The sequence below is a fragment of the Mesorhizobium sp. M0152 genome (assembly GCF_040322415.1).
Taxonomy (GTDB): domain Bacteria; phylum Pseudomonadota; class Alphaproteobacteria; order Rhizobiales; family Rhizobiaceae; genus Mesorhizobium.
Map to the genome: position 1 here is coordinate 111,522 of NZ_JAMYTH010000004.1, position 54,049 is coordinate 165,570.

Genomic DNA, 54,049 nt, shown 5'->3' on the forward strand with positions numbered 1-54,049 from the left:
TATTTGAAAAGAAATGGAGCTGGCTCATACGGGACTAAGCTCTTGTCCAAAAACCCAAACAGACTATTAGCTTCTTGATCATGCCACTTACGAAATCGCGCTTTCTCCTCCTCAAACGTAGCGCGGTCCTTTCTTTCAACCACAAATTCAGCGTTCTGGGGTCGAATGAGTGCCAAGCTTCGACCCTGTTCCAGTTCGCTATTGAGACTGGAAACAACATGCCGGGCTAAGAATTGAGCTCGTGATTTTTCAGACAAACTGCCTGTTATTACGAGAGACCTATGCTCCAGCCTTCGACTCTCGCTTCTGTGGTCGCCTTTAGGAAGGCTCCAGCCATACTCTATGGTGTCCCATCTACCAAACTTCTGGGCATCTTCTAGGGTCCGAAAAGCTACTGGGTATAGCCGAATCCAGTTACCGTTGAAATCTAATCCTGCACAGCAGACCAGCTCCCCGTGAGTTTCTCCAACGCGCGGCGCGGCCTTTACCAAAATCACCGCTGAGTCACGCTGAGATAGAGATGCCAATCACGCAGCCTTTAGACAAAAGCCTTTCGGTACACCAAGATTTTTAATCGAACTCTTCCTGATTTTCAATATCTCTTCACAAATGATGGAGCGATGGCAGTCTTTGTGGTCCCTTTCAAAACACATCAGGCAGATGTTTTTTGTTTCTGCCTGCAATCCCAACTCACGGATTATTTTTCCGGCTGCCTCGTTCGCAATATGGTTTCTGAAAATTCGCTCGAACCGCTGACGGTCGCCGCTTCGGGCAGCCAGCCGACCCTCTCTGGGATCACCAAGAATTTTTGTGTGCCGGTAGTCTATCGCAGAATTTTCGAGATGGTTCCTAAGCGAATTTTTGGAGAAACCAGGCTTTCTTGACAGAGGTAAATCTCTCACATCGACAAGCAGTTCCACCTTTGCTGCCTTTAGCACGGATACGAAGTCGCCAATTTCAGAACCTTCGTAGCCAATCGTCAGTAGCGCCATGGGACATCTCATTTCTGTTGCCACGGTCATAGGCAATCAAACTTGTCCGAAGCATGACGCATGATCAATCACTAGATTGCACGCCAGCACGGTCGCGGTTGGCATCGGCCGGTCCCCTACCCCGCCGGCAACACCTGCAGCGTCCGCTCGTCGAACAAGGGCTCGTCCTGTCCCGCCCGGACAAACAGCAGCTTGCGCGCCTCGCCGGCCGGCACCTCGAAATACTGGATGCCGTCAGGCATTTCGCCCCAGTCGCCGCAGGGCGGCTCGGGAATCTCATCGGGGTTGGCAACCGCTTTCAGCTTTTTCGCGTAGGCGGTGTCGGGATTGAATGTGTAACGCTTGACGCCGGCAGGCACGCTGCCTTCCGTGTAAGGCGTCGGCACGCAGCGCGCGCTGACGGCCTTGTCTGTCTTTTCGAGGAACAGGCGCAGCAACGCAGCCTCGGCGGTTTCGCCGGATTTTATGTCGAACACCTCGGCAAGAGGATCGGCCGCGCCGCCGTCGCTGTATTTGATGGCAAGCGCATTGCCGGCGAATTCGAAATGGATCTGGCGGAAGCCGAAATCGCAGCGCTGTACCCAGGCGGCAAGTCCGACATTCTTGTCCGTCAGCATCTCCCAGACACATTTGTCGATCGGCGAGCGCGATGGCGCCGGCTCATCCGCACGCGCTACGACGGATATCGTCACGGACGCCAACAGGGCGCCGGTCCAGATGATCGATCTCATGGCGCTATTCATCGCTGCATCCTGTCAAAGTGAAGGCATCCCATGCCGAGCCATCTGGATTGGCATTGGCGAAATCGGCCCATTCGGCAAGGGCCGTGCCGAAATCAGGCAGCAACAGGCCTTCCGGCGCCGGAGCCGCTTCGCGCGAATTCAATTGCTCGGCGCCGCCGCCGGTCAAGGCATAGACCTGCCCATCCAAATCCTGCACAGCCCGCTGCCATCCTCCAGGCCCGCTTCGCGGTCGTCGTCAGTCCAAGTGTGGCGGATGGTGCCGAGCGGAAACGAATTCCTGCCATTGGTCCAGGTGATGTCGGCCGGCAAGCTTGTCTCCATGGTGCGGAACGGCACCTGCGAGAAGTGCGACACGTGCGGCTCGACGAGCGGGTGCAGCTGAGGGCCGATGCCGCCTGGTGCCACCACACCCAAAGTTGGGTACCTGAAAGCCAATGTTGTGTGCTTGGAGCGGCCAAAGGGCCGCTCCTGAGAAAACCGAGAGGCGCGAAGCAACGGATCGCCTGACAAATGCGCCATCTCAGTTGCAACGAACGCCAAGCCCACTTTAAAAAGGCCCTGCCGTCGCGAGACGAATCCGCTAGCAGGAGTCCCCTACGCGTCCATTCCGGCGAGAAGCTCCTCGCCGAGTGTTTACCTCGACGAGATCGAGGTCTTGCTGGGCGCTGAAACCTCTCGGCTCAATTCCGGCCACTGCCAGCCATGCTGGCCATCAGGAAAAACGAGCTGAGGGCGGGAAAACTCTTCCCAACAAAAATCACGCGAGCGCACAAAAGGTAGCTGCAACACGCCAGTCCTAAGCGCGCCTCTTTCGAATCGCGTCATAAGTCACGCAAACAGCGCCGTACGCTGATTAAAACGAATTCGAGAAACCTCGCCAGAATTCAATCAAGCCGAAAGCCTGAAGCGCCAAACATGAGATGGCGACCTGTTATCAGGGGAACCTTGAGGATAGGTCCTTGCTCATCCCAGTCCTGCACCGGCGGCCCAGCAACGTACGGATGCATCTTCAGCGTGGTCTGCCAGATGGTGGGAAAGTCCGCACCTTTGCTGCGCGTAGAGTTGCACTCCCTGACAAGCTTTGAAACGACATCGGCCATTGGGTGGCGACCTCTCGATAAACTGCTGAATCTTCGAAGACACTTTGATCTCGGCCATCCGCATTGATCTCGATCAAATGGGCCGACTTTCTCGCCCGAGCGGCCTAACTTCACTGGCGTCTTTGATGCGCATCAAGGACGCGACTGCCATCGGCTGCCATTGTGTCGGCGATGAAGCGGAGCTCCATCCTATCGAAAACTCGAGATTGCAGGCGATACATGACCCCCGACAGCAACGGCACTCTTTCCACACGCACTGGATTTCGCTTCGAGATGCGCCGCGCGCGGCCCGAAGACGAGCCTACTTTGGCAGAGTTCTTTACCCATGTGACGCCGGATGATTTGCGGTTTCGCTTTCTCGGCGGGTTGAAGGTGGTCTCGCATGAGCGGCTCGTCGCGATGACGCGTTCGGACGATGCAGCTATACACAACTTCCTTGCCTTTTCGACGAACGGGTTGCTGATCGCCGTTGCGATGTTGGCATGCGATCAGCCTCGTCGGCATGGAGAAGTCGCGATCTGCACTCGCGAAGATCACAAGCACCTGGGCGTCAGCTGGGAGTTGCTCTCATACATCGCGAAATATGCTGAGGGGCTAGGCCTCGACACCATCGAGTCGATCGAGAGCCGCGAAAACCGCGCCGCGATCGAACTCGAGCGCGATATGGGCTTCACTGTGACGGCATATCCCGATGATCCGGCGCTTGTTCTGGTTCGGCGACAGCTGGGTTGCGCAGCACCTTCTTAAGCAGCGGTCAGCGGGATACCAATCGAGTTGTGGATGAACATGCGACCACTCCGCAACCGGCGATCCGCGGACATCAGACGCGGCCCCTAGTTTCTACAAACGTCGTGTTCTTTGCGCTGGCGCAAAGAAGCGGCTGATCTCCTAGATAAGTAGACAATCGTGATCATGTTTGTTGGCTCGCCTGACTGGGTTCCGGGATATGTCGGAACCCGTTTCGTTGCCGATGCGGAAAATATCACCCGAAGGCAAAGAGCGTCGCCGTCGGTAGCAAGGAACAGCCAATGTCTCGCCAGTTGATCCTATTTTCATCCATCGCAGCTCTGCTGGTCGCCGCTTCAAGAGCATGCGCGCTGGAATATCCCATTGGCGAACCCAAACTGATGAGCGGCATGGAGGTTGCCGCCGTCTATCTGCAGCCGATCGAGATGGAGCCAGCTCACATCATGAGACCCGCGGCCGATTCCGATATGCATCTGGAGGCCGATATCCATGCCACGCGTGACAATGCCAATGGCTTTGCCGAGGGCGATTGGATCCCCAACCTTAGAATCGAATATGTGCTGATCAAGCTCGACGGCAATCAGAAGGTGGGCGGCGTTTTCATGCCCATGGTGGCCAGCGACGGTCCGCACTATGGCGACAACGTGAAGCTGATGGGGCCAGGCAAATACAGCCTTCAGCTTAGCGTTACCTCTGAAGGGTCCGACGCGTCCTCGCATTTCGGAAGACATGTAGACAAGGAAACGGGTGTCGGAGTGTGGCCCGAGACCTTTCACGTCGAATACGAGTTCACCTACGCCGGCGTCGGCAAGAAGGGCGGGTACTAGACCTGGGTCAGCTGCCCGCTTCGAATTTGTAGCTCATTCTGCATTGCCACCTTTCCGGCTCCTTGAGCGCAACGCAGAGCGACAAAACAGGACAGACGCCCGAAAATGACCGCCTTGCTCCATTCGACGCTGGTCGCCATTGCCATCTGCCTTCTGGCAACCGCGCAGCCTGCAGCCGCCGACGAATATCCGAGCTTCGTCGTCGAACTCAGCGATGGCGCGATCACGCCGCGATCAATCGAGGTGCCGGCCAACGCGCGCTTCAAACTGGAGCTTCGCAATACCGGCTCCAGTCCCGTCGAGTTCGAAAGCGTTGAGTTGCGCAAGGAGAAGGTGCTTGGACCCGGCGTGACATCCTTCGTCGTCATCCGGCGTCTCAGTCCCGGCGAGTATCAATTCTTCGACGATTTTCATCCCGGCATGCCGCCCGCCATGCTCATCGCCAAGGAGCCCGCGATCCAATGACCGCTCTCTTCGGACAGGTTGCCTTCGTGGTTTGGCGCGAGAGCATGGAGGCACTTCTGGTCGTCGGCATCCTGCAGGGATGGCTGACGCATCACGCCGGCGCGAGAGCCACAACCGGACGATATTTCCTTTGGGCCGGCGTCGCCGCAGGTATCGCCGGGGCCGCACTCCTGGCTTTGGTCATCCTATCCTTGGCGAGCCTGCTCGATGGAGACCGAGAAGATTATTTTCAGATCGCCATGGCCGGACTGGCCGCCTTGCTCATTTTGCAGATGGTCGTCTGGATGCACAGGCAAGGCAGGGGGTTGAAGCAGGACCTTGAACGCAACGCAGAGCGCGCGCTGACCGGCCGCAACTGGTTGGGCCTTTTCTTCCTGGCTGCTATCGCCGTGATGCGGGAAGGCAGTGAAACGGTTGTTTTCCTCTACGGCCTTTTGGCATCGGCGAGCGAAACGACACTGCCCGGAACACTCGCGGCCGTCATGACGGGGTTTGCTTTTGCTGCCGCGTTCTATTGGCTGATTCAAGTGGCCGCCAGGCGCTTCCCCTGGTCTATATTCTTCCGCGCCACGGAAATCCTTCTGTTGGCGCTGGCCGCATCATTGTTGATGGCTGCTCTTGACCGCGCCATGGGGCTGGAACTCATCCCGCCGCTATCCGGATCTCTGTGGGATACGTCCTGGCTTCTGGACGAGTCGGGCGAGCTTGGCGGCATTGTCGCCACCATGACAGGCTATCGCGCCCGGCCCGAACTGATGACGGTCCTGGTTTACGCGCTTTACTGGATCGCCACCGTCGCACTGCTGCGATCAGCGCGGCCGCATCCCGCAAAACGCGCGCCATGACGATACGGGTCGCACCGCAACGACAAGTTCAGCCCGTCCCGCCGAGCGACGTCTGGCAGAGGCTCGGGGATTATCTGCAGCGCAATCAACGGTCGATCCGGATCGCGCAATGGTCCGTCGTGCTGATCTACGCCATCCTGCTCGTCGTTCCCGTCTTCCTGCCTCTTCCGGACGACATGGCCTATTTATGGAGCAATTTCACCCGCTTTGCGCAGTTTGCCTTCTGGGGTGTCTGGTGGCCGCTCGTGCTCTTGAGCACCGCGCTGGTCGGGCGGATGTGGTGCGGCATTCTCTGTCCGGAAGGAGCGATAACCGAATTCGTCAGCGGACGTGGGCTTGGGAGAGCGATCCCGCGCTGGATGATGTGGCCCGGCTGGCCCACGATCGCCTTCGCCTGCACGACGTTGTACGGCCAGATGACGAGCGTCTACCAGTACCCTGGTCCAGCGCTCCTGATTCTCGGCGGCTCGACGTTGGCGGCCGCCGTGATCGGCTATCTCTACGGGCGCAACAAGCGCGTGTGGTGCCGCTATCTCTGTCCGGTCAGCGGTGTCTTTGGCCTGCTGGCCAAGCTGGCTCCGCTGCATTTCCGTGTAGATCCGCCGCTCTGGCAACAGTCCCAGCTCTCCGGGATCAAGCCTGGGGCCGTCAAATGCGCGCCGCTGGTGCCGTTCCGGACCATGCGCGGTGCCGCCGACTGTCACATGTGCGGACGGTGCAGCGGTTTTCGTGGGGCAATCCGCCTGGCTCGCCGTTCGCCGAACCATGAGATTGTTCATGTTGCGGGGAGCGCGGCCAAACCCTGGGAGACGGTACTGATCGTCTTCGGCCTCATGGGTCTGGCCGTTGGCGCATTTCAATGGTCTGTCAGTCCTTGGTTCGTTGCCGCAAAGCAGTGGCTAGCGGAGCGGCTGGTCGATAGCGGGGTGATCTGGCCGCTCGAAGCCACGGCGCCTTGGTGGATGCTCACCGACTATCCTCAGAGGAGCGATGTGATGACGCTCCTCGACGGGGCGCTGCTCGTCGGCTACGTGCTTGCGACGGCTATCGCCTGCGGCACGTTGACGGCATCGATGCTGGCGTTTGCCACGCGTAGCCTTGGTCCCTGGCAGCCGGCCCGATTTCATCACCTTGCCCAAGCACTGATACCCTTGGCCGGCGCTGGGGTCTTTCTCGGCCTGTCCGCGCTGACGGTCAGCCAGCTTCGTTCGGACGGCATCGAACTTTCATTCGTCGGCCCCCTGCGCGCCACGATGCTAGCGCTGGCGACTATCTGGTCCGGAGTGCTTTGTTGGCAGGTGACGGGTCTCTACAACCGGGACCCTGGCCGACGAGTGCTCGCGATATTCTTCGTCGGGTTGGCCATGATCATCACCGACGTCGGCTGGCTTCTGCTTTTCTGGGTCTGGTGAGCCGGCATCATCTCACATGTGCGGTATGAGCATTCTACGAAAGGCCACCAGAAACAGACCGAAGGCGATAACCCACAAGGTGCTTGAAAGGCTGGTTAAAGCGGCGCCGTAGTTGGGCAGCAAGTCGACCAGAAAGCGCGACAGGCAGCAAATCGTCATCGCCACGAACGCCCCGGTCGTCGGAACCGAAGACGCGAAGGCGCGGCGGCTGTGCTTGCGGATCATGCTCGCCATGATGGCGAGGGCCATGGTGCCGAAGGCCCCGATCGTCCATGCATGAACCGCGGCCGCCTGTCCCAGCCATTCCGGTGCTAGAATGTGGATCGCCAGAAGTCCGAAACCCACGATGATCCAGCCATATCCTATGTGAAGGGCAAGAACCGTCGACGAGGCCGCGCTCCGCCAGCCATTCCACTGGGTTGCTCGCATCGTCTGGCCGCACGCGGCAAGCGCGCAGGCAAGGCCGGTGAGTTGTGCCTGCGGCGCAACAACCCACAAACCAAGGGCGCATGCCGCGATGGCCGCTGCCACGTATTCCACAACCGCAGAACGGTTGACGGAGATTCGACCGCCCGCGCTCTCGACATAGGCCACCGTCAACGCCGGGACGACGCGTCCTCCGATGATCACGACAAGTCCGACGACCGAAGCCAGGGCTAGCCGCAGTGCAAATTCTACTTGGTAGGACGCCGCGGCAAGTATGTTGCCACCACAAAAGGCGAGCAGCAGAAACAATATCTTCAGGTTGCGGCGGTCGCGGCTGGCGATCACCCTTCCCGCCGCGATCAAGAGGACCGTCGAAACCAAAAGCGCCGAGAGGGCAAGCCCGGTCGAATGCGACAGGAACAGGAAAATCCCCCGGCTACACAGCCATAGAGCAACCAGCAAACGCGTGGTGAGTGGCGACACCGCACGTCGGTCCGTCCATCGAGGCAGCGCCGTCAACAGGAACCCAGTCAAAATGGCTGGAACCATCCCGAACAGAAGCACGTCGCGATGCCAATCGCCGGGAGATATCCCGGTCGGCCCGATGGCCCGTATTCCGAACGCTGACGGCAACCAGACAGCCGCGCCTACAATCGCGTCCAATCCCGCGATTAGAAAAAATGGCCGAAACGGCGCCGACATCTGCCTCTGCTTCGCGTCGAAAGGAAGCACACTCCCGTCTGCAACCATGCAACAATTCCTCTACGGGGGGTGACCGACACGACGCCTCGTGCCGCTTCTCAACTCGCAAGACCGGCGGTCGGAAAAAACTCAATCCGAAGGCAATACTGTCGGTGATCGATCTCCGTGTTTGTTCCAGCGCAAACAGGCTGCAAAATGGTCGATTATAATCAAAAACAATTCTCGAGACCGGGTCTGCCGATTGGCAAGGCTCGCGGCGTCTGTTCGCGTTGCGACCGGCCGCGAAACGTCTGCCCTAGGAGCCAAGAAGATATGAAACAAAACGTTCCATCGAGTAGTATTGGCGACGGCTCCCGGCGCTTTGCTGACATGGCCGTTGTCGGCAGGCTGGCAAATTTGATCAAGGACGCCCGGTTCGACTGTGAGTGCCGTTCCAGGCTCGACGAGACGCTGGCGCGATTTACGGCTCTGGAAGTCCGGCGCGTGGCACGCGAACATCTTGCTAACGCCCGCAGTCAACGCGAACGCATCGAAGCCATTCTCTTCTTCCTGCAGGACCTTGATGAAATGGGAGCTGCCGAGCGGGATCGCAGCGTCTACATGGATCTCGCACTCCTGTTTGACGATATCGCGAGCACTGCAAAGGAAGGTGCATTTTCGATGCGGCAACTCAGTTTATCTCCGGTGCGGACGGGGCCATAGCTGATCAGCCGCAAGAGCTGGCGAGGGGCCGCAGGCGTCCCTACCGAACCTGTTCCGGCGATCGTCATCGCGGTCCGAACAGAGCCCGCTGCCACCTGCGGCATGAGTGAAACCAAACACATTTCGCAAAGGAGAAATCGCATGAAGAAATGCATGATGCCAACAGTCGCCATGGTCCTCTTCGCCGCCCCGGCGCTTGCGACGGGAATGCATTCCGGCACTCATGACGGCCATGAAATGATGACTATCGGTCAGCCGGGCATGGCGGCCAAAGTAGACCGCACCATCGCGATCAGCATGGTCGAGAACGAAGACGGATCGATGGCGTTCGATCCGGTTTCAGTCACTGTGAAAAAGGGCGAGACGGTGCGCCTGGCCTTCACCAATGAAGGCGAATACGACCACGAATTCGTCATGGATACGCATGAGCAGGTGATGGAGCATAAGGCCGGGATGGAGAGACTTCCCCATATGGAACACGCCGACCTCAATGCGATCCGCATCAGCCCCCAAGGAAAAGGCGAGATCGTCTGGGCCTTCACCAGCGTCGGCAAGTTCGAGTTCGCCTGCCTGATACCGGGTCATTTTGAGCTTGGAATGAAGGGGGCCCTCACGGTCACTGCCAACTGAATCCTGGGGTGACCAGATCAGGCCGATCGGCGTGTGCGACCTCTTTTCGCAGAGCTCGACATCACTGCGCAGGTCGAGGTCTTCCTATCTCGATCAGCCATTCTGGGGGCCCCGACCTAAGGCAAACCCAGATGTGTTCGCCGACAAAGAACGCTTCGAACTGACGCCTGAGTCCATCAGGATCAAAATCGAGAACGACCACGAATGTCTGAGCGGGTTTGAGTCCGTCGAACATTGACAATATGGCGGACTGCTTCCTTTCAGGTGGAAGTTTCCGTACGTCATATGTCGCGCCTTTCGGCTGCAGGAAATTCATCGCAATCCTTGCCCGTTGAGCCAATCCATCAGGCCGATCACGCGGCGGCGACTTTCTTTTCGCCCCAACGCGTGAGCTTGTCGCCCGGGTCGACGCCCGCCCAGCCGACCAGCCGGGCAGCCATCTCGACCACCATTTCCTCGATCGAGGCCAGCTTGACGTAGAACGGCGGTACTGGCGGTGCGATGACTGCGCCCATCCGTGCCAGTCTCAGCATCGCGTCGAGGTGTCCTTCATGGAGCGGCGCCTCGCGCGGCACGATGACCAGCCGGCGCTTTTCCTTCAAGCTGACATCGGCGGCCCTGGTGAGAAGGTTGTCGCCTAAACCGTGTGCCATAGCCGCCAAGGTCCGCATCGAACAGGGAACGACGATCATGCCATCCGTTCTGAAAGAGCCGCTGGCGATGGGTGCGGCCAAGTCCTGATAGGAATACGCGTGGTTGGCAAGGGAGGTCAGTTGGGCAAGGCCGTCGGTGCCGAGCTCATGAGGGATGGCCAATCGCGCGCCCTTGGAGACGACGAGATGCGTCTCCACCCCGGCCCTGACCAACTGACGTATGGTCTCCAGCGCGAGCACGGAGCCGGATGCACCTGTGACACCGATTATCAGCCGTTTGGTCATTGTTGCCCCTGAGCGGTTGTCTGCGAAAAAAACTCGTTCCATCTTTGGGACACCTGCTCCTCGATAGGAGCTGACATCCTCAGCTCCTTTCCCCACTCGCGAGATGTCTCGGATCCAATCTTGCGCGTCGCATCGAGCCCGATCTTTCCTCCAAGTCCCTCGAGCGGTGACGCGAAGTCGAGCTGGTCGATAGGGGTCCGATCCACCTGCATCAGATCGCGCGAGGGATCCATGCGGGTGGCGACCGCCCACATCACGTCCGGCCACGATCGAATGTCGATGTCGTCATCCACCACGACGACCATCTTGGTCATTGAGAACTGCGGCAGCAGGGACCAGAACCCCATCATCACGCGCCTGGCCTGTCCGGCATATTTCTTGGCGATCGAGATAACGGCAATCCTGTAGGAGCAGGTTTCGGGCGGAAGCCACACGTCGACGATTTCCGGTATTTGTTGGCGCAGGAGCGGCTTGTAGACGTCGAGCAGGGCCTCGCCGAGGACCGAGGGCTCGTCGGGCGCGCGCCCGGTGAACGTGGTCAGGTAATTTGCCCCGTCACGGACGCGAACGCGCTTGAGGTTGAATACGGGGTATCGTTCCGGCGCGTTGTAATATCCGGTGTGATCGCCGAAAGGGCCCTCCAGCGCAGTTTCTGTTGAAGAGACGGCACCTTCAAGCACGATTTCCGCACTGGTTGGCACGTGAAGCATGATGCTCTTGCAGGTCGCCAATCCGACTCGGCGGTTGTTGATCATCCCGGACAGGGCCAGTTCCGACACGCCTTCAGGCGCCGGCATCACCGAGGCGATCAACGTCGCGGGGTCTGCCCCGATGACGACCGCCACCGGCATCTCAAGACCCCTCGCCTGCCATATACGATGGTGGGCTGCTCCGCCTCGCATGGGAAGCCATCTTATGATCGCACGATCACGGGCCAGTACCTGCATCCGGTATATGCCCAGATTGTATGTGCTCGGGTCGTCCTCGCCAGGCGGGCGAGTAATGACCACTGGCCATGTTATGAGGGGGCCTGCATCTCCCGGCCAACAAGTCTGGACGGGAAGAAGCGAAAAATCCGGATCGGCGTCTCGCCACTCTCCAGGCGGGGAGACGATCTTCGGCCGCGCCACGAGTGCACCGCGCGCCGCAGGCAACATCCGTCGGGCCTGACGAAGGGTCTGCGGGGCCTGAGGCGATCTCATCCACGCAAGGAGCGCGCCGAGGGTCTCTAGACCATGAAGGTCGGTGCCAAGGCCCCAGGCTACACGTTCCCGGGTGCCGAAAAGATTTGCGACGACGGGAAAGGCTGACCTGACGCCGCGATCGTCGACGGGCGCCGTAAGGCGGAGCGCCGGGCCTTTCGAGGCAATCACTCGCCTGTGTATCTCGGTCAGTTCGAGCCTTGTCGAAACAGGCACGCCAACCTCACGAAGCTGCCCGTTCCGATCGAGGAACGAAAGGAATGAGCCGAGATCTGAAAACGAGGGAAGGCAGCGGTGATGCATGGCGAAATCCGGCCCGACCGGTTCGTCGGCGATCAATTTTGCCATCAGGACTGACGAAGAACTTTGCGCTAGCGCAAAGAGCGAACGATCCGTCCCCGCTATTTTCCCTTCTCACATCATCTCCGAGGAAGGCGATCGAGGCAGGGGATTTCACATGGCAGGCAATCTCATCAGCGAAACTGTCGGAGCTTGGCGGTCCGTACTTTCCTTTCTTGCGGACCGCCGGCGGAGCAGGGCAGCGACGAGAGAATTTTGGGCAATGGGTCGGGATGAATGCACGGGCATTCTGAATGACATCGGTCTGTCGCGAAGTGAATTCGACGACGCCATGCGGTTACCATACGCCTCGGAAGACCTGCTTTCTTCGGCGATGCGTTCAGTCGGCATCGATCCGGACAGTTTTCAATCACTGCAAGCCGCGCATTGTTTCATGTCGCGCACCTGCATCACCTGCCTGCATCGCCGCCAGTGTCATGGCCACCTGGCCGCCTTCGATTTCGAAAGTCACTATCAGGATTTCTGTCCCAACAGTGTGAATTTCGCGGACTTGCTAGTAGACGGACGCAGCCAGTCGATGGCCGGGAAAGCCTGTTGAACGATCCCATGTGGATAGGATGTACTGAATGATGACGATTAGCACGGAACCGACATTGCCGGCGGTCATTCGTCATCTTTTCCCACCTTTTGCCGGACTTCCCCTCGGGCTATTGCTGACGCTGTCCTTGCGCTCGATGGCCAGGCGACAGCCCCGATTGTTCGACCGCCTGGGCGAACATCGAACAGCTTGCTATTTCATCGACCCGGTCGACCTCGCCTTCGCATTTACTGTCGTACCGGACGCAGAGCGTTCGATCGTTCGTGTCGTCAGGAAAAGCGAGACCGCGACATCAAGCGTCCAGATCAGGGGACCTATTCTGACACTGTTGAGCCTGCTCGACGGCACGCTGGATGGCGATGCGCTTTTCTTCAGCCGGATCATCTCGATCAGCGGCCGGACGGAGGCGGTGCTCGCGCTGAGGAACACAATCGAGGACGCCGAGCTTAGCCCCGCGGACTTACTCGGCCTGAGTGGCTTCCTGGCTCGTCTCGCCGATACGGGCATTCTCGGCGCATTGAGCGTCGCACGCCAAATGGCCAATCGAAATTCCAGACGCGAGGCACCGGGGGCATGACAAGCGGACGCATGGAACTTGTCTGCCCGGCCGGAACCCCCGCTACATTGAGGGCAGCCGTCCAGGCGGGCGCGGACGCAGTCTATTGCGGATTTCGCGACGAAACGAATGCCCGGAATTTCCCAGGTCTCAACTTCTCCGGCGAAGAACTGGCCGAGGCTGTACGCTTCGCGCATGACCATGGCAGCAAGGTCCTGGTGGCCATCAATACCTTCGCGCGCGTCAACGATGTGGACCTGTGGAAAAAGGCAGCGGACACAGCGGCCGAATGCGGCGCAAACGCCATCATCGCGGCGGATATAGCCGTCCTCGACCACGTCGCGAAGAACCACAAGCAAATCCGGCTTCATCTTTCGGTGCAGGCTGCGGCGGCAACGCCGGAAGCGATTGGATTCTATGCGGATAGCTTCGGCGTCCGTCGCGTCGTCCTGCCGCGGGTGCTTTCGGTCCAGGAGATCGCGGCGCTCAATCGTGCGATCGAAGTGGAAACGGAAGCATTCGTGTTCGGCGGCCTTTGCGTGATGATCGAAGGCCGATGCTATCTCTCTTCATACGCGACGGGAAAATCGCCAAATCTGAATGGCGTCTGTTCGCCACCCGAAATGGTGAGTTACGACGACGAGCCGAACAGCACGGCAGCACGGCTTTCAGGGTTCACGATCGACCGCTATGAGCCCGGCGAGCCAGTAGGCTACCCCACTTTGTGCAAGGGCAAATTCAAGGCCGGCGGCAAGACCTCCTATTTGTTCGAGGACCCCGTCAGCCTGAACGCCGGCGGGATGATTGCCGGGTTGAAAGCCGCCGGCGTAACCGCCTTGAAGATCGAAGGACGCCAGCGTGGCAAAGGTTACGTCACGGAAGTGGTCCGCGCCTTCCGGAAGGCCGTCGACGCCGTCGAGCAAGGTGGCGACGCGACCGAGATCGATCGGATTCTTGCTAGCCAGTCGGAAGGTTCCCGGCAGACGGCAGGAGCGTACAGCAAGAAGTGGAGATAGGACCTTGTCCGGAATTGCGTTGACGCTTGGGCCGGTCTTCTTCCATTGGTCGCCCGGCCTCCTCTCGGATTTCTATCGCAGGATAGCAGACGAGGCTCCGATCGACCGGGTCCATGTCGGCGAAGTTGTCTGTGGCAAGCGGATGCCGTTTTCCGACCCTGTGTGGCCTGAGATCATCGAACGCCTCGAGCGCGCCGGAAAGGAAGTGGTGCTGTCCACGCTGGCGGCGCCGGCAACCGTTCGGGAACGCAGAAGCATCGAAGACCTCTGCGGCGACGATCGGCTGGTCGAGATCAACGATGCCACCGCCCTGCCATCACGCGCTGGCAAGCCCTTCGTGACTGGTCCGTTCCTGAATGTCTACAACGAGGCTTCCGCGCGATTCCTGATCCAACGCGGCGCCCGAACGATATGCCCGCCAGTGGAATTGTCGCTCGCGGCTGTCGGCGCCATGGCCGGCGCGTGTCCCGAGTCGGAATTCGAGGTGTTCGTCTTCGGTCGGTTGCCGCTGGCGCTCTCCGGCCGATGCTACCACGCGCGCATCCACGGCCTTCACAAGGATTCCTGCCAATTTACGTGCGAGAAGGATCCGGATGGCTTGGCGGTCGATACACTCGACGACCAGCAGTTCCTCGCGATCAATGGCGTGCAGACGCTCTCCAACCAGGTGCAGGCCTTCTGCCCCGCACCTGCGGATCTCATCTCCAGAGGCGTCCGGCGTATACGCCTGTCTCCACACACGTGCGACATGGTCGAGGTGGCAAAGACCCATAGAGCGCTTGCCAACGGGAGAGAGGATCCCGAGGCCGCCCGCTTTATCCTCTCGTGCCTTGATCTGCCCGGCACACTGGTCGACGGATACGCCCTTGCCAAACCCGGCTGGCAAGCAGCCACTTCGATCTGAAGCCCGGTTTCGAACGGAAAACATGGCCCAGATTGCGATCGTCACGGTATCGGACCGTGCAAGCCGAGGCGAGTATGAAGACCTTGGCGGGCCCGCCATCGAGCGCTGGCTTCGCCGTGTCGTGGCATCGCCGTGCGTCTTCATCCGTCGCATAGTCCCTGACGGCGTGGAAAGTGTCCAGGATGTGCTCATCGAGCTTTGCGACCAATGCGACGTTGATCTTATCCTGACGACTGGAGGAACCGGCCCCTCTCCGAGAGACCTTACCCCAGAGGCCATGCAGCAGGTCATCACCAAGGAACTTCCCGGTTTTGGCGAACTCATGCGGCAGGCGAGCTTGCGGCAAGTCCGCACGGCCATTCTTTCACGTCAGACTGCTGGAGTGCGTGGCCGTTCGCTGATCATAAACCTGCCAGGCAAGCCAGCTTCGATCGACGTGTGCCTCGACGCCGTCTTTCCTGCCGTGCCGTACTGTCTCGAACTGATCGGAGCAGCGCCAATCATACCAGATCCAGCGATGTTCGGATGATCTCGCGCCGACAGCGCTTCAGCCGCTGGCGAGGAACCCTCCTCGCCTTTGATTTCGAAGATTTGACCTAGGCGGCCGCCAGACCAGTCGGTGGCGACGAAAAGGAAGGCATGCAAAGTGCCGCCGGACGTTGGGCTGGTCATCAGCTGCCGCAACAACAATCGCAGCCAGACGATTGCGGTCTGCTGATTTCGACGCGCCAGACCTCGGGCCCTCGCTCAAGGTATTCCCAAGCGAATACGCCGGGATATCTGGCCTCGATCTGATAGTGCAGAGGTCGTGGGTCGTGGTCGTTGACTATGATGAAAGAAGACCCCTCGGCCAATGCGGTCGCTACCCCGAAGATTCGCGGGTGACGATCTATCGGGGGGATGGTCCGCACGTCGATCAAGAGTGTCGATGCAAGTTCTGGGTCTGCCATGTCGATTGAATTCCCGGCCGCCAGAAACGTTGGAGCTAGGAGACGGCGGCGATGGTCGATCCCGGCGTGAAAATCTACCCCGTGGTCAGCCGGCCTATTTGTCGAAACGCAAACAATTCCGAGAATCCTGGAGGGACCGGGAAATTGCCGCTCGTTGGCATTTCGCAAAGAGCCGTGCGGCGAACCGACAGCATGACTGACGTTCCATCTGAGTAGGAAAGTTCCCTTGCTCGTCCGTCCTGAGAAAATAGGAGATGTGCCGCACCACGATCACGAAAACGGACGAACCTATTCTCGATTATCTCGCCATCTTGCGGGAGGAGATTCACTTGGTAACCGATCACGGCAGAGCCGCCTGCCAAAGCGGGCAATTGTTCCTTTGTCGCCTATTCGCGCTCCCCAATTCAAGACTTGACGTGCGTCCATAGAGCGTCTTGCGACAGAACATACGCGTCTACGCCATCGAGGCGTCGGACCGCACCGGCAATTGTCTCCACGTCCATCAAGCTGAAGGCGGTCGACAGTGCATCCGCAATCGTGGCAGTCGGCGCGACGACGCTCAGGCTCGCATGGCGTTGTGGAGTGGATCCGGTTCGCGGATCAATAATATGGGTGAACCGGCCGTCTTCATCGAACTGAAAGCCGGCCGGGCTCGAGGTGGCGACGGCGCTGTCCGTCAGCGGTAGAACTTTCAGAACCGAATCGGAATTGGAGGGATCAGTTATGCCAATGCGCCAAGGCCGGTCCTCCGGCGCCGATCCGATCGCACGGCTCTCGCCCATGTCGACGAGCGCGTGCTCAACGCCGCCGGCACGCAGCAGATCGACGACCTTATCCGTTACGTAACCTTGCGCGATGCCGTTGAGCGTCAGCGCCGACCCGGCCACGGGCAATTCGATGCGGTCATCCGAATAAGCCATCTTGTCAAAGCCGACCCGATCGAGTGCCTCCTGTATGACCTGACGCGAGGGCCCGGCGGCAGTGGCTCGGGGATCGGAAAAGTGGCGTTTGTAGGCTATCCACAATGGCTGCACCGTAGGATCGAAGGCGCGCTCGGTGAGATGCCAGACGTCCTTGCAACGGCGAAGGATTTCGACGAGATCCGTTGCTGGCGAGACTAAGAATCCTTGACGATTCAGTCTCGTAAGGTCCGAATCCTCGCGATAGAGGCTGAAAATCCTTTCCAAGCGGCGGATTTCGGCGGCGACTTGGTCAACGAGCCTCAAGGCCAAGGCCCGGTCGGGATGGTTGATGAGCAGCGTTGCCTGGGCGCCCATAGCTTCTCCGCGCCACGAGACGGCCGACGGTGTCGCCAGAGCTTTGCGGCCGAGCGGAAGCAGCGCCATTCCCGCAGCAGCCGCGGTTATGCCGATCACCCGACGTCGAGACAGGTCGCAGGTCATAGTGCCCTCAATTGACGTTGTCGGGATCAAGCGATTGCCTGCCCGAGCTGCCATATGAAGCCGCCTCGGACTCCTGCCCTAGAACGTAGTCGCGCGGAAGGTCGGTGAAGTTCAAGACCTGACCGCCATGCTCATCGGCAAAAGCCCGGGCGGATTCGCTGGAAGAGAATGGCACCACTTCCGCAGCTCCCATGCCGCCCTTTTTGTCGCTCCCGATGACGAAAAAAGCGTCCTTGGCATTCACCCAGTTGTTGATGCCTGGATTATCCCAGTTGGACGCTTTCGCCATGTCGGAAACGTAGATCGCCCGAATATCCTTGGGTTCCTCCGGCAGCATGGTAAAGGCGATCGAGTCGCGGGCCGAGGAGAACCAGATGGGCTCGTTATACTTGGCAAGGATAACCTGCCCTTTCGGGCCCGGATGTTCGAGGATGTTCATACCGCAATAGCGGCCCATCGCATCTTCGGTCATGGCGAACGGCGCCGGCATCTTGTCCGGACCGCGCTGACAACCGGCAATGGCTATGAGGCTTCCGGCGAGGAGTGTCAGTCCCAGGCGCATCCTCACAGCTCCCTCCTCGAAAATATGAAAGCGGCGGCGGCCATCGGCGCCACCGTCCACGCTGCCAATGCCGCCACGAGCGAGAAAGAACCGAGCGCGACACTCTGGACGGTTCCAGCCATGCCGGATGCCGAACTGATGTCGCCAGTACCCATGAGGTTCAGCAGCCTGTACGCATCGGTCGGATTGAGAAGAAGTAGTGCATTCAGCATGCCGGCGGTCACGAACCGCCCCTGATCGGCTACCAGCAATCCCAGCAACCCCGTGTCGTAGATCAGCACGAACAGGAGCCAGATACCGATCGCGATCCCACTGGCGGTTCCGTGGTCGCGTGAGAGCGCGCTGACCAGATAGCCGATCGCCACGAACACGGCCCCCAGCAGCACCGACGAGGCCGTCATTGTGGCGAAGGCGAACCAACTGGCGCCGCCGATGGACTTTCCGGTCGCCGCCAGCGCAATCGCGGCACGCCATACCCAATGAGGGTCGCAAACGCCAGGATCGCAAGATGGCCAAGGAACTTGCCGAGAAGCACTTGCCAACGCCGGACTGGATAGCTCAGCAATAACGTCATCGTGCCGCGCTCGATCTCGCCGACGATCGCATCATGGGAGATCAGTAAGGCGATGAGCGGAACGATGAATATGGTGAGGCTGGCGAGGCTCACCACGACCACGTCAAGAGCGCCGGCTCCGACATTGCCGGCAGGCGCACTGCCGAGAAACGTCAAGGTTAGCGCGAGCGCCGCCAACAGTGCCGTCGCTGCCACCACCCAGCGGTTTCGCAGCCCTTCGCGAATTTCCTTGACGGCCAGAAGCGCGATCATACTCATGCTGATGGTCTCCCGCCGAGGAAATGGGCATAAAGTTCATCGAGGCCGGGCGGCACCATCTCGATGTCGTCGAACGGCACTTCGGCGCCAGCCGTCCGGCGCAGGAACGCGATCTTGCTATCGGGGGACGCATCCAATTCGATGGTATGGCCGTTCACCTGTCGGAGGTCCGGCCGATTTCCCATCCAGTCCCTGATGCGCTGGACGCCGCCGTCGGTAGCCCTCATCCGAATGACCGTCGGCAGGCGAGCGATCCGCCGCAATTCGTCGAGCGACCCGTCCGCGATCTTCTTGCCTTCGTTCATTATAATGACGCGCGTGGCGTTTCCTTCGAGCTCGTTGAGGGCGTGCGACGACAGAAGGATCGTTGTCCCCGCATCCCGCATCTCACGCACGATCCGATAGAATTGCTGGCGCAATTCTGGATCGAGGCCGGTGGTCGGCTCGTCCAGCAGAAGAACCCGCGGCGTTCCGATCAGCGCTTGCGCCAATCCCAGCCGCTGCCGCATGCCCTTCGAGTAAGTTCCAATGCGTCGGTCCGCAGCATGCGCAAGACCAATTCGATCCATTAGCTCGTTCACGGAGCGCAGGCTCTCACCCTTCAATCCAACGTAGAAACGAAGCATTTCGCGGCCGGTCAGAACCGGATTGAACGAAACGTTCTCCGGCAGATAGCCAAGATGCCTGCGAACGGCGGAACTTCCGGCTGACGTATCCTGCCCCAGCACGGTGACGGAGCCTGATGTGGGACGGCTCAGCCCAAGCATGAGCTTGATCAGGGTCGTCTTGCCCGCACCGTTATGCCCAACGAGGGCGACGGTCTCAGCATCACTCAGTGCGAATGAAACGTCATCGACGGCCCTGACCGTGCCAAAGTGCTTGGCAACGGAGTCCAATTGGATGTTGACGCTCATGGGCTCTCCTCCGTGTCGGCCGGCTTCATCAGTGGATGGCTGTCGACGACGCCGCCGGGAAAGACTGCGGGAAATCGGGTCTGCGCCCAGCGGGATCACCTGCACCGCGGGACTGTTGACGAGAACCTTCGCCGCCGGCGCTGTCCACAGGACCTTGTCGATCACATCGTTCGGTCGGTAGGAGTTGTCGCCGATGCCGTCGCCGTTCAGGTCGAAAGCCGGGTTGTCGCTCCAGTAGTTACCTCTGCCGCCGCTCGACCAATCGAGGTAGCGCGTACCGACATATTTCACCTGGTTTCGATTGCGGATGAAGGCGTTGCCGGCCATCTCGTTGCCTTCCGAACCGGCCGTAAAATGCACGCCGATCTCGCAACCCTCGAATCGATTGCCGCGAAAGCGGTTCTTGTTTGCATTATAGATGAACACGCACTTCTCGGGGCCTAGGCGGGTAATGGCCCCTGTCGCAGCCACCACCCCGTCCGCGTCGCCCACAGGAAGTCCGTCCGTGCCGGCGAAACGCTGTCCGTTGCTCGCCCATCTGCCGATCGGCTGCCTTCGGCCGCGGACCACGTTGCCGCTTATTTCTGAGCCATTGGCATAATTGAACAGCAGCCCGTAGTCGCGGTCGCCGTCGGACAAATTGCCCGTGACCCGCAGCCTGCTGGAATACATGATGGCGTAGCCAACGACATTGCCGACTGAAACATTGTCGCTGATCACACTGTCGTTTGTGTACATGTAATGGATGGCGAACCGCACATCGTGGAAGATGTTCGCGCTGAATTCATTGTGTTTGCTGGCAGTCGCAAAAATGCCATCGCGTCCAAAGCTGATCTGGTTGCCGACGACCTTGGCGCCAGGCGCGTTCCAGACCGAGACGCCATTTCCAGCCTGGTTCGTACGTCCTGTGCGCATGCCCTCTATGCGGTTACCCCTAGCGACGGCGCCCGCAGCGCCATGGAGATATATTCCATAGAGGTTGCCGAGGATCGCGTTTCCCTCGACGATCGCGCCCTTGGCGGTCTCTTTCACGAACACGCCGGCGTCCATCGCATCCAAGTTGGACCCGGAACCGACAATCTCCAGACCGCGCACCGCAGCATTCGCGGTCTCGACGGTGATCACGCTTCCCTGGCCATCACCCTCGACCATTGCGCCTGCCTGGCCTTGCAGGGTCACCCGTTTGGTGATGGATACCGGACCACGGTGCCTGCCGGTTGCGAGCAACAGCACGTCGCCGGGCGCGGCGGCATCGACGATCGCTTGAAGGGGCGTCTCATCGGCCGGCACGGCGATTTCCGACGCCCCGGCATTGTTACCGGGAATGGCGACAAGAAGCGCCGCCATTCCCAAAGTCGCGAGGGTGGCCAATTGAGCCATGCCGTCACGCAGCCTGCGGCTCGACGAACATGCGGCCCTGCATCTCCATGTGCATGGCATGACAGAACCAGGAGCAGTAATACCAGTAGACGCCTGCCCGGTCGGCCGTAAACGTCACCGAAGCTGTCGCCTGGGACGCAACTTCCATGTTGATCCCGTAGTTGACGATGGCGAAGCCATGGGTGAGGTCTTCTACCTCATCGATGTTGGTGACGTAGACCGTGACCTCGTCGCCTTGCTGAACGGAGAAGCTCTCCAGTCCGAACGCTGGTGCAGCCGACGTCATGTAGACGCGAACCTTGTTCCCGTCGCGGATGACTTCGCTATCCGCCAGCAGGTCGATGCCGTCAGCAGCTGCCTGTTTTACGGCGTCGGCGAAGAACGGGTCCGCTCGATCCCATGCGCTGACGGGATTTATCTTCGACCGGTGGACCAGGGTTGCGTCATGCGGTTCGGCAAAGCTTGGCCCGTCATGGACGAGCGCCATAGTGTCACCCGAGATATCGATGAGCTGGTCGTTCTCCGGCTTGAGCGGGCCAACGTTAAGGAATCTATCCTTGGAGAACTTGTTGAGGGAGATGAGCCACTTCCCGTCCGCCTCCTTGGTCTGTCCCATCGAGGAATGGTTGTGGCCGGGCTGATAATGGACGTCGAGCTTCTGACGGATCGGATCGATCTCCTCGCCGGCGAAGGAGCGCTTGGCGTCGTCGATATTCCATTTGCAGATCTGGCTGTCGATGAACAAGGTGGTGTAGGCATTGCCTCGGCCATCGAAAGCCGTGTGCAACGGTCCAAGACCGAGCTGGGGTTCCGCCACGACGGCATCGCGCGGCTGGATCTTGTCGTCGAAGAGGTCGTCGAACTTGCGCACGTCGAAGACCGTGCAGGTGGGCGACAGCTTGCCGTTGGCCACCACGTGGATTCCGTCTGGCGCGGTATTGATGCCATGCGGGCTGTTCGGAACGGGAACGTAGCGCGTGTAGGGCGAACCGTGGCGTCCGTCGATGACCGGCACGCCGCCGATTTCCTTGAAATCACCCTTGGCGACGGCCTGCTCGATGCGCTTGAGGTTGAAGATGACGACCCAATCCTGCTCTTTCGCCATCGTCTCCGCCAAATTGATGCCTTCTTCGGAATTGTAGCAGGTGGCATAACAATATTTGCCCTGGTAGTCGGCATCGACGTTGTCGAGATTGCCGTCGACCATCACCTGCCATGCGATCTTCATTGTCTCCCCGTCAACGGCGGTGAAGATGGCGTGGTACTTCGTCTTGTCGTCGAGGACCTTGCCGTCGTTCGGGATCGGCACCCGGTCCTCTCCATTGCAGAAGACGTAGCCTGTCTTCGGATATTTCTGGACGCGCAGCCCGTGGACGGTGTGCTGGTTCGGCAGCTGGATGATCTTGTCGCATTTCATTACGTCGAGGCGGATGCGGGCCACGCGGGTATTGGCCTTGTCATTCGCGAACAGGTAGCGGCCGTCATAGGTGCCGTCAGTAAACGACAGGTGCGGGTGATGGAGATCGCCGTTGAGATAGATGCCGCCCTTGTCCTTCAGGAATTCCTTGGTTTCCGGCAGCAGCCCCTCGGTCAGCACCTTGCGGCTCTCGTTGGTCAGGCCCCATCCGGTCGCGCTGCAGCGATTGAAGACGGGGATCCGCATCAGTTCACGCATCGACGGCGCGCCGACAATGCGGACTTCGCCGCTTTGGCCGCTCGAAAAGAACACATAATATTCATCGAGCTCGCCCGGCATGACCTCGAACTTTTGCCCTCCCGACGCAGCGCTCTGTGCCGCCGCCGGCGACACCATGCTTCCGCCCAATGTCAGCGTGCCGCCAATGCCCGACGCGCCGGCGGCCGCCACGATTGCCGACGTACCCAGCAGCTGGCGCCTGCTCAGGGTTCTCTTGCGGTCTTCTTCCGACATATTCCGTCTCCTTCTGGTTGAGTCTTAAATCGTTGAACTGGGAACCGGGCTGCTTTGCTCGATTGGCTTGCCTTTGAAGGCGATCACCGGCTTGGCCGGCCCCTTGCCCCGGCTCGACGGTGACGAGAGCGCCTCGAATTTTTCGCGCTTCAGGCGCACCTGGATCATGTGCGGGCAGCGATGGTCGTCGTGGTAGAGTTCCTGGCAATGCATGCAATAGATGCATTCATTGACGTTGATCTGGCCCTCTGGATGGATCGCCTGCACGGGGCATTCCTTGGCGCAACGCTGGCAGGGCGAGCCGCACTCGGGATAGCGCTTCAGCCACTCGAACATGCGGATGCGCCCTGGTATGGCGAGCGCGGCGCCGAGCGGGCAGAGATAGCGGCAGTAGAAGCGTTCGACGAACAGGCCGGCGCCGAGAAGCGCCAGTGCGAAGATCACGAAAGGCCATTCGCGGGCGAACTTCAGGATGATCGCGGTTTTGAACGGCTCGACCTCGGCGTAGGTCTCGGCCATTCCCACCGAATAGAGCGAAAGGCCGAAGAGGCCGAGGAAGACGATGTACTTGATTGGCCACAGCCGCTCGTGCAGGCCGAAGGGCAACGTGATCTGTGGCACCTTCAGCCACTGCGCCAGATTATTGGTCAGTTCCTGGAGCGCTCCGAACGGACAAAGCCAGCCGCAAAACGGTCCACGGCCCCAGAAGAGAAGTCCCGCCGCAATGGCACCCCAAAGTATGAAAATGAGAGGTGCCGACAGAAAGAATTCCCAGCTGAAGCCGCTGATCAACGAGTTGAAGAACGTCAGCACATTGACCACGGAGAGCTGGGCATTGGCGTACCATCCAAGCCAGACCAGTGTAAAAAGGAGATAGCCGCGTCGCACCCAACCGAACAGGCGTGGCCGCCGAACCAGCCAGTTCTGGAAGAAGAAGATGGCGGTAAGGACAAGGAGTGCGGCCACGGTGATGGCGACCGAAACTGTGTCCATCCTCCAAATTTTGATCCAGAGCGGTTCCTGGTCGTGGAAAGTCGCGCCTGGCTCTTCAGCCGACGCAGGTGTTGGCGCGGCCGCTTCCGAAACCGATTTGACGGCCTCCTGCACCGGTGGCTCTTCGATCGTCAGGTAACGGTCGGGAAGAGTATAGCCGACATTGAACGGAAGGACTGCCTTGTCCCGCGCACCATAGCTGCGCTGGGCTAGCAACTGCAGTTCCCAATGCTGCGTGAGATCGAGCGAAAATTCATCCGGTACGGAAAACAATGCTATTTCGCGCAGGCTCGGCGCGCCCTTCGCCGCCAGGTCGCCGAGCCTCGTGTGATTTCGATCGCGGAACCGGACGCCTTGGCCGTCTTGCAGCAGTTCGATCCGGTCAAAAATCCCGCCCCGCACATAGCCTGAACCCTTGAAGGAATAAGCGCCGTCACCGGCAACGATGATCGCCTGCTGGCCCGGCTTGAGCTTCTTTTGCAGCCGCTCGTAACCGACATCTCCCAGAAGGCTGCGACCGATCGTCGGCACTCCGACCGCGGCCACATACAAGTCGATGAAGCGATCGCTTGGATTGGTTGTCTCGGGCTTGGCGGACGCTTCTGGATGGCCGGCTTGAGCAAAAGCGTCGGAGACCTCGCCGACGGTGAGGCGGAGGCTGCGAATTGAGCCATCGCCGAGGAGCGAAGCCCAATCGCGGATTTCAGACTTGGACAAGTCCGGCTTCTTGATCAGCCCTTGGGCGACTGGCGAGGTGGTCGAACTGGTTGCACCAAGACGGTTGCTCCGAATTAGTTTGACGGCGGAGCGGACGACGCTGTCGCTCATCACCAGAACTGTCACGGTGGCACCGCTGACGATGTCGACCTGCGGGAGCTGTTCTGCCCCGGCAGCGACGCGGCTGAGGTCCTTGCCGATCAATGAGTTGAGTGCCGCGACGACCTTTGCCTGCGGTATGCCTATGAGGACGATCGGTTCCTTGTGCTCGACCAGCTTGATCCCGCGGATAATCCCCGCGGCATCAATGCCGACAAGGATCCTGATCGGTTTTCCCGAATATCCAACCGCGCTGGAAAAGTCGGTGTTGAGGTAGGCGTACCCGATTTTTCGGGTTCTCGAGTAGATTGGCGCCAGCGGCGGGACGCCTTCGAATTCCCCGTATCGATCGCCACCCTGGATTAGCTCTCCCGGCTTGGTGCTTGCCAAGTAGTCCTTGAGTGTTCCGGCATGGGTGGGTGCCGACCAGACAGCCAGGATTGCCAGGGTTGCAATTGCCCACGCAGCAAGACGGCGCCAGTTCCTCGAGAGTCGTAAGGAAGCGGTCGACGTATATCGAGTGGAAATGCTCCCCGGCATCGGCTTCCTTCATTACGTTCTCAAGCTGGGAGCTAGCTGGTTTCGTCCGCCAGCGGCCTCTGGCGCGTGTGTCGGCGGTTTTGAACGAGAGTTCTTTGACGCAGCGCAAACAACTTCCAGGTAGTCGGCCTAGTGTTGAAAAAACTGGCATCGGAGGAGAGTCATGTCTCGTTTGCAAGCAGAGCCGGCGGCGCCGGTCAGGTCGATGGCCGAACTTCTGGCAATCGCATTCGCGATGGAGAAAGAAGCTGCGGAAAGGTACGCGGAACTAGCACAGCGAATGCGCGATAAGGGTCAGGCGAGATTGGCCGAGGTCTTCGAGCGCCTGGTCAAGGAGGAAACGGGCCATATCGAAAACGTCACTCGCTGGTCCCGGCAATCCAGTGGCAATGATCCGGATCTGAGGCAGCTCCAATGGACGCCGAAAGGTGTTTTCGATGACGAGAACACGGCCGTGATCTCGCCCGAACTTGTGGACCCTTACCATTCGTTTGCGATGGCAGTGAGAAACGAAGAGCGCGCTTTTGCCTTTTGGTCCTACGTGGCCTCGAACGCACCTTCAACGGAGATCCGATCCGCTGCTGAGCAGATGGCTCGAGAGGAACTGGAACATGCCCGTATTCTGCGGACCGAACGGCGGCGTGCATTCTTTTCGCGTCGTGAGGCCAACGCGACATTTGCCAGCTCTAGCGATCTTGCAGCCATGGAAGAACAGATCGCGATCCGACTGAAAGCGTTTGCGGCGTTTCGGGGGGAACATGACAAGGCCGTGCTTAGCAATCTTGCGACAGAGGCGCGAGACCTTGCGCAACAACTCACTGCCAGCCCGCTCGGAACGACCACTTCAATCAGCGACCGATCACCGGAATCCTTGGATGCGCTCTGCGAGCTGCTGGCCGAATCCTACCTCAACGCGGGGGAAAGCCTTCCCCTCCAGGCCGACCGCGACCGAGCCCAAACCTTCGCAACAACGGCCATCAAGCGTTTGGCTACGTTGAGATATCTGGAGGAACGGCCGATATGATATTGGTACGGTTAGCGTTCAAATGCACCTTCACCGTCGCTGCTGCTCCAAGGTGATACGAATTTCGAATTCGCCACGCCAGCCGGGGCCGATGGCACTCGGTTTGCTTGGATCGATGCGGTCCTGATCCGCGCGTCAAGACGGCGCCTTGTTCGGCTTCCGCAACCGTAGTTTGGGTTGAACGAGCATGCCGCCAAATAGAGCCGCGTAGCCGAGGAAGGCCGCCACCCACAACGTCGCCGATATGTGGAGAAGCATCGCTTGCGCAGGTAGGAACGCGGCGCCGATGCGCATGACGGCCGCAAGCACGATCGCGACGAAGACCACGCGCGTGCCAATGTTCGCCTGCAATTCGCGCCCTGTGTGCCCAAGCGTGGCGCGGGTCATGACGGCGAGCGTCATGCATGCCACCGCTCCTACGCTGAACGCGTGAATGCCCGCCGCGGAAGGGACTGTCTCCGGCAGGACGACGGCAAGTCCGGCGAGCAGAAGACCGATCGGCACAAAGGCAAACGCGATGTGCAGGATCACCACCAGCGGATCACGAAACGTGCGATCGCCCGCCCAGCGCACAAGCCGGATAGCGTTGAAAGCCGATCCGGCGATCAGCATTGCGCCTGTCGCGCTGCTTTCAGGAACGAAGGCCCAAGCCGCCAATGCGGCGGCGGACAGCGCGATCGTTGCTACGTCGAAATGGCTAAACGGGGCCGGCAGGCGGCCCTGATTTTCGCGAGCCAGCCAATTGCGGGTGAAACTGGGAACAATGCGTCCGCCTATGATCATGATGAGAACGACGGCAGCCCCGAGGCCGAGCCGGCGGCTGATGTCCGAGACGCCCTGGTGGTGTGCTTCGACATGGAACATCACGTTGGCCGCCAGAAGCACGGCGACCGGCAACAGCACTTTGAGGTTCCGCCAGTTTCGGCCCGCGATGATTTCGGTCGCGGCGGCGGCCGCTACCGCCAGGAGAAAGGCGCAATCGACTGCGGCTCCGACGAGCCAGCCGGTCTCCGCCGAAAAGAACACCGCAACTCGCCCCGCAAGCCACAGCAGGACGAGCGCCAGCAGCGGCAGGCCTTGCACCGGCAGACGTCCGGTCCAATTCGGAATAGCGGTCAGCAGGAATCCCGTAACGATCGCCGCGAGATAGCCAAACAGCATCTCGTGGACATGCCAATCTACGGGCAGGAAGGCGCTCGAGGTTTCGAGCCGGCCGTAAAACAACGGCAGCCAGAACAGGATCGCCCCTCCGGCGTACAGCGAGCCGAGCAGGAAGAACGGCCGGAAACCGTAGGAGAGAACCGCCGGATATGCGCCCGGCCGTGTGCGTGGAATTGCCATGGAATGCATTTTCCAAAACGAGGAACCCCAGGCGGACTGATGCCCGTCCCGAGGATCCTGCCGGATATCTGAATAATATAGGCTATGCCTTCAATTGCCCGCTGGAACTTCAGCCAGCAGGGTTTCGAACACTTTCTTCGCCTTTCCTGACTGTTTAACCGCGGCTGCCTTCTCCAGATTGACCGGCTTGCCGACCACGATCAACGCCACCATGCCCATCCCATAATGAGGCGCGCACTTCACGCCATAAATACCTTCCTTGTCGAGCGTAACGGTGATTTGTTCGCCCGGCTTGCCCTTGAAAGTCTTCGCGCCGTCCGGGATCATGCCGTTGATCGTTTCGGCATCGTGGCCCTTATCGGTTGGCACGAACGTGACAGTGTCACCAGGCGCTGCCTGGACAAAGTCAGGCTGGAAGACCATCACGCCTTTCTCGCCCTTGTTGAGCATCTGGACCTGATGGTCGGCGGCCTGCGCCGCTCCAGCCAACACCGACGCTGCGAGCGCGGCGGCGATTACGATTGCATTTCTCATGATCTTATCTTTCTGGTCAATTATGCTCGACGGCGTTTACCGCTGTGGCTTTTCTAGGCTGTGTCCGGCTTGAGAACTTTGCTGCAGCGCAAACAAGTTCGGAAATAAGGAAAAAAGGCCGCGGTGTGTGCCACTTGCCGCCCGTCGGTGGCCTGTGACATTGTGTGGCTCGACGGAGACGGAATGCCTTTCATGGTCACAGTAAAGTTTCGGAAGGGGCGCTACAGTTGAGCCGCCTCGATCGCTCATTGATTGCCGGGCTATCTGCCTTTCAGGGTATGGCCCCCACGGATCTCGACTATATAATCGGTCAAGCCCGGTCGTTACGGATTGCCAAGGACCAACCCGTGTTCGAGCAGGAGCAGGAAGCTCATTCGTTCTTCTTGCTGCTCGACGGCCATGTCCGTGTCATCAAGACAACGCCTGATGGCCAAGAGGTGACGGTGCGCTACATCAGCCCCGGCGAACTAATGGGCATTGCTCACGCGCTGGGCCGCACCACCTATCCGGCCAGCGCGATCGCCGCTATCGATTGCGTGCTTCTTGCCTGGCCAGGTCACTTGTGGCCAAAATTCGCGGACGCCTTCCCCAATTTTGGCGCCAACACCTATAAGACCGTAGGCAGCAGGTTGCAGGACGCTCACACGCGCGTCGTCGAAATGTCCACCGAACAGGTGGATCAACGGGTCGCCCATGCGCTGCTTAAGCTGGTTAAGCAGACGGGCCGGAAGACCGATGAAGGAATAATGATCGACTTCCCGATCTCGCGGCAGGACATTGCCGAGATGACAGGAACGACGCTGCACACGGTGAGCCGGCTGCTCTCATCTTGGGAGGAGAAGGGGCTCGTCAAAAGCCGACGCGAGAAGGTGACCGTGGTTGAACCTCACCGCCTGCTTGTGCTGGCTGAAGGGCGGACTGGGAAGAACTAATCCGCTCCGGCTCGCTTGATAGCGACATCCAGATCGAAACGAAGTGATTCCTCGCTTAGCCCGTGCTCCCGCGCCGCCTCGGAAATGGTGTGGAACGGAGCAATAGGGCAGCCGACGCAAAGCATTCCATGCTGGAGAACGACGCGGATGGTTGTCGGCCACTCGCGCATGATTGCGTCCATGGTAACATCGTCACTGTATCGAGGTTTCATGCCCTTTGTCCGCGTTTGCAATGCGAACATCATGCTATCGCCTTACAAGATGATCGTTGCGCTGGAACAAAGAGGATATGACTAGTCGCCGCAGCCTGCTGCGCTGCAAGACGGACGGGCGCAGAGCCTCGTCAGTCGCATGAAGGGCCGATCTCCCAGACGGTCAAATGGGCACTGCGATCACTCTGAAGCTCTACCTGAGCAAAGGCTCTCCTCAAGGATTGGTTTGACGTGAATGGTCTCTTCCCCGCGGTTGAAAGCGACTGCAAGGCGGAAGCTGTGAGCAATGCGCAGCGCCCGGGCCATGAACAGCGCTGCGGCTTCAGGCGGGCAAACGCGCTTCACTGTGGCTCGGAACAGCGTCAGCCAACGCCGGAAATGCGCCTCGCAAAGGCCCGGTATCGCCAGGTGCGGCGGCAGCGGCCGGCCATCATAGCGGGAGGTCCGCAGCATCGTGGCGGACCAGAAATCGCACATCTTCGCCAAATGGCGCGGCCATGCCTCCGGCGGGATCTCTGCGTTGAAGATCGGGCCGAGAAGTTGATCTCGACGGATCTCTTCGTAGAAACCGTGGACGACCCTGTGAATCATCGCCTCATCAAGCTCGCTCGACAGCGGCATGCCCTCGACGACGATCGTTGGCTTGTTTCGTTGCTCCCCGTTCATGCATTGCTTCCCGTTTCGACCAGGCCAAGACGGTACTTGGCGTCGGCATTCATCATCTCGGGCGTCCACGGCGGTTCGTAGGTGAGCCGGATCTCGACGTTGTGGATTCCGGTCACGATCCAAGCCGCCGACTGTACGGCGTCCTTGAGATAGCCTGTGGCTGGACATGCACGTGTCGTGGTCGTCATTTCGATCTGCGCCGTCCCGTCACGTCCCACCGAAACCTGGTAGATCAGTCCGAGATCGACGACATTTTCTCCAAGCTCGGGATCAATGACCATGCGCAGCGCTTCGCGCACACCAGCCGCCAGTGTCTCGTCCTCGTCGTCGCTCATGACCGCCGTCCGCCCGGTCCACCAGAGCGGATAACGATGCGATAGTGCCCTTCCGGTTCGAAGGCGCCGCGCCAGCGGTGGCCTCGCGCCTGTAGTTCCTCGAACAAAAACACCGGTTCGCGAGGCAGCAGCACGGCTATCGTTCGGCCGGGCGCCAGGGATTCGACTCCTTCCAAGGCCTTGACCATAGGTTCCGGTGGCTCGAGATCGCGGTTGTCGAGTTCCGTGACTGGCTCAGGCCAGTCGTCTCCACTGGCAGAGCGCGAGGATCGTTCGGTTTTTTCCGGCGCCAGCGGCACAGCATTGGCGGGCGTGAAGATCACTTCCCAGTCGCCGTTGCCAATTTCACGGGCCGAAGGCTCAAACCCCCTCGCACCAAGCACCTGGAACAGGGGAATCGGTTTGAAGGAAGCGAGCAAGCACAGGCTCTGACCGGGGGCGAGCGCGGCCACGGCTTCCATGATAGCGCTGAAGGGTTCGCCGCCTTCGCGAAGGATCGGTCGAACGTCGAGGTCGTAATGCGGGGAATTCATTCGGATCTCCTCTGTATCTAACGCCAGGAAGGCAGGAAAAGACGCGGGCGCGATGCTCCCTCGGGCAGACGCAGGGCAGTTGCAACATTGACAAGGCGGCGCGCCAGAACGAGTTCCACGACGATTGCCGCGGTGGCAAACAACGTCACAGCCGTCGCTATCCGGAACAGGACCGCGGCCTCGGCCAGAAGCGCCCCAGTTCCGGCCAGTACGCCGACGTAATAAAGTGCGAACCAGAACCTGTCGCGCGTTTCGACGACAAGATCCTGGACGCGTGGCGTCGGTTCCCTGCCCATCACCGGTCCGTAGCATTCGAGCCAGGTAAGGAACGGCACGATCTTGTAGAGTTGTGAAAGCCCCAGCCCCGTCAGCCAGCCGAAGGCGACGAGATAGACAATCGCACCTACATGCTGCGCAAGCGTTCCGCTGGCCAATAGCGCGAGCAGAAGCAGGACCGAAAGATAGAGGGCCGCGAATGCGCCGATCGCCGACCTGCTGTTCAGCTCGATCTTGCGTCGCTTGCGGTTGCGGTAGAAAAACGCAAGATCGATGCCGTAGAAGACGGTCGCAACGAGCCCCATCAAGCCGGCGAGAACAGTGGGCAGCATGATTGTCCCTGAAAGAACTTCCAACGGTTCTGCCAGGACGATCAGACCCAAGGCCATCGCCCCAGTCCATAATACCAAATGGCCCGTGGTGCGTTCACTGTCCGGGGAAAGCATGAACATGGGCAGCAAGCGGTAGCTGACACCGATTGCCGTGAAGCCGAGCCAGCCGCCCAGACCGACCGTCACATGGATGGGAAGAGCCAGTGTTCGCAGGTCGAAATCCGCCCCTCCAGGCGCCCGGCCTGAAAGCACAAATGCAAACGAAGCACCCAACGTGGCGGTGACCGCGATGCTGGCGATCCCTCCGGCCACGAAACGAGCAGGCAGTGGCAGGCTAGATGGCCGGACGCTCCACAACGTCCGGCCGAGCACCCATACGATCAACGCGAAACCAGCCGGAAGGAAGAAGCCCGCCAATGCGAGAACGGGGACATTGAGGTCGATCGCGCCTGAAAGCTGGAGGAAACCGGTGAGCAAGCAGAACAGTCCCATAAGCAAACAGGTCAACGCCGGCAAAGCCAGTGACTCGTCGCGAAGGGGCTGCGCAACGAGCACTGGTACGAACTGGAGCAACGCCCCGCACATCAACAGACTGAGCCAGCCGATTGTAATCATGTGGACGATCGCAAGCGCTTCTGGAGCTTCCACGCCAGCGGTCGGAAAACCGTAGCCGGCGACCATCAGCACTTGGGCCGCGATCAGGAAAGCTAGCGCGGCAGCAAAGTATGCCATGGTCCAGCGAGAGAGGGCTGAGCCGTTCATCGCCAGCGACCAGTATGATGAAGATATCCGCAAAGGTCGGGCATATCAGAGCTCACCGAGATCGCTGCGGCGACTTAATGCCAGGAGAGAGCGGCAGACTTCCTTTTTCTACACAAAGGCCATCACAACGATGCCACCTAGGACAATTAGGGCGAGCCCGGCGATAAGCATGGGCAGCAGCGTATTGTCCGCCTTTGCGCCGCTTGCTGCTTCGGTGCTGAATACAAGGGTTGGCCATTCTTCGATCATTTCTTTGCTCTCGGAATCTATTTTCATTTTCGCCTTCACTTCGCTTGTTGGCATGCCTGGCATCGTAACGGTGGCAGCGCCAATCGCTGCTCCGAAGAGCGCCTCGCGCCGCGTGGACATGTCAGTCTCCAATCTCGATGGTCGTCGATTGAGAGAGAAGGTACGGGACGTGGGGCGTCGGTTCTTTGCGCTCGCGCAAATTGAACCGCGATGGGTTCAGTGCCCAGGGCGGATCCAGAAACCATGGGATGTGAGCGTCACGGCGGAGGGATATCCCTTCTTGCTGGATCCGGTGCACCCCGCTCTAGCGGTTTCGATGCTCGGAAATGCATTTTGCTTGCGACAGAGCAAAGAACGATCCGATTGCAGCAGTAAACTTGAGCTAATCGTGGAACGCGTGGTTCAAAAATCCGTAGTGACAGACGCAGAACTGTGGTGGCCAAAGTCTCCCTTTGCCGATGGAACTGGATGGTGATCAGTTGCTCGATTTGGGAACCTTGCGCCAACATGCGGACAAAGGTCCGGCAGGGATTCTTCTGGAGGTTTGGATGGTTTCGGTTAGATGGGCGGATGGTGCGCCTGAGATCGATGCCGCAGCGGCCGCTCGAGCGATGAAGTTCGCTGTCGAGTATTTCATGAGGCAGATGCAGCGTGGTGGCATCAAGGGGCGGGTCGAGCGTGGGATTGGCGAGGACGAGGGCAGATACCGCCTGTCCTTCCGTCATCATGATCGGGAGTTGACGATGATTGTCGGTCCAGGCGGCGAGATCATCAGCCAGGAACTGATCATGGCGGCGCCGAAGTTTCGGTGGAAGCGGGCATGAACTCTGCGCAGCGCGATTTGAGGCACTCGACGAACGCATGAAATGGTCTGCCGGGATCGCGACAAAAGGCGCGCCGGTCAGCAGCGAAAGCGAAATTCGAGACGCAATTCGCTTTCACATCGAAGTTTTGCGCGCCGACGGGCTGAATGTGCCGAAAGGTGTCAGCCTTGCGGAATATGTAGAGGCGTAGAGCCGGCGGGCTCTGCCGTCCTTGTGGGCGAAGGAAAGCGGCTCCGAAGGATCTCTTAGTCTGAGATCTCAGCCCCTACCCTGCCGGCAACACCCGCAGCGTCTGCTCGTCGAACAAGGGCTCGTCCTGTCCCGCCCGGACAAACAGCAGCTTGCGCGCCTCGCCGGCCGGCACCTCGAAATACTGGATGCCGTCAGGCATTTCGCCCCAGTCGCCGCAAGGCGGCTCGGGAACTTCATTGGGATCGGCTAGCGCTTCCAGCTCTTTCGCGTAGGCGGGGTCGGGACTGAATGTGTAACGCGTGACGCCGGTGGGCACGCTGCCTTCCGTGTAAGACGTCGGCACGCAGCGCGCGCTGACGGCCTTGTCTGTCTTTTCCAGGAACAGGCGCAGCAACGCAGCCTCAGCGGTTTCGCCGGGCTGGATATCGAACACCTCGACAAGTGGATCGGCCGCGCCGCCATCGCTGTATTTGATGGTAAGCGCGTTGCCCGCGAATTCGAAGTGGATCTGGCGGAAGCCGAAATCGCAGCGCTGCACCCAGGCGGCAAGCCCGACATTCTTGTCGGCCAGTTTTTCCCAGACGCATTTGTCGATGGGCGGGCGCGACGGAGCCGGCTCGCCGGCACGCGCTACGATGGATATCGTCACGGACGCCAACAGGGCGCCGGTCCAGATGATCGATCTCATGGCGCTATTCATCGCTGCATCCTGTCAAAGTGAAGGCATCCCATGCCGAGCCATCTGGATTGGCATTGGCGAAATCGGCCCATTCGGCAAGGGCCGCGCCAAAATCGGGCAGCAACAGGCCTTTCGGCGCCGGTGTCGCTTCGCGGGAATTCAATTGCTCGGCGCCGCCGCCGGTCAAGGCATAGACCTGCCCATCCCATATCCTGCACAGCCCGCTGCCATCCTCCAGGCCCGCTTCGCGGTCGTCGTCAGTGCAAGTGTGGCGGATGGTGCCGAGCGGAAACGAGTTCCTGCCGTTGGTCCAGGTGATGTCGGCTGGCAGGCTCGTGTCGGTATTGGGCACGATCAGTGAAAACACCTGCGCCGTCAGTGCCGCCGGTTCGTTGTGGATCGGCCGAAATTGCATGACGGCACCCGAATGCGGTTCCCGATAGGTTGCGTGGCTCAGCAGACAGTCTTTTGCGGCGGCCGCCTGCATCGGGCCGAGCAGCCCGAGGGAAACGAACGCCAGTGTGCGGATGATCATCAGATATCTCTGGGAAAGCGTGTGACGCAAAAGGGGTGACCGTACAGTCGCATCATCCGCGCAAAACCCTAAGCGAAATCCGGAACCGCTATATTAAATCCGTACCCCGACGAAACTTGGCTCTCACAGATCCCAATATCTGTATTGTCGGGCACAGTCCAAGGAGACAGGCGATGCGGCGTTTGGCACTGACGATGGCAATATCCGCATTCGCGGCCGGCACGGCACTGGCGGCGGCGGCGCCCTATGTCGGGACGTGGTCGCGGGAGAGGCTGAATTGCAGTGCAGCCGCCGACGTCCAGCGTCGGACGGTCTACACCGTAGATCAGACGGCGTTATCGCTTCCCGAATTCGGCTGCGAGCGTGCAACATTTCGCAAGAGCGCGAGCGGCTGGGTGGTGCAAGCAAGCCAGTGCTACGGCTCGGATCCGTCGCTCGACGAGCCGTTTTCCCGCGTCATCCATATCGTCAAGCAGGGTGCGACGGTGCGGTTCACCTGGCCTGGATTCGACAGCGGGCCTCTCGTCCGCTGCTGAAGCATCCGGCGCCCCATCAGACCAGCCCGACCAGCAAGGCGGCGCTGCCGAGGAGGCCAGCCGAGCAGACCCACAACAGCCAGAGCCCGCGCACCCTGCATTCGAGCACTGCCGAGGCGGGGTTAGCGGGATCATAGTGGACGTCGACCTTGCTGCCTTCGACATAACGCTGCACTCGGCCGCCGACGAGGCCGGGCAGCGATGCCGCGACGGTGGCGCCGAAGGCGACGCGGTCGGCGCTGTAGCGCTGGCCGGCGACGCCATAGCTGTAGACGATGCGGGATTTGAAGATGGTGCGCCAGGGTCGATAGCCTCCGAACCGCTCACGGGTTCGGATAGCCTGCACCCCGGAGGTTTCGATGCGGCCTACGGTGACCGGCCATTTTCCCGCCTGCTCGGCCATCGACTTCTGAACGAAGCCCATGCGCAGGACAAACAGGCCCATGAACAGCAGCAGCGCCCCTGCGCCAAGATTCTGCGGCTTGGGCAAATGCGGCCCGATCGCCTCCAGCACACCGCCGACGGAAAACACCAGCACCAGCGCGCCGATCACCAAGCCCGCCGAAAGCTGGACCATGAACTTGAACGCGCCTTCGGGCATGGTGCGCTCGATCACGGCCTTGGCCGGATCGAGCGGGTTGTAGAACACGGTCACCGCAGCGCCGCGCGGAAACCGCGCGAGCGTTTCGGCGACCGCGAAATTTCCGAGGTTCTCCTGCACGCTGTAGCGCGAGCTGCGAAACGTCTTGCCGCCCACCTTGTATTCGAAGGTGATCGCAGGAAAATTGCGGATCTCGGTGGAATTGCTGCTCTCCGAGCCGGTGCTCGAGCTTCTGACCTCACGCGCCTCGACGCTCGAGGAGACGATCTTTCCCGGCGCCGGCAACCAGCGGCTGAGTGTCCGCACCTCTCGCCATTTCAGGAAGGTGACGATCGACAGCCCGGCGGCGACCGCGCAAGCAAAACCGACCAGCAGAAGTTTTAGCTCCACCTCGCCTCCGATGCCCCAGGAGTGCAGGAGCACGTACATAGATATCAAGACGGCGGCAATGTCTTGTCCATTCGCAAGGCCCGAATGGTGCGCGTTGCCTCTGCCCCTATTCCGAGGCCACCATCTGCCGTCCGCCGGCCCAGTCGCGCCATTGCCGTTCGTCGCCGTGGAAGACATTGAGGTCGATGCGTCCGCGCACACCATGGGACAGGCCGGAACCGGAATACTGCCAGAACAGCCATTTGCGGCTGGGATAGACTTTTGAGGGATGCTGCGCCACTGCGCGGAGCCAGAACGGATGGTCCGGGAAGGCGCCCCTGAGATTGTCGCGGTAGAAGTCCGGCGCGGTGTAGATGATCGGCCGCTGGCCATAGTGGCGTTCAAGCTTGTCCATGAACACCTGCATCTTCTCCAGCACCGTTTCGCGTGACGGGCGCCGCTTGCAGCTCGAGTCGCCATTCCACTCGACATCGATCACGGGTGGCAGCGCGCCTTCGACCCTGGGCACGTTGCGGATGAACCAGTCGGCCTGTTCGCCGGCGGTGCGGCACCAGTAGAAGAAGTGATAGGCGCCCCGCTTCAGCCCGGCGGCATCGGCACCGCGCCAGTTTCTGGCGAACATCGGGTCAAGATGGTCGCCGCCATCCGTTGCCTTGATGTAGGCAAAGTTGGCGCCCTGGATGCGCAGCTTCTCCCAGTTCACGTCACCCTGCCAGCGCGACACGTCGACCCCGTGCACGGCGAGGTGCCGGGGCGAAGACCGGCCGAAATTGATCGGCTTGGCATCGCGAAAGCCATAACGCGTGACCGGCCCGGCAAGCATGGGAGGTGCTGCCCGCGACAGAAGTTTCGGCGGAGAGACCAGAGCTGCCGGCTCGACCGGCGGCTCGACACCGTCGGGCAGTTCAGCCGCCGGAAACGCCACCGTTTCCTCCTCCGCCAGGCCAAAGGGCCTGTCGTCCACGGGCGCGGCCTCGGCCAGCTTGCGCGTATTGATTGGCGCCTTTGCCATCGGAACGGATGCGATTGGTGCGCTTGGTCGCACCACAGAGCTGGTGATCTCGTTCGACGGTTTCTGCACGTCGAGCGCATCCATGCCCGACGTCGACGAGCAGCCGGCAAGGCACAGCGATGCGATCAAGAAACTGATGACGCCCGGTATCCGCATCTGGACCTGTACTCGAAACACAACAGACCGTGGGCGACAGCCGACGGACAAACCGGATCCAGTTATGAACGTGAAATTGCCAATAAAGATTGAATCAAGTTTTTACCATGTTGAAGCCCGGCTTGCCGGTCTGGTCAATAAGCGTCTGGCCGGCCTTGACAGCGCCACGCCGGTGGCCAAGGGCGCTGGCAATTCGCCGGCTCGGTGCGATCTCCGTGATAGGCGCCACGCGCGAGCCTAGCCCTTTTTCCTGAACACCCCAATCATCGGCCCCAGATTCCAGTAATCGTCGTTGCGACCGATGGCTGGGGCGAACAGGCTCGATATCGTGCCGTCGAGAAACAACGCATTGTCGCAGCCGAGCGCATCGCGAAACAGACGGGCGAATGCATGAAACGTCACCGTATCGTCCGAAATGGCGAAGACGGCGACACCGTCCTTTCGCACCCCGACACCGTCGCGGGTCTTGCGCGATGTGCCATCGGGCTGGAATTTCGGATGAAGCTCGCCATCGATCACCAGCATCGGCCCGGATTGCGTCGCGTAGTCGGTGCGCGGACGCTTCCTGACGAAGTCCCTGGTCGCGCGGACCGTCGCCTTGCCGCCGCCGATATAGAATATACCGTTCGGCTGAAGCGAGAAATTGCCGCTTCCCGAACCGGTCTTCACCGACGCCATCTCCAGACCACGCTCGACATAGAGGCCAACCGGCCTGAGATCGGGATGGTACATGCCGGCATTGATGGCAAACAGCATTGTGCGGCCCGCCATCCGCTGGGCGTTGTCGAGATTGTGCAGCGACTGAAACGGCTTGCCGGCCGGATCCTTCCAGAACAACTCGATCGAATACAGTTTTGGGTCGACCTCGCAGACCAGGTAGCTGGACGTCTCGAAAACAAGGTCGCGGCATGGCGGCACCGACGCGAACCATTGCCCGAAGGCAACGGTCGTGGCGACCGCCTGCGGCAGCGCGGCCTTGGCCAGGGTCAGCAGCAGGGGCGCCGAGTTGAGGAGCGTCAGAAAGTCCATGAATTACCGGATCGCCAGCGCCAACGAGCCGCCCTGGATAGCACCGCTGGGCGCCGCCATGGAAGACCGGCCCGAAAGGAGAATGGATAGCGACCCGCGACCGGATGCGTCGGAGCCGACAAGACTACTTGACAGCGCTGACCAACTCTTCGTCGCCGCTTAGAATGGAGACCCAGTGTCCGGTGTTGTCGCTCGCCTGCCTTTTCAGATAGCGATAGCTCGTCTGGTTCCACAGGCGGACCTTGTCGGTGAGATTGTCGAGGATGAAGTCGCCCTTGTCCGTCCGCACCGCAAGCACGGCATGGCCTTCTCCATCTGGCTTGCGAACCACCGTCATCAACAGGTTGGCTATGGCGACGCCGGCGGCTGTGAGTTCGCGCTGCTTTTCCAGCGCGTAATCCTCGCAGTCACCGAAGCCGTTGTCAGGATAGGCCCACCATTCCTCCTTGCCGTAATTGTCGACATCGCTCATCGGCTTGACGCGCGTGTTCACAGAACGGTTCACGGTGGAGATCTCATGCAGCAGCTTGCCGGTCATGAGTTCCGGTATACTGCCGGGTGAGCGGATCGAGCATTCCGCAATGTGGATCTTGCAGAAATCATAGTGGCCTATCGGCTGGGAGGTCGCGCCGCCGACGATCATGGAAGCGGGAGCCGCGTACGCGGAACTCGCTACCGAAGAAAAAACAATCAGGGCAAGCGTCAGCCCCAGCCCCTTAGCCTTGCGGCCCAAACCCATCGAGGATGCCATGTGGCTCCATCTTCCATTTATTAACGGGACGTTAAGAATGGATTGAGCCGTAAGTCAATCAACGCTGCCGATCACATCTTCGGGGATCGACGCAAGCGTAGCCGGGGTTGCACATGCGCAACACAGGGCTGCGGCGGCCGCTCGCCAAGCGATTCACCGTTTCGCGGAAACGCCGAACCGTTCTTCTTGACGCAATTCCAACGGAAAACCGCTTCACAAATTCCTGGAACTGCTAGGCGAGCCAACCCGTTGCCACGCCTAGCAACAGGACGACGCCGAGCAAACCGCGATAGATGACGAAAGGCCAGGCGGAGAAGCGTTCCAGCACCCGCATCAGGCCCCAGATGGCAAAGAAGGCGGAAATAGAGGCGACGACCAGGCCGGTGGCAAGAACCGACCATCCGTGGGCATCGAGATGAACCTTGTGCAGTTCCCACAATTCCTTGAGGCCGGCGAGCGCGATGGCGGGCAGCCCAAGCAGGAACGAGAAACGCGCCGCCTCTGCCCGCTTGAACCCGAGCCCCAAGGCTGCCGTCAGCGTCGAGCCGGAGCGCGAGACACCCGGAATAAGCGCACCGATCTGAGCAATGCCGACGAGCAGCGCATCGGACAGCGAAGCTTCGCCCATAGAGCGCCGGTGGCGGGCAAAAATTTCGGCCAGCGCCAGCAGGATCGCCATGGCGATGCAGGCCCAGCCGATCACCGTCAGGCTGCGCAACGGCGAATTGCAGGCATTGAGAACGCCGGACAGCGCCACGCCGGCAATGACGATGGGGATCGTCGCCAGCACGATCCAGAAAGCCAGCCGGAAATGCCGGTCGGTGAAATCGCGCCGTATCAGGGCGCCCAGCGAACCAAACAAGATGCCCCTCACGTCACTCCAGAAATAGCTGACCACCGCGGCAAGTGCCGCCAGTTGCATGGCGGCGGAGAACGCGGAGCCAGGATCCTGCCAGCCCAGCACCGCCGGCACGATCCGCATATGGGCGGTGGACGAGATCGGCAGCAGTTCGGTGATGCCTTGCACCAGGCCGAGGAACGCGACCTTGGCGTATCCCAGGCCGACAAAGCCCGTATCCACGCCTTGGGTGCAGATGTCAGTCATGTCGCGTTCCAATTTTGAGAGATCGAACTTTGCGTAGGGCCGACCGGTGGCGGTTGGTCCTGGAGAAGCCTTACCGTCATCCAAGAGATAATCAATTCACGGATTGGTAAGCTGGCGCCGTCGCCAGAAATACGTATTCAAAACCGGCCACCATGGGAGGCCGGTTTCAGGGTCACCGAGATAAATCGCAACACGATCAGGGGCAGAGCCAGAGTTTCTGGCAGGTCCTGGCGATCACATGCGCCGGCGGCACAAGCGGCTCGTCGACGGAAGGCCGGCGAGCCCGTTCGAGCAGCATGCGTACCTGTTCCGGGCGCACGCGATCGCGCTCCATGACAAGCAGGACCATCGGATCGCTCAAAAGCTCGTCCAGGGTACTGATGCTGTCGTTCATCCGTCGTCTCCTCGAATGCCGGCCCGCGTCCCTTAAATAAGAAGACAATGATGGCCCGCCAATGACGATTTGCCGGCTATCACGTGTCCTTTTCGATTAATTAATTCTTGGTCATGTTCGCGGGTGCGTGGCGAACTGGCTTTCAGCCGGACTGGCTTTCAGCCGGGCGGAGGTGCGCCTTCATGTTGCGGCAGGCCGTCGTCAAGCATCACCCAAGGTTGCTTCGAAGCGGTCCAGATGTGCATCTGCGGCCGGAACAGCGAAGGATCGTCGAGCGAACCGGTGGTGATGCCGATGATGTCGGCGGAATCGCGCCGGGAAAACATCGTGGTGCCGCAGCCTGGACAAAAGCCGCGCTTGATATCGGGCGAGGAGTTCACCGTTGCCAGCGGCCCCTGGACCGTCACATCATCGATGCGGAACAACACGCGCGCGTTGAAGGCGGCGCCAATAGCCTTCTGGCAGAGCCGGCAGTGGCAGATGCGTTCGTTGATAGGGGCCGCATCGGCATGGTAGCGCACCGCGCCGCATAGGCATCCACCCTGATATCTCGTCATCACCTGATCCGTCCTCTGGAAGATGGCAGGAAACTACGGGCGCCAGCCAAAGCGTCAATTGAAAAGCGTTGATATGAATCCATCGCCGGCCGCGATTGCTCACAGGCAACAGAAGGACCACCGGCTGTCTCGAGGGAGGCAACCGGCAGCCAATTTCGCGGCAAGCTATTCGGTTTCGCCGACGACCTCGTCCCAGCTCTTCACCTTGGTCTCCCCATTGAGGAACGGCAGTGCCGCGGCCGTCAGTTCCGGCGCGAAGAAGACGTCGTAGTGGGTGCGGTTGGGCAGGATCGCCAGGCGGTTTTGCGATAGGTTCTCGCGCATCCAGCCGGCGTCCTTCAGGCCGCCGCCGAGCATCTGGTAGAACTTCATCTCATGCTCGGGCTTGTACATGTCGCTGTCGCCATAGGCGAGCATGACCGGCATCTTCAGCTTGGGAACGTCGGCTGAGAAGTCGTAATCCTGGCGCATGAAGTTGCCGAGCGCGTCGAGGAGTTTCGGGAAATCCTGCGGGCGCGGCGCCACTGCCACATAGGATTTGTACATCGGCGTGTCCTTCATGAATTCCGCGGCCGCGGCACTCACCTGAGCCTGCTGCGGGCGCATCTCGTCATAAAAACCGTTGGCGGCGTAGCCGGTCGACACCAGGACGAGGCGGCGCACCGCTTCGGGATGCTGGACGGCCATGCGGAAGGCGACGCCGCCGCCCAGCGAATAGCCCATGACGTCGACCTGCTGATAGCCAAGCGTCTTGACGATATCAGCCATATCGTCGCCCATGCCCTCCAGCGTGAACGGCCGATCGCCAAGTACCGTGCGGCCATGCCCTTGCAGGTCGACCGCGATAATGGTGCGGTTCTCAGCGAGCTTGGGCAGGATCGGCGCGAACATGTCTATCGTGCCGAGGCCGCCATGCAGCAGAAGCAGCGGCTCGCCCTTGCCGTAGACGGCATAATAATAGTTCAGGCCGTTGATCGGCAGCAGGCCGGACTTTTCCGGCTTCGGCAATGTTTTCGTTGCGGTCGTCATGGCGGGTTTTGTCTCCTGTGCATTGGTGGTGCCTGGGCAAGCAAGAAGCACTGCGGCCGAAGCAAAAATGGCGAAAAGCAGGGTTTTGGACATATCGTTCTCCTCCAGCGTTGCCGGCATCAAAGAGTCTTGGCGAGTTCTTCGAGCTGGTCGGTGCACTGGCCCCAGCCCTGGTGAAAACCCATCTTCTCGTGCTGTTCGCGGTCGGCGGCGCTCCAGTGCCGGACGCGCGCGATGTACCGGGTCTTGCCCTCGCCTTCGTCCTCGAAAGTCAGCACGCCTGTCATGAACGGCTTTTCCGACGGCTCCCAAGCCTCGGTGTAAGCGTCGGTGAAGACGATCTTCTTGCCAGGGACCACTTCGAGAAAGACACCCGGATTCGGAAACTCACTGCCGTCGGGACCGGCCATGACGACCAGGCTCGAACCACCGGTCCGCACGTCCATTTCAGCGCGCGACGTGGTCCACGGCTTTGGCGCGAACCATTGTGTGACCAGTTTCGGATCGGTCCAGCAGCGGTAGACGCTCTCGCGCGGCGCATCGATGATGCGGGCCAGAACCAGTTCGCGGTCGTTGGCGGGGGCGATGTCGAGCTTGGTGGTCATGATGGTCCTCGGTGCGTTTGATCTGGCTTCCGTCCCAAGGACGAGCCGATGAAGCGCAAACCGACACTGACGACGAAAGATTCTGGAGTGCGCCCGCACCGCGTGAGAGCGCCAGCGGGCCAGGCCGCGTCAATGGCGCTTGGCTTGCACCAGATAAGCGTCGATCTCGGTCTCGCCGAGCCACTTGGACGCTTCCAGCCGATGCAGACCTTCGACGAGGATATGACGCTTGCCGTCATGGCGGACCTGGATCGGCGTCTTCATGCCGTTCTCCAATATGTCCTCCGCGAGGTGCCGGACCGTCTCGGGATGGAGCGTCTTCTTGCGCGCCGTCGGGACGTAGATGTCGTCGACCTTGACCTTCTGCACTCTGAGCATGTCGACTCCCGCGGCGGAAAAGCGCCGTTCCATTCTGAGATAGTCGGTTTGCCAGATGTGGCCAAGGGCACCCGTGGACAAATGCTGGCCCGATCGTTTCCATTTGACGCTCGACCGGCAGATCGCCGAAATGGCAGCCTTCGAAATTTCTGGGCGCCATGATCAATCTTGCAACTGAATTCCCCGATTTCGGACTGACGCCGGAACAGCGCCGGCACGCGGTGCGCGGCCACTACTATGAATGGCCAGGCATGGACGGCGAGCGCGGCGAGATCTGGTGCTATAGCGACCGGTTTTCCTATCGCGCCGGTGAGACAGTGACGCTGCATGTCAGTTCGACGGCCCCGGCATTCAGCATGACGATCACCCGAGACGGCGGTGTCGAGACGAAAGTGTTCGAGAAGGCGGGGATTGCGACGGGCTGGCAGGACACGCCCGACCAGTGCTCGACCGAGGGCTGCGGCTGGGAAGCGTCGTTCGAATTCCACGTTGGCGCGGACTGGCCGTCCGGTGCCTACCGGGTGACGCTGACCGCAGACGGTCGCGACGGCAAGCCGATCCAATGCCACCATGTTTTCATCGTCGCGCCTCCGCCGGGCAAGAAGCCCGGCCGTATACTGCAAGTGGCGGCGACGGGCACCTGGCTCGCCTACAACACCTGGGGCGGCTCAAACCACTACCAGGGCATTACAGGACCAGACCGCAACCAGTATTCGCCCATCGTGTCGACGCAGCGCCCGTGGTGCCGCGGCTTCGTCGTGTTGCCTAAGGGTGCGCCGCGCGTGCCGCTGGAAGTCGCCGTGCCGCCGAAGACGATACCGCGCTATCCGCATATGGAATGGGCGCTCGCCACCGGCCATTCGAAGAAATACGCTTCGTCGGGCTGGGCGAGCTACGACAGCCACTTCTTCCGCTTCGCCGAGCGGTCCGGCTACGCCGTCGATCTCGCCAGCCAGCACGAATTGCATTTCTCGCCTGAAATCCTGGACGGCTACGACTGCGTCGTCTTCGTCGGCCATGATGAATACTGGACCTGGGAAATGCGCGATGCCGTCGACGATTATGTCGAGCGCGGCGGCCACGCGGCGCGCTTTGCCGGCAATTTCATGTGGCAGACGCGGCTTGAGGACGAGGGCCGCCGCCAGGTCTGCTACAAATACCGTGCTCGCGCCGAAGACCCAGCCTATTTCCGCGGCGGCGATGTAACCCGGGCAACCAATTCCTGGGAGGCGCCGGAAATCGGCCGGCCGGGTTCGGCGACTTTCGGGCTCAACGCGACACGCGGCGTCTATGCCGGTTGGGGCGGCTGCGCACCGCGCGGCGTGCGCGGTTTTCCGGTGTATCGGCCCGAGCACTGGGCCTTTTCCGGTACCGGCATTTATTATGGAGACCTGCTCGGCGCCGACAGCCATGTCTATGGCTACGAGGTCGACGGGCTCGACTTCGAGATACGCGGCGGCCTGCCCTACCCCACGGCGACCAGCGGTGCGCCCGACGAATTGCAGGTACTCGCCGTCGGCATGGCCTCCCAGGTCGAGGAAAGCGCCGACATTCCGATCGAGGACCAATTCCTCACCGACGAAGATGGCCGCTTCACCGCCGAAACGCTGTTCGGCGAAGCGAGCGACGCCAATCTGGAGAAAGTCAAACGCGGCAACGGCATGATCGTCAATTTCCCGCGCGGCAAGGGCGAAGTGTTCCACGCTGGAAGCTGCGAATGGGTCGCCGGACTGCTAAGACAGGACCCGATGGTCGAACGCGTGACCTGCAATGTCCTCGATCGCTATCTCGGAAAGTCCTGACATGTCGAAAATCCAGACCATCGCTCAAGACGCAGAAGCCCGCCCACAATCGCATCTGTTCTATTTATCCAGCCTGCGCCGGCCGCTGATCGACCGCGCCGAGGGCATCTACATGTGGACGCAGGACGGCCGCCGCTTCATCGACGGATCGAGCGGCCCGATGGTCGCCAATATCGGCCATTCCAACCGCAATGTGCTCGATGCGATGAAGCGGCAGATGGACCGCGCCACCTTCGCCTACCGTCTGCACTTCGAGAACGAGCCGGCGGAGGAGCTGGCGCGGAAACTGGCCGGCAAGCTGCCGGAAGGCATGGACCGCATCTTCTTCGTCTCGGGCGGCTCGGAAGCGACGGAAGCCTGCATCAAGCTGGCGCGGCAATGGGCTGTTACCACCGGCCAGGCAAGCCGCTGGAAGGTGATCACGCGCTTCCCCTCCTATCACGGCGGCACGCTGGGTTCGCTCTCGATCACCGGCGACGATGCGCTGGCCGAAAGTTTCACGCCGATGATGCGGGTGATGCCGAGCGTGCCGGCGCCGACCGCATGGCGCGACCGCGACAATCTTTCGATGGAGCAGCGCGGCGTCCGCTATGCCGACATGCTGGAGGACAAGATCCTTGCCGAGGGCCCTGACAGCGTGGTCGCCTTCATCATGGAACCGATCGGGGGTGCTGCGACCGCGGCGCTGGTGGCGCCGGACAGCTACTATGCGCGCATCCGCGAAATCTGCGACCGCTACGGCATCCTGCTCATCCACGACGAAGTGATGAGCGGCGCCGGCCGCACCGGCAAATTCCTCGGCGGCGACCACTGGAACTGCAAGCCAGACATCGTCGCGCTCTCCAAGGGGCTGGGGTCGGGCTATGCGCCGCTCGGCGCACTCGCCGCCCCAACACGGCTGGTCGAGCCGCTGCTCGCCTCCGGCGGCTTCCAGCACGGCCACACCTATGCCGGCAATCCGCTGGCCTGCGCCGCCGGGCTCGCCGTGCTCGGTGAAATGGACCGGCTCGATCTGATCGCCAATGCGGCCGCCATGGGCGATGTGCTGATGGACGGATTGCGGGGACTCGCCAAGCGCTTTCCGTTCATCGCCGACGTGCGCGGAAAGGGCCTGCTCACTGGCGCCGAGATGGTTGCCGACCCCGAGACGCTGCGGCCGATAGACCAGACCAGGAAAGCCACGCAGAGGCTACTCGATCTCGCCTATGAGCGCGGGCTGATCATCTATGGCCGCAGGGTCAAGGGCGGCGGCGACGGCGACAATTTCATGGTCGCGCCGCCGATGATCGTCACGCGCGAACAGGTCGGCGAGATCGTCTCCATCATCGGCGACTCGCTGGAAGTCCTGGCCAACGAACTCGACCTGCCGGTCGAAGGCCGAGGGTAAAAGTATGGCGCCGCGAAAAGTCATCATCACCTGTGCCGTCACCGGGTCGGTGCACACGCCGTCGATGTCGCCCTACCTGCCGGTGACGCCGGACCAGATCGCGGCGGATGCGATCGCCGCCGCCGAGGCCGGTGCGTCGATCCTGCATCTCCACGCCCGCGATCCCAGGGACGGGCGGCCGACCGCCGATCCGGACGTGTTCATGCAGTTCCTGCCGCGCATCAAGCAGGCGACGTCAGCGGTGATCAACATCACCACCGGCGGTTCCTCGCTGATGACGCTGGACCAGCGGTTGGCGGCCCCTCTGCGGGTCGAGCCCGAAATGTGCTCGCTCAACATGGGCTCGATGAATTTCGCGCTTTTCCCGATGCTCGACAAGCCAAGGGAGTGGCAGCACGAGTGGGAACCGAAGTTGCTGGAAGCCACGCGCGACACCATCTTCAAGAACACCTTCGCCGACATGGAGGGTGTGATCGAGAGGCTGGGCAAGGGTTGCGGCACGCGCTTCGAGTTCGAATGCTACGACGTCGGCCATCTCTATTCGCTGGCGCATTTCCGCGACCGCGGGCTGGTCTCGGGACCGCTGTTCATCCAGTTCGTGCTGGGCATTCTTGGCGGCATCGGCGCCGATCCAGACAATCTCGTCCACATGAAGCGGATCGCCGACAAATTGTTCGGCGACAGCTACCAGTTTTCAGTGCTGGCCGCCGGCCGCAATCAGATGCCGCTGATCTCGATCGCCGCGGCGATGGGCGGCAATGTCCGCGTCGGGCTGGAGGACAGCCTCTATGATGGCCGCCAGCTGGCCAAGTCCAATGCCGACCAAGTGCGCCGCATCCGAGGCATTCTCGACGGGCTGTCGCTGGAGGTCGCCACACCGGCCGAAGCGCGCGAGATGCTGGCCCTGAAGGGTGGTGATAGGGTGGCGTTTTAATCGTGGACGAGCCATCAAAAGTCCGCCTCCGCCCCGGACGGATCGACGATGTCGAAACCATCCACGCGGCGATCCTGAAACTCGGCACCCACATCGGCGCGCCCGGCGAAATCATCTCGACCGTTGACGATCTCAGAACCTACGGCTTCGGCGAAAAACCCGCCTTCTCGACCCTGATCGCCGAAGTCGACGGGGAATTCGCCGGACTGTGCCTGCATTTCCCGATCTTTTCGACCTGGATGGGCCGGCCCGGCGTCTATGTGCAAGACCTCTATGTCGAGGACCGCTTTCGCGGCCGCAAGATCGGCGAACGCCTGCTGCGCCGCGTTGCGGCCCGGTGCCGGAAAGAAGGCGGCGTTTATCTCAGACTGTCGGTCGACACCGACAATGAGGGCGCCAAGGCCTTTTATGAAAGGCTGGGCATCGCCTGGTCGAGCTACGAGCAGACGCAGAAGATCATCGGGGAGGCCTTTTTCGCCTTCGCCGATGCGCCGGAGGATGGGGAGCGGGAATGAGAGCCTTCTATGCCGAAGAACAGAAGCGCCACGATCCAAAAGCATTTCTTTCAAGCGGCGCCGCGCAGCCCAATCCGGAAAAGCCGGAGCGCGTCGAGAGATTGCTAGCCGGCGCAAGGTCCGCCGGCTGTACGATCGAGCGGCCGCGCGATCACGGCCTCGGTCCGGTGGCGGCGGTACACACGCCCGAATATCTGGATTTCCTCGAGCACATCCATGCGCGATGGCAGCGCATCGAAGGCGCTTCGGCCGAAGTCATCCCCAATATCCATCCGATCGCGCGTAACGGCTCCTACCCGGCCTCGGCGGTTGGCCAGGCCGGCTATCATATGGCCGACACGGCCTGCCCGATCTCGGGCGAAACCTGGCAAAGCGCATTGTGGAGCGCCTGGAGCGCGGTTGAAGCGGCCGAAGCGGTGATATCAGGCGCGCCGGCCGCCTATGCGCTGTGCCGCCCGCCCGGCCACCATGCCTTTGCCGACGTCGCCGGCGGATTCTGCTTCATCAACAATTCGGCCGTTGCGGCCCAGGTTTTGCGCAAACAAGCCGCCCGCGTGGCGATCCTCGATGTCGACCTGCATCACGGCAATGGCACGCAAGGCATCTTCTATGCCCGGCCGGATGTGCTCACCGTTTCGCTGCATGCCGACCCGGTGCGCTTCTACCCGTTCTTCTGGGGCCATGCCGACGAGCGCGGCGAAGGCCCGGGCCTTGGCTACAATTTCAACTTGCCGCTGCCGCGCAAATCCGCCGACGCCGCGTTTCTCGAAGCGCTTAAGGTGGCGTTCCAGCGTATCCGTGCCTTCTCGCCCGATGCGCTGGTCGTGGCGCTCGGCCTCGACGCGTTCGAGGGCGATCCGTTCGGCGGGCTGTCAGTGACGACGCCAGGTTTCTCTCGCATCGGCGAAGCCATCGCCAGGCTCGGCCTGCCGACGGTAATCGTCCAGGAAGGCGGCTATCTCTGCGACGAACTCGGCGACAATCTCACCGCATTTCTTACTGGCTTCGGCAGCAAGGCGCGGTGACAATTCAAGCTCTCGTCAGGATCGTTGCTGTCTCAGCATGGCGATAACGCGATGCACGCTCTCCAGCGTCTCGTCGATTTCGGCTGGTGTGTTGTAGTGGGCAATGCCGATGCGCACGACGCCATGCTCGGCCGGGATGCCGAGCTGATGGACGATCTCCCAGGCGTAGTTGTGGCCGGACCACAGGAAGATGTTTTCGGCATTCATCTGCCACACGATCGTCTCCGGCACGATGCCGTCGACGGTGAAGGAGACCGTCGGCACGCGCTCACTGACGCGCTTCGGATCGGCGATGCCGTGGATGGTCAGGCCTGCAATATCGGACAGGCCTTCGATCAGCCTCAGTGCCAGCGGATTTTCGTAGGCGGTCGAGACTTCGAACGCCTTGGCAATCTTTTGCCTTCTTGAACCGCCCTCGCCTGCGGCAGCGCCAATGTCGGCAAAGTAGTCGATCGCCGCCGTGAGGCCGGCCATCAGTTCGATCTGCGGCGTGCCGAGTTCGAAGCGCTCCGGCAGGCCATTCGACGAGCAACGGCATTTGTAGGGTTTCAGGCCATCGATGACGTCACGCCGACCCCACAATATGCCCATGTGCGGACCGAAGAATTTGTAGGCCGAGCAGATCAGGAAGTCGCAGCCGAGATCCCTGACGTCGATCAGGCCATGCGGCGCGAACTGCACGGCATCGACATAGACCAGCGCGCCGGCCTGTCTGGCGATGGCGGTCAGCGCCTTCACGCGGTTGATGGAGCCGGTCAGGTTGCTGGCGTAGTTCAACGCGACCAGCCTTGTTTTATCGGAAAGCAGACCAGCCAGCGTCGCTTCATCGACCTGCCAGCTCTTTTCGTCGAACGGCAGCCAGCGCACCACGAGGCCAAGGTCCTCGGCCAGTTGCAGCCAGGGCGACACATTGCCCTCATGGTCCATGCGGGTGAGGATTATCTCGTCGCCCGACTTCAGCGTGCGGCCAAGCGTGCGCGACATATGGTAGGTCAGCGTCGTCATGTTGGCGCCGACGATGATCTCCTCAGGGCTCGCGGCACCGAGAAAATCGGCCATAGCCCGATGCGCCTCGTCGACGACAGCTTGAGCGGCGATCGCCGTTTCGAAATAGCCGCCAAGATTGGCATTGGTGGTGAGCAGGCAATGCGATACCGCGTCGGCAACGGTCCGCGGCACCTGTGTGCCGGCGGGATTGTCGAGATAGATGCGCCGGCGACCTTTGTCGGTCAGCGAGAGAGCGGGAAATCGTTCGCGCACTGCCTCGATCGGAAAATTCACCATCGTCTCCACTCGTTTGTCGTTCCTGGATAATTCCACGCCGGAGAGCCGATCAAGGACAGGGATTGCCGACCCGCTGATGGATCGCATCCACAGCCATCTGCATCTCCTCGGTCCAGACGACATCCACGGAGGACAGCGCCATTTCGAGTTGCGAAATGGTCGTCGCGCCGATGATGTTCGAGGTGACGAAGGGCCGGCTCGACACATAGGCGTTGGCAAACAGTGCCGGCTCCAGGCCAAAGGAACGCGCCAGCTCGTTGTATTCGAGCTGCACTTCGGCGGCATTGGGCGTCTCGTAGCGCTGGCCGCGATTGAACAGCTGCGAGCGCGACCCTTGGGGGCGCGCGCCATGATCGTATTTGCCGGTCAAATAGCCCTGCGCCAGCGGCGAATAGGCGAGCAAAGACACCTGCTCGCGATCGCAGATTTCGGCGAGGTTTACCTCGAAGGTGCGGTTGACGAGATTGTAGGCGTTCTGGACCGATACGACGCGTGGGCCAACCCCTTTGTCGCTTTCGGCAAGGAACCGCATCACGCCCCAGGAACTTTCGTTCGACAGGCCGAAATGGCGGATCTTTCCCACCTTCACCAGTTCGTCGAACACGGCAAGCGTCTCGGCGATCGGCGTTTCGCCGGCCGGTGCGCCATCGGAATCGGCACGGCGCGGGACGGCTCCGATTCGCGTCGGGTTGGCGCCCCAGGGTATATCCCGCTCCGGCCAATGGATCTGGTACAGGTCGAGATAGTCGGTGCCGAGCCTGGCCAGCGATTTGTCGATGGCATCGAAGATATCGGCGCGCACCAGTTGCGACGGCCTGTCGCCGCGAAACCAGGTGTTGGCCGTGCGCCCGACGACCTTGGACGCAAGGATCACCTTGTCGCGGTTGCCATTGCTCTTCATCCAGCTGCCGATGATCTTTTCCGTCCTTCCCTGCGTCTCAGCCTTGGGCGGAATAGGATAAAGCTCGGCGGTATCGATGAAATTGACCCCGCGCGAGAAGGCCAGATCCATCTGTGCATGGCCTTCGGCTTCGGTGTTCTGCTGGCCCCAAGTCATCGAACCCAGGCAGATTTGGGTAACAAGAAGATCGGTCCGGCCGAGACGGCGTTTGTGCATGGAATTCTGCTCCGGAGGGAAAGCGTGCGCGGCTGCGCGGGAACGAAGTGGCATCTTACAAGGAAGCGGAGGCGCTCTCCAACCCTTGGCGGGCCGACTTTTGCGTGAACCGGGCGTTAGCGGCGTGCGCCGGCCAGCGCGCGCCGCTTGGCCTCGTCGATCAGCATGTTAGCCACCTGCATGCGGATCATGGCGCGCTGGCGCAGATGCGGGGCGACGCGGTCGGGATGGTTGGCGAAGGCAAAGCTGCGGCGCATGCGGCCGAAATCGGCTGCGCCTTTGGGCTGATTCAGCCCCAGCTCGACCGCGATCGATTCAGGATCGATCGGCGGCAGCTTTTCCTCGGGCTTGGGCTCTTCGCCAGCGAGAGCAAGCTTTGCGTGTTCAAGCAAGGCAACGAATTCGGCCGCCAGATCGGCGCCGGCCTCGCGGTATTCGGCGGCGGAAACCTTGATGCGGCCGGAATGGAGCTCGTCGGCGACGGTGAGATAGTCAAACGGGATGGAGGGGCGAACGCCCGCCTCCTCGATTCCCTCGTCCTTGTCGGAGGCGACGAAGAGGTCGTCGAGCAACGAAGCGAAATCCTGCTTGGTACCAATAGCGATGGCAGCCTCCCCCTTGCCTGACCGTTCAGGCTTCAGAGCATAGAATCGGCTCGTTAAAAATGAATACCACCGATCTTAACCAATTTGGCCGCTCCCAATATCTCGAACAAAAAGCCGGACTGCACTCTCATGCAGTCCGGAAATTCGCCAGGAGTGGCGAGGAAAGGCCAGCCATGTGCCGGCATCAAGACCTATGGTGCGCGCGGAGCAAAAGTTTCGCCCGCCCATCGGGTCAAAAGATCACCAGGACATGGCAGGTATGCAAATGCTGCACTGCACAATTGTCACGATTCAACTATATTGACGGCTGTGGAGGACCAATCGGAGCCTGAACCATGGGTTTCTTCACTGAAATGTTCGCCCGGCCGCGCCCGCAGGAACACCAGAGATATCGCGCGGCGCTCGCGCTGCTTCACTCGATGAGCAATACGGACCGTGCCGATATCGGCATCAAGCCCGCCGATTTTCCGCGCATCGCCCGCGAAATGTCCGTTCGCTAAATCCATCTCGCGAGACGTCCCGGATCGATCCGGGACATCTCGAATGCCTCAATTCCTCACCGCGATCCCAGGAATGTCGACTTGCCCAGCGGCACCCCATTGTGGCGAAGGATGTCGTAGGCCGTGGTGACGTGGAAATAGAAGTTGGGCATGGCCGCATGCAGCAGATACTGCATGCCTGCCAGCGTTATTTCGCGTCCACCAAGTCTCAACTCGATCATCTTGTCATCGGAACCGTCGAGATCGGTGGGCGAAAACGTCTCCAGATGCGTGAGCGTCTTGGCGATCCGCGCCTCCAATTCGGCGAAGCTTGCCTCATTGTCCTCGTATCTCGGCACTTCGCGGCCGGCCAGCCGCGACGGCGCGCCCTTGGCATGGTCGGTGGCGATCTGGACCTGGCGGGTCAAAGCGAACATGTCGGGCGCCAGCCGCGCCGTCAAAAACACCTGCGGATCGATCTTGCGGTCAAGCGCGTTCTGTTCGGCTGTCGCCAGCACATTGGAAAGCGCTTTCAGCCTGGCTGAAAACACGAGCACGGACGCCTCATACATCGACATCGTCACGTCAAACCTCCTGTCCGGCCGGAATGCCGGCGAACGGGACGTAGCGCCTTCGCGCGCGATTCTTCAAGCATCGCCGAAGTTGCGTCACCACGTTGCCGCAATCGCCATAGTAGAATCTGCCATCGAGCGGAGATTCCCGATGAGACGCTTCCTTCTCGCAGCGACTGCCTTTCTCTCCCTTGCCGCAGCAGGCCAGACGGCAATGGCCGCGGACGATGCATCCGAAGCGCCCTATCTCGACGACCGATCGAGTGCCGATGCAGTCGTCCGTTCGCTCTACAGCGCCATCAGCCGGCACGAATTCGCCCGCGCCTGGGGCTATTTCGGCGACACAAAGCCGGCAAAGGATTTCGACAGTTTCGTCAAGGGCTATGAAGGCACCGACAAGGTTGAGGTCGAGACCGGTGCTGTTTCCGACGAAGGGGCTGCCGGCAGCATTTTCTACAATGTCCCCGTCGCCATCCGTGCCACGGACAAGAACGGCGGCGAAAAGATCTTTGCCGGCTGCTTTACGCTGCGCCAGGTGAACGCCCAGATCCAGGCGGCGCCGCCCTTTGATCCGATCCACATCGAAAAAGGCGCGCTGAAAGCCTCCACCGCCGATTTCGAGGAGGCGCTGCCGCCAAGCTGCGGCGACGGCCCGCCGCCGCCGAAGAAGGATGCGGCGTTGGAACAGGCCAAGAAGGCCTTTGCGGCGACCTATGGCGAGCAGTGCGACAAGGCGCTTCTGGCCAATGAGCCGGAGACTTTTTCGATCAAATACAAGGACAAGGACGCGGCGGCCAGCGATCCCGAGAGGGAAGCGCGGCTGTTCCATTTCTCCTGCTCGGCCGCGGCCTACAATGAAAGCTCGGTCTACTACATGAGCGACGACATATCCGGCGCGAGGCAGTTGCAGTTCACCGAGCCGGAGATGGACATCC

At 60.8% G+C, this 54,049-nt stretch carries 64 protein-coding genes and 2 pseudogenes (2 of these 66 only partly in view); 23 read left to right on the top strand and 43 right to left on the bottom strand.

Annotation, left to right across the window (positions count from 1 at the left end; genetic code table 11):
• The 6 genes from NKJ26_RS05950 to NKJ26_RS05975 all read right to left on the bottom strand — a co-directional run.
• Positions 1-527, bottom strand: partial view of a DUF8758 domain-containing protein gene (locus tag NKJ26_RS05950; protein WP_352694446.1) — the 5' portion only. 259 nt of this gene lie to the left of the window's left edge; 527 of the gene's 786 nt are visible here — the first part of the coding sequence; the start codon lies at positions 525-527; the stop codon falls past the left edge of the window.
• Complete coding sequence (locus NKJ26_RS05955) at positions 528-992, bottom strand: DUF488 domain-containing protein (protein ID WP_352694448.1); 465 nt, start codon at positions 990-992, stop codon at positions 528-530. It abuts the gene before it with no gap.
• A gap of 116 nt (positions 993-1,108) precedes the next feature.
• Positions 1,109-1,735, bottom strand: a complete 627-nt coding sequence (locus NKJ26_RS05960) for a hypothetical protein (RefSeq protein ID WP_352694450.1) — start codon at positions 1,733-1,735, stop codon at positions 1,109-1,111.
• Entirely contained in the window at positions 1,728-1,901 is a 174-nt protein-coding gene (locus tag NKJ26_RS05965; RefSeq protein WP_352694452.1) for a hypothetical protein, read from the bottom strand. The genes NKJ26_RS05960 and NKJ26_RS05965 overlap by 8 nt, the downstream gene beginning before the upstream one ends.
• Complete coding sequence (locus NKJ26_RS05970) at positions 1,898-2,089, bottom strand: hypothetical protein (protein ID WP_352694454.1); 192 nt, start codon at positions 2,087-2,089, stop codon at positions 1,898-1,900. Before NKJ26_RS05970 ends, NKJ26_RS05965 begins: the two co-directional genes overlap by 4 nt.
• 530 nt (positions 2,090-2,619) lie before the next feature.
• On the bottom strand, positions 2,620-2,835 hold the full coding sequence (locus NKJ26_RS05975) for a hypothetical protein (RefSeq protein WP_352601989.1): 216 nt from the start codon (positions 2,833-2,835) through the stop codon (positions 2,620-2,622).
• Positions 2,836-3,054: 219 nt separating this feature from the next.
• Here NKJ26_RS05975 and NKJ26_RS05980 point away from each other — a divergent pair, with 219 nt between their 5' ends.
• From NKJ26_RS05980 to NKJ26_RS06000, 5 genes are all read left to right on the top strand, one after another.
• On the top strand, positions 3,055-3,582 hold the full coding sequence (locus NKJ26_RS05980; protein WP_352601991.1) for a GNAT family N-acetyltransferase: 528 nt from the start codon (positions 3,055-3,057) through the stop codon (positions 3,580-3,582).
• A gap of 281 nt (positions 3,583-3,863) precedes the next feature.
• Complete coding sequence (locus NKJ26_RS05985) at positions 3,864-4,409, top strand: iron transporter (protein WP_352601993.1); 546 nt, start codon at positions 3,864-3,866, stop codon at positions 4,407-4,409.
• A gap of 105 nt (positions 4,410-4,514) precedes the next feature.
• Positions 4,515-4,874 (top strand): cupredoxin domain-containing protein, encoded by a 360-nt coding sequence (locus NKJ26_RS05990; protein WP_352601995.1) that lies wholly within the window; start codon positions 4,515-4,517, stop codon positions 4,872-4,874.
• A complete protein-coding gene (locus NKJ26_RS05995) occupies positions 4,871-5,719 on the top strand; it encodes an FTR1 family iron permease (protein WP_352694457.1) in 849 nt (282 codons plus the stop codon). The genes NKJ26_RS05990 and NKJ26_RS05995 overlap by 4 nt, the downstream gene beginning before the upstream one ends.
• Positions 5,716-7,131, top strand: coding sequence for a 4Fe-4S binding protein (locus tag NKJ26_RS06000; protein WP_352694459.1), 1,416 nt, complete (start codon positions 5,716-5,718; stop codon positions 7,129-7,131). Before NKJ26_RS05995 ends, NKJ26_RS06000 begins: the two co-directional genes overlap by 4 nt.
• 12 nt (positions 7,132-7,143) lie before the next feature.
• Here the strand turns inward: NKJ26_RS06000 and NKJ26_RS06005 are convergent, their stop codons facing one another.
• On the bottom strand, positions 7,144-8,307 hold the full coding sequence (locus NKJ26_RS06005; protein WP_352694461.1) for an NnrS family protein: 1,164 nt from the start codon (positions 8,305-8,307) through the stop codon (positions 7,144-7,146).
• 264 nt (positions 8,308-8,571) lie between these two features.
• Between NKJ26_RS06005 and NKJ26_RS06010 the strand changes: the two genes are divergently transcribed.
• Both NKJ26_RS06010 and NKJ26_RS06015 read left to right on the top strand, forming a co-directional pair.
• Positions 8,572-8,961, top strand: coding sequence for a hypothetical protein (locus tag NKJ26_RS06010; protein WP_352694463.1), 390 nt, complete (start codon positions 8,572-8,574; stop codon positions 8,959-8,961).
• Positions 8,962-9,102: 141 nt separating this feature from the next.
• Positions 9,103-9,591 (top strand): cupredoxin domain-containing protein, encoded by a 489-nt coding sequence (locus tag NKJ26_RS06015; protein ID WP_352694465.1) that lies wholly within the window; start codon positions 9,103-9,105, stop codon positions 9,589-9,591.
• Between the two features lie 61 nt (positions 9,592-9,652).
• On the opposite strand, the gene NKJ26_RS06020 is transcribed toward NKJ26_RS06015, so the two are convergent.
• Genes NKJ26_RS06020 through NKJ26_RS06030 form a run of 3 tightly spaced genes read right to left on the bottom strand, consistent with a single transcriptional unit; the run spans position 9,653 to position 12,079 of the window.
• Positions 9,653-9,907 (bottom strand): DUF2249 domain-containing protein, encoded by a 255-nt coding sequence (locus NKJ26_RS06020; protein ID WP_352694467.1) that lies wholly within the window; start codon positions 9,905-9,907, stop codon positions 9,653-9,655.
• A gap of 37 nt (positions 9,908-9,944) precedes the next feature.
• Positions 9,945-10,529: a UbiX family flavin prenyltransferase gene (locus tag NKJ26_RS06025; RefSeq protein WP_352694469.1), complete on the bottom strand. Its 585-nt coding sequence runs from the start codon at positions 10,527-10,529 to the stop codon at positions 9,945-9,947.
• A complete protein-coding gene (locus tag NKJ26_RS06030; RefSeq protein ID WP_502903085.1) occupies positions 10,526-12,079 on the bottom strand; it encodes a UbiD family decarboxylase in 1,554 nt (517 codons plus the stop codon). The genes NKJ26_RS06025 and NKJ26_RS06030 overlap by 4 nt, the downstream gene beginning before the upstream one ends.
• A gap of 109 nt (positions 12,080-12,188) precedes the next feature.
• Between NKJ26_RS06030 and NKJ26_RS06035 the strand changes: the two genes are divergently transcribed.
• The 5 genes from NKJ26_RS06035 to mog are packed head-to-tail and all read left to right on the top strand — an operon-like array spanning position 12,189 to position 15,634.
• Positions 12,189-12,629 carry a hypothetical protein gene (locus tag NKJ26_RS06035; protein WP_352694471.1) on the top strand — a complete coding sequence of 147 codons (441 nt, stop codon included), beginning with the start codon at positions 12,189-12,191 and terminating at the stop codon, positions 12,627-12,629.
• Positions 12,630-12,657: 28 nt separating this feature from the next.
• Positions 12,658-13,206 carry a ubiquinone anaerobic biosynthesis accessory factor UbiT gene (gene ubiT, locus NKJ26_RS06040; protein WP_352694473.1) on the top strand — a complete coding sequence of 183 codons (549 nt, stop codon included), beginning with the start codon at positions 12,658-12,660 and terminating at the stop codon, positions 13,204-13,206.
• Entirely contained in the window at positions 13,203-14,201 is a 999-nt protein-coding gene (gene ubiU / locus NKJ26_RS06045; protein WP_352602015.1) for a ubiquinone anaerobic biosynthesis protein UbiU, read from the top strand. The genes ubiT and ubiU overlap by 4 nt, the downstream gene beginning before the upstream one ends.
• Positions 14,202-14,205: 4 nt before the next feature.
• A complete protein-coding gene (gene ubiV / locus NKJ26_RS06050; RefSeq protein ID WP_352694476.1) occupies positions 14,206-15,105 on the top strand; it encodes a ubiquinone anaerobic biosynthesis protein UbiV in 900 nt (299 codons plus the stop codon).
• A 22-nt stretch (positions 15,106-15,127) separates the two neighbouring features.
• Positions 15,128-15,634: a molybdopterin adenylyltransferase gene (gene mog / locus NKJ26_RS06055; RefSeq protein ID WP_352694477.1), complete on the top strand. Its 507-nt coding sequence runs from the start codon at positions 15,128-15,130 to the stop codon at positions 15,632-15,634.
• A 142-nt stretch (positions 15,635-15,776) separates the two neighbouring features.
• On the opposite strand, the gene NKJ26_RS06060 is transcribed toward mog, so the two are convergent.
• The 8 genes and pseudogenes from NKJ26_RS06060 to NKJ26_RS06095 all read right to left on the bottom strand — a co-directional run bounded on the left by NKJ26_RS06060 (position 15,777) and on the right by NKJ26_RS06095 (position 25,425).
• Entirely contained in the window at positions 15,777-16,055 is a 279-nt protein-coding gene (locus NKJ26_RS06060; RefSeq protein ID WP_352602021.1) for a DUF2249 domain-containing protein, read from the bottom strand.
• Between the two features lie 404 nt (positions 16,056-16,459).
• The gene (locus NKJ26_RS06065) at positions 16,460-17,458 is read right to left on the bottom strand and encodes an FAD:protein FMN transferase (RefSeq protein ID WP_352694480.1); all 999 of its coding nucleotides are present in this window, start codon (positions 17,456-17,458) and stop codon (positions 16,460-16,462) included.
• A 7-nt stretch (positions 17,459-17,465) separates the two neighbouring features.
• The gene (locus tag NKJ26_RS06070; protein ID WP_352694483.1) at positions 17,466-18,020 is read right to left on the bottom strand and encodes a nitrous oxide reductase accessory protein NosL; all 555 of its coding nucleotides are present in this window, start codon (positions 18,018-18,020) and stop codon (positions 17,466-17,468) included.
• Between the two features lie 2 nt (positions 18,021-18,022).
• Positions 18,023-18,852, bottom strand: a pseudogene (locus tag NKJ26_RS06075) (ABC transporter permease).
• Positions 18,849-19,766: an ABC transporter ATP-binding protein gene (locus NKJ26_RS06080; protein WP_352694485.1), complete on the bottom strand. Its 918-nt coding sequence runs from the start codon at positions 19,764-19,766 to the stop codon at positions 18,849-18,851. Before NKJ26_RS06080 ends, NKJ26_RS06075 begins: the two are co-directional and overlap by 4 nt.
• Positions 19,763-21,146: pseudogene (locus tag NKJ26_RS06085) on the bottom strand (nitrous oxide reductase family maturation protein NosD). Before NKJ26_RS06085 ends, NKJ26_RS06080 begins: the two are co-directional and overlap by 4 nt.
• 4 nt (positions 21,147-21,150) lie before the next feature.
• The gene (gene nosZ, locus NKJ26_RS06090; protein WP_352694487.1) at positions 21,151-23,076 is read right to left on the bottom strand and encodes a TAT-dependent nitrous-oxide reductase; all 1,926 of its coding nucleotides are present in this window, start codon (positions 23,074-23,076) and stop codon (positions 21,151-21,153) included.
• 24 nt (positions 23,077-23,100) lie between these two features.
• Positions 23,101-25,425, bottom strand: a complete 2,325-nt coding sequence (locus NKJ26_RS06095; protein ID WP_502903086.1) for a 4Fe-4S binding protein — start codon at positions 25,423-25,425, stop codon at positions 23,101-23,103.
• Positions 25,426-25,588: 163 nt separating this feature from the next.
• Between NKJ26_RS06095 and NKJ26_RS06100 the strand changes: the two genes are divergently transcribed.
• On the top strand, positions 25,589-26,449 hold the full coding sequence (locus NKJ26_RS06100; RefSeq protein WP_352607358.1) for a ferritin-like domain-containing protein: 861 nt from the start codon (positions 25,589-25,591) through the stop codon (positions 26,447-26,449).
• A 135-nt stretch (positions 26,450-26,584) separates the two neighbouring features.
• On the opposite strand, the gene NKJ26_RS06105 is transcribed toward NKJ26_RS06100, so the two are convergent.
• Together NKJ26_RS06105 and NKJ26_RS06110 are read right to left on the bottom strand one after the other, a co-directional pair.
• On the bottom strand, positions 26,585-27,790 hold the full coding sequence (locus NKJ26_RS06105; RefSeq protein WP_352694490.1) for an NnrS family protein: 1,206 nt from the start codon (positions 27,788-27,790) through the stop codon (positions 26,585-26,587).
• A 90-nt stretch (positions 27,791-27,880) separates the two neighbouring features.
• Positions 27,881-28,324 (bottom strand): pseudoazurin, encoded by a 444-nt coding sequence (locus NKJ26_RS06110; RefSeq protein WP_352694492.1) that lies wholly within the window; start codon positions 28,322-28,324, stop codon positions 27,881-27,883.
• A gap of 227 nt (positions 28,325-28,551) precedes the next feature.
• On the opposite strand from NKJ26_RS06110, the gene NKJ26_RS06115 reads away from it, so the two are divergent.
• A complete protein-coding gene (locus tag NKJ26_RS06115; RefSeq protein WP_352607352.1) occupies positions 28,552-29,256 on the top strand; it encodes a Crp/Fnr family transcriptional regulator in 705 nt (234 codons plus the stop codon).
• Here NKJ26_RS06115 and NKJ26_RS06120 read toward each other — a convergent pair.
• From NKJ26_RS06120 to NKJ26_RS06145, 6 genes are all read right to left on the bottom strand, one after another.
• Positions 29,253-29,501, bottom strand: coding sequence for a DUF1858 domain-containing protein (locus tag NKJ26_RS06120; RefSeq protein ID WP_352694494.1), 249 nt, complete (start codon positions 29,499-29,501; stop codon positions 29,253-29,255). The two genes, NKJ26_RS06115 and NKJ26_RS06120, sit on opposite strands and share 4 nt — an antisense overlap.
• Before the next feature lie 147 nt (positions 29,502-29,648).
• Positions 29,649-30,134, bottom strand: a complete 486-nt coding sequence (locus tag NKJ26_RS06125) for a group III truncated hemoglobin (protein ID WP_352694495.1) — start codon at positions 30,132-30,134, stop codon at positions 29,649-29,651.
• A complete protein-coding gene (locus NKJ26_RS06130; RefSeq protein WP_352694496.1) occupies positions 30,131-30,469 on the bottom strand; it encodes a metal-sulfur cluster assembly factor in 339 nt (112 codons plus the stop codon). The genes NKJ26_RS06125 and NKJ26_RS06130 overlap by 4 nt, the downstream gene beginning before the upstream one ends.
• Positions 30,466-31,002, bottom strand: a complete 537-nt coding sequence (locus NKJ26_RS06135) for a DUF2249 domain-containing protein (protein WP_352694498.1) — start codon at positions 31,000-31,002, stop codon at positions 30,466-30,468. Before NKJ26_RS06135 ends, NKJ26_RS06130 begins: the two co-directional genes overlap by 4 nt.
• Positions 31,003-31,019: 17 nt before the next feature.
• Positions 31,020-32,372: a hypothetical protein gene (locus NKJ26_RS06140; protein WP_352694500.1), complete on the bottom strand. Its 1,353-nt coding sequence runs from the start codon at positions 32,370-32,372 to the stop codon at positions 31,020-31,022.
• A gap of 108 nt (positions 32,373-32,480) precedes the next feature.
• Positions 32,481-32,741 (bottom strand): hypothetical protein, encoded by a 261-nt coding sequence (locus NKJ26_RS06145; protein WP_352694502.1) that lies wholly within the window; start codon positions 32,739-32,741, stop codon positions 32,481-32,483.
• A gap of 338 nt (positions 32,742-33,079) precedes the next feature.
• Between NKJ26_RS06145 and NKJ26_RS06150 the strand changes: the two genes are divergently transcribed.
• Both NKJ26_RS06150 and NKJ26_RS06155 read left to right on the top strand, forming a co-directional pair.
• Complete coding sequence (locus NKJ26_RS06150; RefSeq protein ID WP_352694708.1) at positions 33,080-33,445, top strand: DUF6522 family protein; 366 nt, start codon at positions 33,080-33,082, stop codon at positions 33,443-33,445.
• A 37-nt stretch (positions 33,446-33,482) separates the two neighbouring features.
• On the top strand, positions 33,483-33,635 hold the full coding sequence (locus tag NKJ26_RS06155) for a hypothetical protein (protein ID WP_352607340.1): 153 nt from the start codon (positions 33,483-33,485) through the stop codon (positions 33,633-33,635).
• Between the two features lie 75 nt (positions 33,636-33,710).
• Here the strand turns inward: NKJ26_RS06155 and NKJ26_RS06160 are convergent, their stop codons facing one another.
• Both NKJ26_RS06160 and NKJ26_RS06165 read right to left on the bottom strand, forming a co-directional pair.
• On the bottom strand, positions 33,711-34,337 hold the full coding sequence (locus NKJ26_RS06160; RefSeq protein ID WP_352694504.1) for a hypothetical protein: 627 nt from the start codon (positions 34,335-34,337) through the stop codon (positions 33,711-33,713).
• Positions 34,330-34,851: a hypothetical protein gene (locus NKJ26_RS06165; protein ID WP_352694506.1), complete on the bottom strand. Its 522-nt coding sequence runs from the start codon at positions 34,849-34,851 to the stop codon at positions 34,330-34,332. Before NKJ26_RS06165 ends, NKJ26_RS06160 begins: the two co-directional genes overlap by 8 nt.
• A 173-nt stretch (positions 34,852-35,024) precedes the next feature.
• Here NKJ26_RS06165 and NKJ26_RS06170 point away from each other — a divergent pair, with 173 nt between their 5' ends.
• A complete protein-coding gene (locus NKJ26_RS06170) occupies positions 35,025-35,387 on the top strand; it encodes a hypothetical protein (protein ID WP_352694508.1) in 363 nt (120 codons plus the stop codon).
• Positions 35,388-35,403: 16 nt separating this feature from the next.
• On the opposite strand, the gene NKJ26_RS06175 is transcribed toward NKJ26_RS06170, so the two are convergent.
• The 10 genes from NKJ26_RS06175 to NKJ26_RS06225 form a co-directional block, all read right to left on the bottom strand.
• Entirely contained in the window at positions 35,404-36,378 is a 975-nt protein-coding gene (locus tag NKJ26_RS06175; protein ID WP_352694510.1) for a DUF3592 domain-containing protein, read from the bottom strand.
• A 106-nt stretch (positions 36,379-36,484) separates the two neighbouring features.
• A complete protein-coding gene (locus tag NKJ26_RS06180) occupies positions 36,485-37,546 on the bottom strand; it encodes a glycoside hydrolase family 25 protein (protein WP_502903087.1) in 1,062 nt (353 codons plus the stop codon).
• Between the two features lie 237 nt (positions 37,547-37,783).
• Entirely contained in the window at positions 37,784-38,575 is a 792-nt protein-coding gene (locus NKJ26_RS06190; RefSeq protein WP_352607326.1) for a phosphodiester glycosidase family protein, read from the bottom strand.
• Between the two features lie 124 nt (positions 38,576-38,699).
• Positions 38,700-39,326, bottom strand: a complete 627-nt coding sequence (locus NKJ26_RS06195; RefSeq protein ID WP_352694516.1) for a transglutaminase-like cysteine peptidase — start codon at positions 39,324-39,326, stop codon at positions 38,700-38,702.
• 232 nt (positions 39,327-39,558) lie between these two features.
• Positions 39,559-40,431: an undecaprenyl-diphosphate phosphatase gene (locus NKJ26_RS06200; RefSeq protein ID WP_352694518.1), complete on the bottom strand. Its 873-nt coding sequence runs from the start codon at positions 40,429-40,431 to the stop codon at positions 39,559-39,561.
• Positions 40,432-40,627: 196 nt separating this feature from the next.
• Positions 40,628-40,825: a hypothetical protein gene (locus tag NKJ26_RS06205; RefSeq protein ID WP_352694520.1), complete on the bottom strand. Its 198-nt coding sequence runs from the start codon at positions 40,823-40,825 to the stop codon at positions 40,628-40,630.
• A 158-nt stretch (positions 40,826-40,983) separates the two neighbouring features.
• Positions 40,984-41,382, bottom strand: a complete 399-nt coding sequence (locus tag NKJ26_RS06210) for a GFA family protein (RefSeq protein WP_352607318.1) — start codon at positions 41,380-41,382, stop codon at positions 40,984-40,986.
• A gap of 165 nt (positions 41,383-41,547) precedes the next feature.
• Positions 41,548-42,504, bottom strand: a complete 957-nt coding sequence (locus NKJ26_RS06215; RefSeq protein WP_352694522.1) for an alpha/beta fold hydrolase — start codon at positions 42,502-42,504, stop codon at positions 41,548-41,550.
• A gap of 26 nt (positions 42,505-42,530) precedes the next feature.
• Positions 42,531-43,016 carry an SRPBCC family protein gene (locus NKJ26_RS06220; RefSeq protein WP_352694524.1) on the bottom strand — a complete coding sequence of 162 codons (486 nt, stop codon included), beginning with the start codon at positions 43,014-43,016 and terminating at the stop codon, positions 42,531-42,533.
• Between the two features lie 129 nt (positions 43,017-43,145).
• Positions 43,146-43,394, bottom strand: a complete 249-nt coding sequence (locus tag NKJ26_RS06225; RefSeq protein ID WP_352694526.1) for a ParB N-terminal domain-containing protein — start codon at positions 43,392-43,394, stop codon at positions 43,146-43,148.
• A 158-nt stretch (positions 43,395-43,552) separates the two neighbouring features.
• Between NKJ26_RS06225 and NKJ26_RS06230 the strand changes: the two genes are divergently transcribed.
• The 5 genes from NKJ26_RS06230 to NKJ26_RS06250 are packed head-to-tail and all read left to right on the top strand — an operon-like array spanning position 43,553 to position 49,057.
• Positions 43,553-45,196: a N,N-dimethylformamidase beta subunit family domain-containing protein gene (locus NKJ26_RS06230; protein ID WP_352694528.1), complete on the top strand. Its 1,644-nt coding sequence runs from the start codon at positions 43,553-43,555 to the stop codon at positions 45,194-45,196.
• A gap of 1 nt (position 45,197) precedes the next feature.
• Positions 45,198-46,583 carry an aminotransferase family protein gene (locus NKJ26_RS06235; protein WP_352694530.1) on the top strand — a complete coding sequence of 462 codons (1,386 nt, stop codon included), beginning with the start codon at positions 45,198-45,200 and terminating at the stop codon, positions 46,581-46,583.
• Positions 46,584-46,587: 4 nt separating this feature from the next.
• Positions 46,588-47,517, top strand: coding sequence for a 3,5-dioxohexanoate:acetyl-CoA acetone transferase (gene kce / locus NKJ26_RS06240; RefSeq protein WP_352607308.1), 930 nt, complete (start codon positions 46,588-46,590; stop codon positions 47,515-47,517).
• A 2-nt stretch (positions 47,518-47,519) separates the two neighbouring features.
• Entirely contained in the window at positions 47,520-48,032 is a 513-nt protein-coding gene (locus NKJ26_RS06245) for a GNAT family N-acetyltransferase (protein WP_352694532.1), read from the top strand.
• The gene (locus NKJ26_RS06250; RefSeq protein WP_352694534.1) at positions 48,029-49,057 is read left to right on the top strand and encodes a histone deacetylase family protein; all 1,029 of its coding nucleotides are present in this window, start codon (positions 48,029-48,031) and stop codon (positions 49,055-49,057) included. The genes NKJ26_RS06245 and NKJ26_RS06250 overlap by 4 nt, the downstream gene beginning before the upstream one ends.
• Before the next feature lie 15 nt (positions 49,058-49,072).
• Here the strand turns inward: NKJ26_RS06250 and NKJ26_RS06255 are convergent, their stop codons facing one another.
• From NKJ26_RS06255 to NKJ26_RS06275, 5 genes are all read right to left on the bottom strand, one after another.
• Entirely contained in the window at positions 49,073-50,341 is a 1,269-nt protein-coding gene (locus NKJ26_RS06255) for a cysteine desulfurase-like protein (RefSeq protein WP_352694536.1), read from the bottom strand.
• 49 nt (positions 50,342-50,390) lie between these two features.
• Positions 50,391-51,458, bottom strand: a complete 1,068-nt coding sequence (locus NKJ26_RS06260) for an aldo/keto reductase (protein WP_352694538.1) — start codon at positions 51,456-51,458, stop codon at positions 50,391-50,393.
• A 116-nt stretch (positions 51,459-51,574) separates the two neighbouring features.
• Complete coding sequence (locus tag NKJ26_RS06265; RefSeq protein WP_352607298.1) at positions 51,575-52,030, bottom strand: hypothetical protein; 456 nt, start codon at positions 52,028-52,030, stop codon at positions 51,575-51,577.
• Positions 52,031-52,347: 317 nt separating this feature from the next.
• Positions 52,348-52,569: a hypothetical protein gene (locus NKJ26_RS06270; RefSeq protein ID WP_352694713.1), complete on the bottom strand. Its 222-nt coding sequence runs from the start codon at positions 52,567-52,569 to the stop codon at positions 52,348-52,350.
• A 50-nt stretch (positions 52,570-52,619) separates the two neighbouring features.
• Positions 52,620-53,126: a DUF1993 domain-containing protein gene (locus tag NKJ26_RS06275; protein WP_352694540.1), complete on the bottom strand. Its 507-nt coding sequence runs from the start codon at positions 53,124-53,126 to the stop codon at positions 52,620-52,622.
• Between the two features lie 139 nt (positions 53,127-53,265).
• Here NKJ26_RS06275 and NKJ26_RS06280 point away from each other — a divergent pair, with 139 nt between their 5' ends.
• On the top strand, positions 53,266-54,049 hold the 5' portion of the coding sequence (locus NKJ26_RS06280; protein WP_352694542.1) for a DUF1176 domain-containing protein. Its footprint extends 269 nt past the window's final position; only the first 784 of its 1,053 coding nucleotides appear in the window; it begins with the start codon at positions 53,266-53,268; its stop codon lies beyond the right edge, outside the window.

Excerpts from the sequence above, each read along its gene's own strand:
- NKJ26_RS05955 (WP_352694448.1), bottom strand. The coding sequence starts at position 992 with ATGGCGCTACTGACGATTGGCTACGAAGGTTCTGAAATTGGCGACTTC.
- NKJ26_RS05960 (WP_352694450.1), bottom strand. The coding sequence starts at position 1,735 with ATGAATAGCGCCATGAGATCGATCATCTGGACCGGCGCCCTGTTGGCG.
- NKJ26_RS05975 (WP_352601989.1), bottom strand. The coding sequence starts at position 2,835 with ATGGCCGATGTCGTTTCAAAGCTTGTCAGGGAGTGCAACTCTACGCGC.
- NKJ26_RS05980 (WP_352601991.1), top strand. The coding sequence starts at position 3,055 with ATGACCCCCGACAGCAACGGCACTCTTTCCACACGCACTGGATTTCGC.
- NKJ26_RS05985 (WP_352601993.1), top strand. The coding sequence starts at position 3,864 with ATGTCTCGCCAGTTGATCCTATTTTCATCCATCGCAGCTCTGCTGGTC.
- NKJ26_RS05990 (WP_352601995.1), top strand. The coding sequence starts at position 4,515 with ATGACCGCCTTGCTCCATTCGACGCTGGTCGCCATTGCCATCTGCCTT.
- NKJ26_RS05995 (WP_352694457.1), top strand. The coding sequence starts at position 4,871 with ATGACCGCTCTCTTCGGACAGGTTGCCTTCGTGGTTTGGCGCGAGAGC.
- NKJ26_RS06000 (WP_352694459.1), top strand. The coding sequence starts at position 5,716 with ATGACGATACGGGTCGCACCGCAACGACAAGTTCAGCCCGTCCCGCCG.
- NKJ26_RS06005 (WP_352694461.1), bottom strand. The coding sequence starts at position 8,307 with ATGGTTGCAGACGGGAGTGTGCTTCCTTTCGACGCGAAGCAGAGGCAG.
- NKJ26_RS06010 (WP_352694463.1), top strand. The coding sequence starts at position 8,572 with ATGAAACAAAACGTTCCATCGAGTAGTATTGGCGACGGCTCCCGGCGC.
- NKJ26_RS06015 (WP_352694465.1), top strand. The coding sequence starts at position 9,103 with ATGAAGAAATGCATGATGCCAACAGTCGCCATGGTCCTCTTCGCCGCC.
- NKJ26_RS06020 (WP_352694467.1), bottom strand. The coding sequence starts at position 9,907 with ATGAATTTCCTGCAGCCGAAAGGCGCGACATATGACGTACGGAAACTT.
- NKJ26_RS06025 (WP_352694469.1), bottom strand. The coding sequence starts at position 10,529 with ATGACCAAACGGCTGATAATCGGTGTCACAGGTGCATCCGGCTCCGTG.
- NKJ26_RS06030 (WP_502903085.1), bottom strand. The coding sequence starts at position 12,079 with ATGGCAAAATTGATCGCCGACGAACCGGTCGGGCCGGATTTCGCCATG.
- NKJ26_RS06035 (WP_352694471.1), top strand. The coding sequence starts at position 12,189 with ATGGCAGGCAATCTCATCAGCGAAACTGTCGGAGCTTGGCGGTCCGTA.
- ubiT (WP_352694473.1), top strand. The coding sequence starts at position 12,658 with ATGATGACGATTAGCACGGAACCGACATTGCCGGCGGTCATTCGTCAT.
- ubiU (WP_352602015.1), top strand. The coding sequence starts at position 13,203 with ATGACAAGCGGACGCATGGAACTTGTCTGCCCGGCCGGAACCCCCGCT.
- mog (WP_352694477.1), top strand. The coding sequence starts at position 15,128 with ATGGCCCAGATTGCGATCGTCACGGTATCGGACCGTGCAAGCCGAGGC.
- NKJ26_RS06060 (WP_352602021.1), bottom strand. The coding sequence starts at position 16,055 with ATGGCAGACCCAGAACTTGCATCGACACTCTTGATCGACGTGCGGACC.
- NKJ26_RS06065 (WP_352694480.1), bottom strand. The coding sequence starts at position 17,458 with ATGACCTGCGACCTGTCTCGACGTCGGGTGATCGGCATAACCGCGGCT.
- NKJ26_RS06070 (WP_352694483.1), bottom strand. The coding sequence starts at position 18,020 with ATGCGCCTGGGACTGACACTCCTCGCCGGAAGCCTCATAGCCATTGCC.
- NKJ26_RS06080 (WP_352694485.1), bottom strand. The coding sequence starts at position 19,766 with ATGAGCGTCAACATCCAATTGGACTCCGTTGCCAAGCACTTTGGCACG.
- nosZ (WP_352694487.1), bottom strand. The coding sequence starts at position 23,076 with ATGTCGGAAGAAGACCGCAAGAGAACCCTGAGCAGGCGCCAGCTGCTG.
- NKJ26_RS06095 (WP_502903086.1), bottom strand. The coding sequence starts at position 25,425 with ATGCCGGGGAGCATTTCCACTCGATATACGTCGACCGCTTCCTTACGA.
- NKJ26_RS06100 (WP_352607358.1), top strand. The coding sequence starts at position 25,589 with ATGTCTCGTTTGCAAGCAGAGCCGGCGGCGCCGGTCAGGTCGATGGCC.
- NKJ26_RS06105 (WP_352694490.1), bottom strand. The coding sequence starts at position 27,790 with ATGGCAATTCCACGCACACGGCCGGGCGCATATCCGGCGGTTCTCTCC.
- NKJ26_RS06110 (WP_352694492.1), bottom strand. The coding sequence starts at position 28,324 with ATGAGAAATGCAATCGTAATCGCCGCCGCGCTCGCAGCGTCGGTGTTG.
- NKJ26_RS06120 (WP_352694494.1), bottom strand. The coding sequence starts at position 29,501 with ATGATGTTCGCATTGCAAACGCGGACAAAGGGCATGAAACCTCGATAC.
- NKJ26_RS06125 (WP_352694495.1), bottom strand. The coding sequence starts at position 30,134 with ATGAACGGGGAGCAACGAAACAAGCCAACGATCGTCGTCGAGGGCATG.
- NKJ26_RS06130 (WP_352694496.1), bottom strand. The coding sequence starts at position 30,469 with ATGAGCGACGACGAGGACGAGACACTGGCGGCTGGTGTGCGCGAAGCG.
- NKJ26_RS06135 (WP_352694498.1), bottom strand. The coding sequence starts at position 31,002 with ATGAATTCCCCGCATTACGACCTCGACGTTCGACCGATCCTTCGCGAA.
- NKJ26_RS06140 (WP_352694500.1), bottom strand. The coding sequence starts at position 32,372 with ATGAACGGCTCAGCCCTCTCTCGCTGGACCATGGCATACTTTGCTGCC.
- NKJ26_RS06145 (WP_352694502.1), bottom strand. The coding sequence starts at position 32,741 with ATGTCCACGCGGCGCGAGGCGCTCTTCGGAGCAGCGATTGGCGCTGCC.
- NKJ26_RS06150 (WP_352694708.1), top strand. The coding sequence starts at position 33,080 with ATGGAACTGGATGGTGATCAGTTGCTCGATTTGGGAACCTTGCGCCAA.
- NKJ26_RS06155 (WP_352607340.1), top strand. The coding sequence starts at position 33,483 with ATGAAATGGTCTGCCGGGATCGCGACAAAAGGCGCGCCGGTCAGCAGC.
- NKJ26_RS06160 (WP_352694504.1), bottom strand. The coding sequence starts at position 34,337 with ATGAATAGCGCCATGAGATCGATCATCTGGACCGGCGCCCTGTTGGCG.
- NKJ26_RS06165 (WP_352694506.1), bottom strand. The coding sequence starts at position 34,851 with ATGATCATCCGCACACTGGCGTTCGTTTCCCTCGGGCTGCTCGGCCCG.
- NKJ26_RS06170 (WP_352694508.1), top strand. The coding sequence starts at position 35,025 with ATGCGGCGTTTGGCACTGACGATGGCAATATCCGCATTCGCGGCCGGC.
- NKJ26_RS06180 (WP_502903087.1), bottom strand. The coding sequence starts at position 37,546 with ATGCGGATACCGGGCGTCATCAGTTTCTTGATCGCATCGCTGTGCCTT.
- NKJ26_RS06190 (WP_352607326.1), bottom strand. The coding sequence starts at position 38,575 with ATGGACTTTCTGACGCTCCTCAACTCGGCGCCCCTGCTGCTGACCCTG.
- NKJ26_RS06195 (WP_352694516.1), bottom strand. The coding sequence starts at position 39,326 with ATGGCATCCTCGATGGGTTTGGGCCGCAAGGCTAAGGGGCTGGGGCTG.
- NKJ26_RS06200 (WP_352694518.1), bottom strand. The coding sequence starts at position 40,431 with ATGACTGACATCTGCACCCAAGGCGTGGATACGGGCTTTGTCGGCCTG.
- NKJ26_RS06205 (WP_352694520.1), bottom strand. The coding sequence starts at position 40,825 with ATGAACGACAGCATCAGTACCCTGGACGAGCTTTTGAGCGATCCGATG.
- NKJ26_RS06210 (WP_352607318.1), bottom strand. The coding sequence starts at position 41,382 with ATGACGAGATATCAGGGTGGATGCCTATGCGGCGCGGTGCGCTACCAT.
- NKJ26_RS06215 (WP_352694522.1), bottom strand. The coding sequence starts at position 42,504 with ATGTCCAAAACCCTGCTTTTCGCCATTTTTGCTTCGGCCGCAGTGCTT.
- NKJ26_RS06220 (WP_352694524.1), bottom strand. The coding sequence starts at position 43,016 with ATGACCACCAAGCTCGACATCGCCCCCGCCAACGACCGCGAACTGGTT.
- NKJ26_RS06225 (WP_352694526.1), bottom strand. The coding sequence starts at position 43,394 with ATGCTCAGAGTGCAGAAGGTCAAGGTCGACGACATCTACGTCCCGACG.
- NKJ26_RS06230 (WP_352694528.1), top strand. The coding sequence starts at position 43,553 with ATGATCAATCTTGCAACTGAATTCCCCGATTTCGGACTGACGCCGGAA.
- NKJ26_RS06235 (WP_352694530.1), top strand. The coding sequence starts at position 45,198 with ATGTCGAAAATCCAGACCATCGCTCAAGACGCAGAAGCCCGCCCACAA.
- kce (WP_352607308.1), top strand. The coding sequence starts at position 46,588 with ATGGCGCCGCGAAAAGTCATCATCACCTGTGCCGTCACCGGGTCGGTG.
- NKJ26_RS06250 (WP_352694534.1), top strand. The coding sequence starts at position 48,029 with ATGAGAGCCTTCTATGCCGAAGAACAGAAGCGCCACGATCCAAAAGCA.
- NKJ26_RS06255 (WP_352694536.1), bottom strand. The coding sequence starts at position 50,341 with ATGGTGAATTTTCCGATCGAGGCAGTGCGCGAACGATTTCCCGCTCTC.
- NKJ26_RS06260 (WP_352694538.1), bottom strand. The coding sequence starts at position 51,458 with ATGCACAAACGCCGTCTCGGCCGGACCGATCTTCTTGTTACCCAAATC.
- NKJ26_RS06270 (WP_352694713.1), bottom strand. The coding sequence starts at position 52,569 with ATGGATTTAGCGAACGGACATTTCGCGGGCGATGCGCGGAAAATCGGC.